Annotated in this window: 48 protein-coding genes (2 of these 48 only partly in view); 31 read left to right on the top strand and 17 right to left on the bottom strand. The window is 71.0% G+C overall.

The features are described from left to right. Positions 1-1,742: the 5' portion of a YhgE/Pip family protein gene (locus AC07DO_RS05090; protein ID WP_479057140.1), read on the bottom strand. It extends 343 nt beyond the left edge of the window; only the first 1,742 of its 2,085 coding nucleotides appear in the window; it begins with the start codon at positions 1,740-1,742; its stop codon lies beyond the left edge, outside the window. After that, positions 1,714-2,544, bottom strand: coding sequence for an ATP-binding cassette domain-containing protein (locus tag AC07DO_RS05095; protein WP_479057142.1), 831 nt, complete (start codon positions 2,542-2,544; stop codon positions 1,714-1,716). Before AC07DO_RS05095 ends, AC07DO_RS05090 begins: the two co-directional genes overlap by 29 nt. 185 nt (positions 2,545-2,729) lie before the next feature. Between AC07DO_RS05095 and AC07DO_RS05100 the strand changes: the two genes are divergently transcribed. The 3 genes from AC07DO_RS05100 (at position 2,730) to AC07DO_RS05110 (ending at position 4,900) form a co-directional block, all read left to right on the top strand. Further along, a complete protein-coding gene (locus tag AC07DO_RS05100) occupies positions 2,730-3,275 on the top strand; it encodes an SAV_6107 family HEPN domain-containing protein (RefSeq protein ID WP_479057144.1) in 546 nt (181 codons plus the stop codon). A gap of 99 nt (positions 3,276-3,374) precedes the next feature. Beyond that, entirely contained in the window at positions 3,375-4,211 is an 837-nt protein-coding gene (locus AC07DO_RS05105; protein WP_479057146.1) for a class I SAM-dependent methyltransferase, read from the top strand. A gap of 275 nt (positions 4,212-4,486) precedes the next feature. Continuing rightward, positions 4,487-4,900: a DUF3040 domain-containing protein gene (locus AC07DO_RS05110; RefSeq protein WP_150166839.1), complete on the top strand. Its 414-nt coding sequence runs from the start codon at positions 4,487-4,489 to the stop codon at positions 4,898-4,900. Positions 4,901-5,123: 223 nt separating this feature from the next. On the opposite strand, the gene AC07DO_RS05115 is transcribed toward AC07DO_RS05110, so the two are convergent. The 4 genes from AC07DO_RS05115 to AC07DO_RS05130 all read right to left on the bottom strand — a co-directional run bounded on the left by AC07DO_RS05115 (position 5,124) and on the right by AC07DO_RS05130 (position 10,813). Further along, positions 5,124-7,550 (bottom strand): transglutaminase TgpA family protein, encoded by a 2,427-nt coding sequence (locus AC07DO_RS05115; RefSeq protein WP_479057148.1) that lies wholly within the window; start codon positions 7,548-7,550, stop codon positions 5,124-5,126. 79 nt (positions 7,551-7,629) lie between these two features. Further along, on the bottom strand, positions 7,630-8,997 hold the full coding sequence (locus AC07DO_RS05120; protein WP_479057150.1) for a DUF58 domain-containing protein: 1,368 nt from the start codon (positions 8,995-8,997) through the stop codon (positions 7,630-7,632). After that, entirely contained in the window at positions 8,997-10,019 is a 1,023-nt protein-coding gene (locus AC07DO_RS05125; RefSeq protein WP_479057151.1) for an AAA family ATPase, read from the bottom strand. Before AC07DO_RS05125 ends, AC07DO_RS05120 begins: the two co-directional genes overlap by 1 nt. Positions 10,020-10,258: 239 nt before the next feature. Further along, positions 10,259-10,813 (bottom strand): beta-class carbonic anhydrase, encoded by a 555-nt coding sequence (locus AC07DO_RS05130; RefSeq protein WP_479057153.1) that lies wholly within the window; start codon positions 10,811-10,813, stop codon positions 10,259-10,261. A gap of 422 nt (positions 10,814-11,235) precedes the next feature. Here AC07DO_RS05130 and rsmH point away from each other — a divergent pair, with 422 nt between their 5' ends. From rsmH to AC07DO_RS05210, 16 genes are all read left to right on the top strand, one after another. Continuing rightward, the gene (gene rsmH / locus AC07DO_RS05135) at positions 11,236-12,195 is read left to right on the top strand and encodes a 16S rRNA (cytosine(1402)-N(4))-methyltransferase RsmH (RefSeq protein WP_479057155.1); all 960 of its coding nucleotides are present in this window, start codon (positions 11,236-11,238) and stop codon (positions 12,193-12,195) included. A 49-nt stretch (positions 12,196-12,244) separates the two neighbouring features. After that, the gene (ftsL, locus tag AC07DO_RS05140; protein WP_479057158.1) at positions 12,245-12,820 is read left to right on the top strand and encodes a cell division protein FtsL; all 576 of its coding nucleotides are present in this window, start codon (positions 12,245-12,247) and stop codon (positions 12,818-12,820) included. A 5-nt stretch (positions 12,821-12,825) separates the two neighbouring features. Beyond that, positions 12,826-14,790: a peptidoglycan D,D-transpeptidase FtsI family protein gene (locus AC07DO_RS05145; RefSeq protein ID WP_479057160.1), complete on the top strand. Its 1,965-nt coding sequence runs from the start codon at positions 12,826-12,828 to the stop codon at positions 14,788-14,790. 19 nt (positions 14,791-14,809) lie between these two features. After that, positions 14,810-16,462, top strand: a complete 1,653-nt coding sequence (locus AC07DO_RS05150; protein WP_479057162.1) for a UDP-N-acetylmuramoyl-L-alanyl-D-glutamate--2,6-diaminopimelate ligase — start codon at positions 14,810-14,812, stop codon at positions 16,460-16,462. A 4-nt stretch (positions 16,463-16,466) separates the two neighbouring features. Next, positions 16,467-17,882 (top strand): UDP-N-acetylmuramoyl-tripeptide--D-alanyl-D-alanine ligase, encoded by a 1,416-nt coding sequence (locus tag AC07DO_RS05155; protein ID WP_479057164.1) that lies wholly within the window; start codon positions 16,467-16,469, stop codon positions 17,880-17,882. Next, positions 17,879-18,949, top strand: coding sequence for a phospho-N-acetylmuramoyl-pentapeptide-transferase (mraY, locus tag AC07DO_RS05160; RefSeq protein WP_055565239.1), 1,071 nt, complete (start codon positions 17,879-17,881; stop codon positions 18,947-18,949). Before AC07DO_RS05155 ends, mraY begins: the two co-directional genes overlap by 4 nt. Then, positions 18,931-20,370: a UDP-N-acetylmuramoyl-L-alanine--D-glutamate ligase gene (gene murD / locus AC07DO_RS05165; protein WP_479057167.1), complete on the top strand. Its 1,440-nt coding sequence runs from the start codon at positions 18,931-18,933 to the stop codon at positions 20,368-20,370. The genes mraY and murD overlap by 19 nt, the downstream gene beginning before the upstream one ends. Before the next feature lie 64 nt (positions 20,371-20,434). Then, positions 20,435-21,730, top strand: coding sequence for a putative lipid II flippase FtsW (gene ftsW / locus AC07DO_RS05170; protein ID WP_479057530.1), 1,296 nt, complete (start codon positions 20,435-20,437; stop codon positions 21,728-21,730). 6 nt (positions 21,731-21,736) lie between these two features. Beyond that, complete coding sequence (gene murG / locus AC07DO_RS05175; protein ID WP_055565236.1) at positions 21,737-22,831, top strand: undecaprenyldiphospho-muramoylpentapeptide beta-N-acetylglucosaminyltransferase; 1,095 nt, start codon at positions 21,737-21,739, stop codon at positions 22,829-22,831. Positions 22,832-22,845: 14 nt separating this feature from the next. Next, the gene (locus tag AC07DO_RS05180; protein ID WP_479057169.1) at positions 22,846-23,637 is read left to right on the top strand and encodes a cell division protein FtsQ/DivIB; all 792 of its coding nucleotides are present in this window, start codon (positions 22,846-22,848) and stop codon (positions 23,635-23,637) included. Between the two features lie 275 nt (positions 23,638-23,912). Beyond that, a complete protein-coding gene (gene ftsZ, locus AC07DO_RS05185) occupies positions 23,913-25,142 on the top strand; it encodes a cell division protein FtsZ (RefSeq protein WP_479057171.1) in 1,230 nt (409 codons plus the stop codon). After that, positions 25,139-25,870, top strand: coding sequence for a peptidoglycan editing factor PgeF (pgeF, locus tag AC07DO_RS05190; protein WP_479057173.1), 732 nt, complete (start codon positions 25,139-25,141; stop codon positions 25,868-25,870). Before ftsZ ends, pgeF begins: the two co-directional genes overlap by 4 nt. 6 nt (positions 25,871-25,876) lie before the next feature. Continuing rightward, entirely contained in the window at positions 25,877-26,596 is a 720-nt protein-coding gene (locus AC07DO_RS05195; RefSeq protein ID WP_479057175.1) for a YggS family pyridoxal phosphate-dependent enzyme, read from the top strand. Between the two features lie 124 nt (positions 26,597-26,720). After that, on the top strand, positions 26,721-27,356 hold the full coding sequence (locus AC07DO_RS05200; protein WP_479057177.1) for a cell division protein SepF: 636 nt from the start codon (positions 26,721-26,723) through the stop codon (positions 27,354-27,356). An 80-nt stretch (positions 27,357-27,436) separates the two neighbouring features. Next, complete coding sequence (locus AC07DO_RS05205; protein ID WP_150166801.1) at positions 27,437-27,721, top strand: YggT family protein; 285 nt, start codon at positions 27,437-27,439, stop codon at positions 27,719-27,721. Between the two features lie 58 nt (positions 27,722-27,779). Beyond that, the gene (locus AC07DO_RS05210) at positions 27,780-28,895 is read left to right on the top strand and encodes a DivIVA domain-containing protein (RefSeq protein ID WP_479057179.1); all 1,116 of its coding nucleotides are present in this window, start codon (positions 27,780-27,782) and stop codon (positions 28,893-28,895) included. A gap of 165 nt (positions 28,896-29,060) precedes the next feature. Here AC07DO_RS05210 and ileS read toward each other — a convergent pair whose 3' ends face one another. Next, positions 29,061-32,207 carry an isoleucine--tRNA ligase gene (gene ileS / locus AC07DO_RS05215; RefSeq protein WP_479057182.1) on the bottom strand — a complete coding sequence of 1,049 codons (3,147 nt, stop codon included), beginning with the start codon at positions 32,205-32,207 and terminating at the stop codon, positions 29,061-29,063. Positions 32,208-32,800: 593 nt separating this feature from the next. Here ileS and AC07DO_RS05220 point away from each other — a divergent pair. From AC07DO_RS05220 to AC07DO_RS05240, 5 genes are all read left to right on the top strand, one after another. Next, the gene (locus AC07DO_RS05220; RefSeq protein ID WP_479057184.1) at positions 32,801-33,865 is read left to right on the top strand and encodes a TraR/DksA family transcriptional regulator; all 1,065 of its coding nucleotides are present in this window, start codon (positions 32,801-32,803) and stop codon (positions 33,863-33,865) included. A gap of 78 nt (positions 33,866-33,943) precedes the next feature. After that, positions 33,944-34,609, top strand: coding sequence for a signal peptidase II (lspA, locus tag AC07DO_RS05225; RefSeq protein WP_479057186.1), 666 nt, complete (start codon positions 33,944-33,946; stop codon positions 34,607-34,609). 71 nt (positions 34,610-34,680) lie between these two features. After that, complete coding sequence (locus AC07DO_RS05230) at positions 34,681-35,622, top strand: RluA family pseudouridine synthase (protein ID WP_268770698.1); 942 nt, start codon at positions 34,681-34,683, stop codon at positions 35,620-35,622. Continuing rightward, positions 35,619-36,086 carry a GNAT family N-acetyltransferase gene (locus tag AC07DO_RS05235; protein WP_479057189.1) on the top strand — a complete coding sequence of 156 codons (468 nt, stop codon included), beginning with the start codon at positions 35,619-35,621 and terminating at the stop codon, positions 36,084-36,086. The genes AC07DO_RS05230 and AC07DO_RS05235 overlap by 4 nt, the downstream gene beginning before the upstream one ends. Before the next feature lie 83 nt (positions 36,087-36,169). Beyond that, positions 36,170-37,756 (top strand): Na+/H+ antiporter, encoded by a 1,587-nt coding sequence (locus tag AC07DO_RS05240; RefSeq protein ID WP_479057191.1) that lies wholly within the window; start codon positions 36,170-36,172, stop codon positions 37,754-37,756. Between the two features lie 43 nt (positions 37,757-37,799). On the opposite strand, the gene AC07DO_RS05245 is transcribed toward AC07DO_RS05240, so the two are convergent. Further along, the gene (locus tag AC07DO_RS05245; RefSeq protein WP_479057192.1) at positions 37,800-38,897 is read right to left on the bottom strand and encodes a mechanosensitive ion channel family protein; all 1,098 of its coding nucleotides are present in this window, start codon (positions 38,895-38,897) and stop codon (positions 37,800-37,802) included. Positions 38,898-38,940: 43 nt separating this feature from the next. On the opposite strand from AC07DO_RS05245, the gene AC07DO_RS05250 reads away from it, so the two are divergent. Further along, positions 38,941-39,510, top strand: coding sequence for a dienelactone hydrolase family protein (locus tag AC07DO_RS05250; protein ID WP_150183625.1), 570 nt, complete (start codon positions 38,941-38,943; stop codon positions 39,508-39,510). Positions 39,511-39,526: 16 nt separating this feature from the next. Here the strand turns inward: AC07DO_RS05250 and AC07DO_RS05255 are convergent, their stop codons facing one another. The 4 genes from AC07DO_RS05255 to AC07DO_RS05270 form a co-directional block, all read right to left on the bottom strand. Then, positions 39,527-41,185, bottom strand: coding sequence for an alkaline phosphatase D family protein (locus tag AC07DO_RS05255; protein ID WP_479057195.1), 1,659 nt, complete (start codon positions 41,183-41,185; stop codon positions 39,527-39,529). An 82-nt stretch (positions 41,186-41,267) separates the two neighbouring features. Further along, positions 41,268-42,068, bottom strand: a complete 801-nt coding sequence (locus AC07DO_RS05260) for a DsbA family protein (protein ID WP_479057197.1) — start codon at positions 42,066-42,068, stop codon at positions 41,268-41,270. A 43-nt stretch (positions 42,069-42,111) separates the two neighbouring features. Beyond that, entirely contained in the window at positions 42,112-42,795 is a 684-nt protein-coding gene (locus tag AC07DO_RS05265; protein ID WP_479057531.1) for a hypothetical protein, read from the bottom strand. A 37-nt stretch (positions 42,796-42,832) separates the two neighbouring features. Continuing rightward, on the bottom strand, positions 42,833-44,161 hold the full coding sequence (locus AC07DO_RS05270; protein WP_479057198.1) for a DUF2252 domain-containing protein: 1,329 nt from the start codon (positions 44,159-44,161) through the stop codon (positions 42,833-42,835). Positions 44,162-44,376: 215 nt separating this feature from the next. Here AC07DO_RS05270 and dnaE point away from each other — a divergent pair, with 215 nt between their 5' ends. Then, a complete protein-coding gene (dnaE, locus tag AC07DO_RS05275) occupies positions 44,377-47,919 on the top strand; it encodes a DNA polymerase III subunit alpha (protein WP_479057199.1) in 3,543 nt (1,180 codons plus the stop codon). Positions 47,920-48,011: 92 nt separating this feature from the next. Here dnaE and AC07DO_RS05280 read toward each other — a convergent pair whose 3' ends face one another. Continuing rightward, positions 48,012-48,191: a hypothetical protein gene (locus AC07DO_RS05280; protein ID WP_479057201.1), complete on the bottom strand. Its 180-nt coding sequence runs from the start codon at positions 48,189-48,191 to the stop codon at positions 48,012-48,014. Positions 48,192-48,528: 337 nt separating this feature from the next. On the opposite strand from AC07DO_RS05280, the gene AC07DO_RS05285 reads away from it, so the two are divergent. The 4 genes from AC07DO_RS05285 (at position 48,529) to AC07DO_RS05300 (ending at position 52,391) form a co-directional block, all read left to right on the top strand. After that, entirely contained in the window at positions 48,529-49,767 is a 1,239-nt protein-coding gene (locus tag AC07DO_RS05285) for an NYN domain-containing protein (protein WP_479057203.1), read from the top strand. Positions 49,768-49,830: 63 nt separating this feature from the next. Beyond that, positions 49,831-50,865 (top strand): ABC transporter ATP-binding protein, encoded by a 1,035-nt coding sequence (locus tag AC07DO_RS05290; RefSeq protein WP_479057205.1) that lies wholly within the window; start codon positions 49,831-49,833, stop codon positions 50,863-50,865. Positions 50,866-50,908: 43 nt separating this feature from the next. Next, positions 50,909-51,730 (top strand): ABC transporter permease, encoded by an 822-nt coding sequence (locus AC07DO_RS05295; protein ID WP_479057206.1) that lies wholly within the window; start codon positions 50,909-50,911, stop codon positions 51,728-51,730. A 34-nt stretch (positions 51,731-51,764) separates the two neighbouring features. After that, positions 51,765-52,391, top strand: coding sequence for a DUF2567 domain-containing protein (locus tag AC07DO_RS05300; protein ID WP_479057209.1), 627 nt, complete (start codon positions 51,765-51,767; stop codon positions 52,389-52,391). A gap of 193 nt (positions 52,392-52,584) precedes the next feature. On the opposite strand, the gene ybaK is transcribed toward AC07DO_RS05300, so the two are convergent. From ybaK to AC07DO_RS05320, 4 genes are all read right to left on the bottom strand, one after another. Beyond that, positions 52,585-53,091, bottom strand: a complete 507-nt coding sequence (gene ybaK / locus AC07DO_RS05305; RefSeq protein ID WP_479057211.1) for a Cys-tRNA(Pro) deacylase — start codon at positions 53,089-53,091, stop codon at positions 52,585-52,587. A 34-nt stretch (positions 53,092-53,125) separates the two neighbouring features. Next, a complete protein-coding gene (locus AC07DO_RS05310) occupies positions 53,126-53,872 on the bottom strand; it encodes an LON peptidase substrate-binding domain-containing protein (protein ID WP_479057213.1) in 747 nt (248 codons plus the stop codon). 2 nt (positions 53,873-53,874) lie between these two features. Beyond that, entirely contained in the window at positions 53,875-54,846 is a 972-nt protein-coding gene (locus tag AC07DO_RS05315; protein ID WP_385936243.1) for a hypothetical protein, read from the bottom strand. Positions 54,847-55,041: 195 nt separating this feature from the next. Then, positions 55,042-56,556 carry an oxidoreductase gene (locus AC07DO_RS05320; RefSeq protein WP_479057532.1) on the bottom strand — a complete coding sequence of 505 codons (1,515 nt, stop codon included), beginning with the start codon at positions 56,554-56,556 and terminating at the stop codon, positions 55,042-55,044. A 232-nt stretch (positions 56,557-56,788) separates the two neighbouring features. Between AC07DO_RS05320 and hisD the strand changes: the two genes are divergently transcribed. Beyond that, on the top strand, positions 56,789-57,671 hold the 5' portion of the coding sequence (hisD, locus tag AC07DO_RS05325) for a histidinol dehydrogenase (RefSeq protein WP_479057215.1). It continues 452 nt past the right edge of the window; only the first 883 of its 1,335 coding nucleotides appear in the window; the start codon lies at positions 56,789-56,791; its stop codon lies beyond the right edge, outside the window.

A 57,671-nucleotide genomic window follows, 5' to 3' on the forward strand; every position in this document is an offset into this window, starting at 1 on the left:
GTCACCAGAAAGAGGAAGCCCACCGTCCCCGCCGCCCGCGCCATCTGCAGGCCGATGCCCCAGTGCAGTACGGAGAGCAGGGCCGCGGTCTGGAGCACGCCGAGGGCGGCCACCGGGAGCCAGCCCGCGAGCGCGATGCGCCACGCGGAGGCGCCCGCGGCGAGCGCGCGCCGGTTGAGCGGCTGGATCAACATGTACGCCACCATCGCGCCGACCCACAGGGAGAGCGGGATGAAGTACGGGGCGAATCCGGTGCCGTAGTTGGGCGCCTTGTGCAGTGACTGGGAGGCGAGCTGCACGGGGTCGGACATGACGCCGGTGCGCTCGTCGCGGTCCTTCTTGTCGTAGTCCGGGATCTTCTTGACGCCGTCGTGGAGCCCGCCGGACAGCTTCGACGAGCCGTCGGCCAGCTTGAACATGCCGCCCTTGAGGTCGCTCGCGCCGGTCTCCAGCTTGCCGATGCCCTCGTCGAGGTCGGTGGCGCCCGTCCTCGCGGTGCCGAGGCCCGTGTGGAGCTTCTTGGCGCCCTTGGCGACGTCGCCGGCGCCCTTGTTGAGGTCGTTGATCTGGGTGACGGCGGTGTTCAGGTCCTCGTCGAGGTGCGGGGCGCGGTCGGCGAGCGCCTGGGACTTCTTCTGGAGCGTGGCCAGGTGCTTGTCGAGCTTCTTGACGTCGCTGTTCTGGTCCTTGATCACGGTGTTCATGTCGTCCGCGACGGTCGACACGTTCTCGGCGGCCGTCCTGGCCTTCTTGAACCGTGCGCAGTGGGGATCGGGGACGGGGGCCTTCTCGCACCGCTCGCGGTAGAAGTCGCCGATGATCCGGGAGCCGTCCCTGGCGCCCTCGGCCGCCGCGGGCGCCAGCTTGACCCAGGTGGAGAGGTGGTGGCGCATCGCCTTCGAGGAGTCGGCGACGAGCTGTGCCGTGTCCCCGATCGTCTTGCCGTTGTCCTTCAGGAAGGGCCGCACCTGGTCCGCCGTGCCGTTGACCTTGTCGGCCAGCTTCTGCGTCCCGTCGGCGACCTTCTTCGATCCGGTCTGGAGCCTGCCCGCGCCCTTGTCGAGCTTCTCGATGCCACTGGCCAGCTTGCCGCTGCCGTCCTTGGCGTCCCCGAGGCCGTTCGCGAGGTCCTTGGAGCCCTTCTTCGCCTTGCCGATGCCGTCGTCCAGCTTGTCGGCGCCGTCGGCGGCCTTCTGCGTCGCCCCGTGGATGTCGGAGAACGAGATGAAGATCTTGTCGAGGAACGAGCGCGACGCCTTCGTGGACGCGGCGGAGCGCACTTCGGAGAAGACCGTCCGCGAGATCTGCCCGACGATGTAGTTGTTGGCGTCGTTCGTACGGACCCGCAGGGCGCCCGTCTCCGGAGAGTCGCCCGAACTCGACGCGATGCGCTTGCTGAAGTCCTCGGGCATCGTCAGGGAGAGGTAGTACGTGCCGTCCTCGACGCCCTTGCGTGCCTCGGCGTCGCTCACCTCGTGCCACTCGAAGGTCTTGCTGTCGCGCAGCCCCTCGACGATGTTGTCGCCCGCCGCGAGCTTCTTGCCCTGCGCGGTGGCTCCCTTGTCGTCGTTGACGAGCGCCACGGGGATGCGGTCCAGGCGGCCGTAGGGGTCCCAGAAGGACCACAGGTACAGGGCTCCGTACAGCAGGGGCAGCAGCAGGAGCGCGACGAGCGCGGCGCGCGGCAGCTTCCCCCTGCCGAAGCGCCTGAGCTCAAGAGCGGCGAGCTTCGGCGAGCGCATCCGCCGTCTCCTTGTCGTCGTCGGGGCGGTCGTCGTCGGTGTCGGGACGGTCGTCGGCGGCGGGTTCGGCCGAGTTGTGCGGGGTTTCGCCGGAACGGGCGCCGGTGTGGACCACGACCGCGCCCTCGGGCGCCTCGCTGCACACCGCCACGACGGTCATGCCGTGGTCCGTGAGGGACGCCAGCATTCCCCAGGCCTCGGCCCGTTCGGCGTCGGAGAGCTTCAGGTCGGTGTCGTCGACGCCCAGCACACGCGGGCGGCCGATCAGGGCCAACGCCACGGAGAGCCGCAGCACTTCGAGCCTCTCCAGATCGCGCACGGCGGTCCGGCGCCCCTTGGGCAGCGCCTCGATGTCGAGCCCGGCGGCGGCCAGCGCGGCGTCGACGCGCAGCTGCGTCTCGTTCCTCCGCTCGGCGCGCGGCCGCAGCAGCCCGCGCAGCGAGCCCCCGAACCGCCGCTCAAGGAGCGCGCGTTCGTGCAGGTGCTCGGCGACCGTCAGGGCCGGGTCGAGATCGGTGACGCCGGGCACGGGCCCGAGCCCGCTGATCCCGCGCACCGCGGCCAGCTGTTTCGGCAGGCGGAAGCGGCCCACGGACGCGTGGCCCTCGGTGGCACGCATACGTCCCGTCAGCGCGAGCAGAAGACAGGTGCGGCCCGATCCCGAAGGGCCCTCCAGCGCGATCAGCGACCCGGACTCCGCACGGAACCCGATGCCGCGGAACGCCCAGCCGCGCGGGCCCTTGAGCCCGAAGTTCTCGGCGGTGACGGCGGCTCCGCGCGCGCCGTCGGTCGGACCGTCCACAGTCCCCCCTGCCCCTTCGTCGCACCGGCCGCACCGCACCGGCTTTTGAACTGACTGGTCAGTACAAAAGTAAGCCCGAACCCACGATCGAGGCAAAGCCCCAGGTCAGAGCCGATTGTCAGTGGCGTACTCCACGATGGGCACATACGGCCACTGCGCCGTCACACGACGACAGGAGGTTCGTCATGGCCAGCACTTCCGCAGCCGCCCGCCGGCACCGCGCCGTCGGCCCTGCTCCCTCACTGACCGGCCCGGCGAGCGATGTCCACCCCGTCCTGCGCCGCGCGACCGCCCCGCCCGCCGCCCTCGAACTCCTCGCCCAGGCCCGCGCCGGACTCGACGAGGCCGCACGCCTGGAAGCCCCGCACGAGCGCTACGCCACCGCCCACCTCGCCGCCCTGCGCACCGCCGCCGCCGTCCTGGCCGCCCGCGGCCGCCCCGAAACGACCGCGCGCCGCAGGCAGCGCATCCGCAGCGCCTGGGAAGTCCTCCCCGAGATAGCCCCCGAACTGACCGAGTGGAGCGCCCTGTTCGCCTCCGGCGCCGCCCGCAGGGCCCGCGCCGAGGCGGGCATAGCGGCCGCCGCCACCCCGCGCGACGCCGACGACCTGCTCCGCGACGTCGCGATGTTCCTGCGCATCGTCGAGCGGATGCTCGTGCTCCAGCCCGTGCTGCCCCAGCCCCGGCAGGAGTCCCAGGACGCGGGCCGGGAGCCGCCGGACGCGGGCTGACCGGCGCGTCCGCACGGTGGGACACATGGCCGGGGCACCACGGCGCAGGCAATAGGGTGGAGCCATATCCGCACCCCACGCGCCGAGGAGTCACCTGCCGTGTCGGACCCGATGCGCCCATCCGTCTCCCCTCACCACCACCAAACGGCGTCGCTGCGCTCCGACACCCCTCGCCCGCGCGCTTCCCTTCGCACAGCAGTGGTCTGGGACGTCCTGAAGGACGCCCTGGACCGCCGGGTCAAGGCCACCGGCAAGGAGTCGCGCACCGAACTCGACGTGCTCGACACCGGCGGCGGCAGCGGCAACTTCGCGGTGCCCGTCGCCCGGCTCGGCCACCGCGTCACGGTCGTCGACCCCAGCCCGAACGCGCTGTTCGCGCTGGAGCGCAGGGCCGCCGAGGCCGGCGTCGCCGACCGGGTGCGCGGCGTCCAGGGCGACGTGCTCGGCCTCTTCGACGTCGTCGAGCGGGGCGGCTTCGACGCGGTCCTGTGCCACGGCGTCCTGGAGTACGTGGACGACCCGGCCGAGGGCGTGCGCCTCGCCGTCGACGCGCTGCGCCCCGCCGGCATCCTCAGCCTGCTCGGGGCGGGCCTCGGCGGCGCCGTGCTCGCCCGGGCCCTCGCCGGGCACTTCAAGGAGGCGCAGACCGCGCTCGCCGACCCGGCGGGCCGCTGGGGCGCGGGCGACCCCGTGCCGAGGCGGTTCACCGCCGAACAGCTCACCGCGCTCGTCGAGTCCGCGGGCGTGCGCGTCGACGCGGTGCACGGCGTCCGGGTCTTCGCCGACCTGGTCCCCGGCGTCCTCGTGGACACCGAGCCGGGCGCCATGGAAGCCCTCCTGCAGCTGGAGGCCGCCGCGGCCGAGCTGCCCGCTTTCCATGCCGTGGCCACCCAGCTGCACGTGCTCGGTGAGGCGCGGGAGACGTCCGGGGCCTGAGCCGCTCCCGAGGCTCACCGGCTGATCAGGGACGCAGCCGCACATGGAGTACGCCACAGGCCCCCCGAACGGGCTACGGGCGCCGTATGATCGAGGGACACCGTTCTGCATGACGGTTCGGCCGCTGGGGAATGCACGCTTCAGCGGATCGGAGCGGAGTGAAGGTCCGGTTTGGCGAAGTTGGCGTAGAGGGGCGGGTTTCACGGGGGCGATTCCCTGCCTATCCTGAAGGGGACCCCCGGTCGCCCCGGCGACTGCACGATGAGGAGGACTCCGTGCCGCTCTCGGAGCACGAGCAGCGCATGCTCGAGCAAATGGAGCGAGCGCTGTACGCCGAAGATCCCAAGTTCGCGACAGCGCTTGAGGGAAGCGGGCTGCGCACGTACACCCGGAAGCGGGTCTACCAAGCGGTCGTGGGCTTCCTTGTGGGCATCGCCCTTCTCATGTCCGGAATGGTCGCCCAGCAGATCTGGATCAGCGTGGTGGGGTTCCTCGTCATGCTGGGCTGCGCGGTGCTCGCCGTCACCGGCTGGCGCAAGGCGCCGAAACCGGGCGAGCAGGCTTCGGGCACGGCCGCCGCGCCAGGTGGGGCCGCGGCCCCTCGGCAGGCGAGGCAGCGCCGCTCCGTCATGAACCGCATCGAGCAGCGGTGGCAGCGCCGCCGCGACGAGCAGCAGGGTGGTCAGTGAGCCCGGCGGCTCACGACTGACCGAACAGACGTAGGTATGTGTGAGGGGCGGCCACCCAGTGGGTGGCCGCCCCTCACATGTGTGCGAACCCGGGTCACATGTGTGCGAACCCGGGCTCGGCCACACATGTGTGCGGCCCCGCGTTCAGCCACACGTGTGCGGCCCCGGCCCCGGCCACGCATGTGTGGGACCGGGCTCGGCCGCACCCGTGCGGCCCCGGCCCTCAGCTCTCCTGGCCGGCCCGCCGCGGCAGCTTCCGCGCGAGCACCGACCACCGCTTGGCGGCCCGCTCGCGCCAGCGCTCCCCGAACGCCGTCCACCGGTCCGAGACCGCCCACACCACCCGGGCGGCCGAACGCGGCGCGAGCGTCACACGCAGTCGCGTCAGCCGGCCCACCGAAGCGTTCAGGCCGTCCTGGACGCGCCGGACGTCCTCGGCGAGCCCCGCCGCGGGCTGCGGGTGCGGTGCGTAGAGCACCTGCTCCACCGCGGCCGCCACCCGGTGCACGGCCTCCGCCGGACCGCTGGTCAGCTGCCCCACGCGGACGATCCGCGCGGCCGCCTTCCGCGGGGTCTGTGACTCGTCCGGCGCAATGCCGTGGTCCCAGGCCGTATCGGTCACTTCCAGCCATGCGGCCAGCGTCCGCGCCGTCGCGTCCGCCGGGGTGCGCCCCCCGGATGCCAGGCGCACGGCCCGGGCCCTGGTCCGCCACAGCAGCGGCAGCAGAGGCAGCGCGAGAACGAGCAGCGCCGCCAGGGAGATGCCCACGATCATCGCGACGGGCGTGCCGTCACCGCCGGAACCGGCCGCGATCGCCGGCGCGACGCTCGCGCAGCCGCCCTGCTTCTTCTGGTCGGGCGGGCAGGTGTCCGAGACCGACGGCGCCGTGGAGGGCTCGGAGGACGCGGAGGGCTCCGGGGTGTCCGGGTCGTCCGTACCGTCGGAGGGGACGTCCGAGCGGGTGTAGTCCGGCACCGTGCCACGGCTCGGCGTCGGCTCGAAACGGGTCCAGCCCACGCCCTCGAAGTACAGCTCGGGCCAGGCGTGCGCGTCCCGCAGCCCGACCGACATCGAACCGTCCCCCTCGGCCGTGCCCGGCGTGAAGCCCACCGCGACCCGGGCCGGTATCCCCAGCGTCCGCGCCATCGAGGCCATCGCGAAGGAGAAGTGGACGCAGAAGCCCTCCTTCTGCTTCAGGAACCGCTCGATCGCCGAGGGACCGCTGCCCGCACGCACCTGCGTGTTGTACGTGAACCCGCCGTCCGACGCGAAGTAGTCCTGGAGCTTGACCGCCTGCTCGTACGGGTTCCCGGCACCCTTGGTGACCTGCCTGGCCCGGTCCGCGACCATCTGGGGCAGCGAGTCCGGCACCTTCGTGAACTCGCGCCGCAGATCGTCGGGCGGCTCGGGCGCCGCCGCGAGCTGCTCGGCCGTGGGCTCCACGACCAGGCTCTTCACCCTGTACTGCGCGCCCCGCGTGGTCTGGCCGCGGTCGCCGACGAGGGCGCGGCCCACCGGCTCGTACCGCCAGCGGCCGTCGATCTCCACCTGGCTGGCGGGGAACGGCATCGGGAGCCAGTTCTGCGCGTAGCTGTCGGCGGCCGCGATGTTCGTCTGGATCTCGGTCCTGCGGACGTCGGGGCGCAGACCCTGGGGGTTCGGCAGCGGCGACGGCACGTCCTGGATGCGCCGGACGGTGGTCTTCCATGTCGTGCCGTCGAACTGGTCGAGCGAGACGATCCGCAGATACATCTCGTCGGTCGTCTCGGCGTTCGTGCGGTACGACAGGACCTCGCGGTCCTCCGGCTGGTTCAGGCTGTCCTGGAGGGCCACCAGCGGATTGACCGCCGAGATCGTCCCGCCGCCGCCCGAGCCGTCACCGCCCGCACCGCCGGAGCCGTCCAGCAGACCGCCGTCCAGGGCGGGCAGCGCGAGCGGCACCACCAGGGCGATGCCCAGGGCGACCGCCCCGATGCGGCGCCCCGTGCGGACCGGGGCGAGCGCCCCGCTGTTGCTCTCCAGGCCTCCGGTGACCCGCCCCGGCGTGCGCACAGCGCCGCCGAAGACACGGCCCCACTGCGAGAGCCGGTCCCGGCCCTCGGCCAGGAGCAGCAGCAGATACCCGGCGGCGGCCAGCAGGAACCACAGCCACCCGGCGCCGCCGTCGGAGAGACCCGCCGCGACCGAGTACAGGGCGAGCAGCGGAAGCCCCGCGGGGGCCGCCGTACGGAAGGTCACCGCGAGCGCGTCCACCGCGAGGCCGATCACCAGCACGCCGCCGACCAGCATCAGCCGGATGCCGTCGCTGAGCGGCGCCGGGATCATGTACTGACTGACGTCGTTGCCGCCCGCCTCCAGGAGCAGGCCGAACCGGCGGAAGACGTCCGGCCCCGGCACGATCCCCGCCGGAGCCTGTTCGCGGGCGAACACCAGCGTCAGCAGGAGCAGCGACACCAGTGCCTGCACCGCCACGGTGAGGGGCCTGGCCAGCGGCACCCGCCGGGCCAGTGCGCCCACGCCGCTCTGCAGCACGAGCAGGACGATCGCCTGCAGGAACCACGTCGCCGGATCGACGAGCGGCAGCAGCGAGCCCGACGCCATCAGCGTGGCCGCCGTGGCGCAGACCGCGAGCCGCGCGCGTCCGCTCATGAAAGTTCCCCCACGTCACTGGCCCCCACGTCACCGGCCCCCACATCACTGTGCTCCACGTTCCAACGGCCCCGGCCGTTCACGCCCAACCCCCGCTCGCCGTGCCCGCGACGGGCGCCGGGCCCGCGGCCGAGCGGGCATGGTCCGCCTGCCGCCACAGGTCCGCGAAGTCCGCCCCGGGCGGCACCGTCAGCGCCGCCCAGCCCGCCTCGCGGAGCATCTGCACGCGGGCCTCACCGGGACCGGACGGCAGGACACCGGGGCCCCGCCCCCACACCGCGCTGTCCAGCACGAACGCGACGGCCGAGCCGCTGCGCCGGCGCATCTTGGCGACCACCGCGGCCTGCTCCTCGTCCATGTCGCCGAGGAAGGCGATGAGGAGCCCTTCGTTCCCCCCGCGCAGCACGTCGTACGCCCGGGAGAGCCCGGCGCCGTCCGAGTGGTCGACCACCGCGAGCGTGTCCATCATCAGTCCGGCCGCGTCCGCCGACTCCTGGCTGGCCCCCGCGAACCCGTCCGAGCCCTCACCCGGCACCGAGGCGCCCGTGTCGGTCAGGAGACGCACCGAGAAGCCCCGTTCGAGCATGTGCACCAGCGTCGACGCCGTGCCCGACACCGCCCACTCGAAGGCCGAGTCCGGTCCCGCGCCCCGGAACCCGGCGCCCCGCGTGTCAAGGAGCACCGTGCAGCGGGCGCGCTGCGGCTGTTCCTCGCGGCGCACCATCAGCTCGCCGTAGCGCGCGGTGGAGCGCCAGTGGACCCGGCGCAGGTCGTCGCCGTGCCGGTAGCCGCGCGGGATGACGTCGTCCTCGCCGGCCAGGGCCAGCGAGCGGTTGCGCCCGTCGCCGTACCCCTTCGCCTCACCCGTGAGCCGCACCGGAGGCAGCGCCTCCACACGCGGGATGACCGTCAGGGTGTCGTACGTCGAGAAGGAGCGCGTCAGCTCGCACATGCCGAACGGGTCCGTCAGGCGCAGTTGCAGCGGGCCCAGCGGATAGCGGCCGCGCAGGTCGGAGCGGACCCGGTAGGACACCTCGCGCCGTCCGCCCGCCTCCACGCGGTCCAGCACGAACCGGGGCCGCGGCCCGAGGACGTACGGCACCCGGTCCTGGAGCATCAGCAGCCCGGTGGGCAGCCGCGAGACGTTGTCCATCCGCAGATGGACGCGGGCCTCCGAACCGGCGGGCACGCGCGCGGGGGACAGCCTGCGGCTGCCCGCCACGCGGTACCGGGTGCGGAACAGGACGGTGGCGCACACCAGCGGCAGCACGGCGAGCAGCAGCCCGACGCGCAGCAGGTCGCTCTGGCCCAGGACGTAGGCGCAGATGGCGGCGGCGACGCCGGCCGCGAGGAAGGAACGGCCGCGGGTGGTCAGTCCCGCGAGAGCCGTGCGCACCCCGCCCTTCTCGCTCTCGGCCTGGCCCGCCGGCCTCCCCCCGGCCGTCATCACAGCCTCCGGGCGCCGGGCGGCTGCTGGTTGAAGTAGGCGCTGGGACCGGGCTGCACGGCGGCGGGCACCGGGGTGTGCTGAAGGATCTCCAGGACGACGGATTCGGCGGTACGCCGGTTCAACTGGGCCTGCGCCGTGGGCAGCAGGCGGTGCGCGAGGACCGCGACGGCCAGGGCCTGCACGTCGTCCGGCAGGGCGAACTCACGGCCGCTGAGGGCGGCGGAGGCCTTGGCGGCGCGCAGCAGGTGCAGCGTCGCGCGCGGGGACGCCCCGAGTCTGAGGTCCGGGTGGTTGCGGGTCGCGCCGACCAGATCCACCGCGTACCTCCGCACGGGCTCGGCCACGTGGACCGTGCGCACCGCGTCGATGAGCTTCACGATCTCGTGCGCGTGCGCCACCGGCTGGAGGTCGTCCAGGGGCGACACGCCACCGTGGATGTCGAGCATCTGCAGCTCGGCCTCCGGGCCCGGGTAGCCGATCGAGACGCGCGCCATGAAGCGGTCGCGCTGCGCCTCCGGCAGGGGATAGGTCCCCTCCATCTCGACGGGGTTCTGCGTGGCCACCACCATGAAAGGACTGGGCAGTTCGTACGTCTGCCCGTCGATGGTGACCTGACGCTCCTCCATGGACTCCAGGAGCGCGGACTGCGTCTTCGGAGACGCACGGTTGATCTCGTCGCCGATCACGATCTGCGCGAAGATCGCACCCGGCTTGAACTCGAAGTCCCTGCGCTGCTGATCGAAGATGGACACCCCGGTGATGTCCGACGGCAGCAGATCCGGTGTGAACTGGATCCGCCGCACCGAGCAGTCGATGGACCGCGCGAGTGCCTTGGCGAGCATGGTCTTGCCCACGCCCGGCACATCCTCGATGAGCAGGTGCCCCTCCGCCAGGAGCACGGTCAGCGAAAGCCGTACGACCTCTGGCTTGCCCTCGATCACACCCTCCACCGACCTGCGGACACGCTCCGCGGTCGTGGTCAGATCTGTGAGGCTCGCTCGATCGTCATAGGTCGTCACCCGGCCCTCCTCGGCCCTTCCCCGCGCTCACGAGGAGCAGGGGATACCCCATGTCCGGGCCGGACGCTCGCGCGCACGACCCGGTCCACCCAGAATTCATCGGCGGCACGCGGGAATGGTTCCGCGTGATGCCACCCCCGCATTGTTGTTGGGCATACCGGGTCGTGTCACTCGCCTGTGGATAACTGGCGGCGATTTGCAGGACCTTGCGGCCCTTTGTCAGTCACGCCCTATGTCGGTCACGCGGGGTCGATCTCCCGCAGCAGACCCGTCTTCACGTCGAACACAAAACCCCGGACGTCATCGGTGTGCAGCAGGAACGGCGAGGTCCGCACGCGCTCCATCGACTGCCGCACGTCCTGGTCCACGTCCCGGAAGGCCTCCACCGCCCAGGAGGGACGCTGTCCGACCTCCATCTCCAGGTCGTGCCGGAACTCCTCGGTGAGGGACTCGAGACCGCAGGTGGTGTGGTGGATCAGTACGACGCTGCGGGTGCCGAGCGCGCGCTGGCTGATGGTCAGCGAGCGGATGACGTCGTCGGTGACCACACCGCCCGCGTTGCGGATGGTGTGGCAGTCACCGAGTTCGAGACCGAGGGCACCGTGCAGGTCGAGGCGGGCGTCCATGCACGCGACGACGGCGACCCGCAGGACGGGGCGGGCGTCCATGCCGGGGTCGGTGAACCGTGAGGCGTACTTCTCGTTGGCTTCGACGAGGCGGTCGGTGACGCCTCCGACGGCTATGGCGCCGGTCGTGTCGGGCGTGCGGTCCGGGGAGGCTGCGGAAGTCGACATGGCTACGACGTTAATGCGCGCTGATCGTCCGGGCCCGCTGTGAGGAGGGACAAAGAACGTCAAAGACTCTTGTTGTGAGCTAACCCACAACGCGTTCCCGTGACGCGCCCGAACGGGTGACCCGGCCGGTTCCGGACCCCCGTCCAGGACCCCGCCGCGACGCGCAGGCCGGTTGATTGACCGGGAGACACGGTGGACTAAAGTGACGCGAAGCGGGAGACGTGACCTGCTCCCTGCTGGACCGCACATCCCGGGGGTTCCCTGAATCCCCCCACGTGCGCGGCGCGTACGTACGGCTCGGCCTCCTCCCGCTCCCGGTCGGCTGACGCCACTTCCCCGGCGCCAGCAGTCCATTCCCCTTCACGGAGCGGGTGGGGACCCGGCGGTGCGTACGCACGCCGCGCCGGACCTGAGAGGGCCCCTTGAGCGACAACAGCCGACACGTCCCGGTGATGCTTCAGAGGTGCCTGGACATGCTGGCCCCCGCGCTCGCCGAGCCGGGCGCCGTCGTCGTCGACTGCACCCTGGGCCTCGGCGGCCACAGCGAGGCCCTCCTCGCCACCTTCCCCTCGGCCCGCCTCGTCGCCCTGGACCGCGACAAGGAGGCGCTGCGCCTGTCCGGCGAACGCCTCGCCCCCTACGGCGACCGGGCCACCCTGGTCCACGCGGTCTACGACGAACTCCCCGACGTACTCGACCGCCTCGACATCCCGCGCGTCCAGGGCGTCCTCTTCGATCTCGGCGTCTCCTCGATGCAGCTCGACGAGGCGGACCGCGGCTTCGCGTACGCGCAGGACGCCCCCCTCGACATGCGCATGGACCAGACGACCGGTGTCAGCGCGGCCGAGGTGCTCAACACCTACGCGCCGGGCGAACTGGTGAGGATCCTGCGCGCGTACGGCGAGGAGAAGCAGGCCAAGCGCATCGTGAGCGCCGTCGTGCGCGAGCGCGAGAAGGAGCCGTTCAGCAACAGCGCACGGCTCGTCGAGCTCATCCGCGACTCCCTGCCGCAGGCCGCCAAGCGCACCGGCGGCAACCCCGCCAAGCGCACCTTCCAGGCCCTGCGCATCGAGGTCAACGGCGAGCTGAGCGTCCTGGAGCGGGCCGTTCCCGCGGCCGTGAAGTCGCTCGCCGTCGGCGGCAGGATCGCCGTCCTCTCGTACCACTCGCTGGAGGATCGCCTCGTCAAGCAGGTGTTCGCGGCCGGCGCCGCGACGACCGCACCGCCCGGCCTGCCCGTCGTTCCCGAGCGCTACCAGCCGCGGCTCAAGCTCCTGACCCGAGGTGCCGAACTCCCCACCGAGGAAGAGGTCGCCGAGAACCGCAGGGCGGCACCGGCCCGGCTGCGGGGCGCCCAGCGCATCCGCGAAGACGTCGGATAGCCGCTGCCCCGCGCAGAACCCGCTGATCTCCAGGCCGCGAGGAGGCTCCATGAGCAAGAAGCCCGAGCTGCGGGGGAGGGCCGCCCGCCTCGCGCGGCTGCTGCCCCAGGGCCCCAGCCAGGCCGCACGGACCCCCTTCGTGCTCCTCGTCGTCCTGCTCCTCGGCGGCGGCCTGATCGGGCTGCTCATCCTGAACTCCTCCCTCAACGAAGGCTCGTTCCAGCTGAGCGAGTTGAAGAAGGAGACCAAGGACCTCACCGAGGAGGAACAGGAGCTCCAGCGCGAGGTCGACGGCTACGCCGCCCCCGACGCCCTGCAGCGCCGCGCCCAGGAGCTCGGCATGGTCCCCGGCGGCGACCCGGCCTTCCTGAACCCCGACGGCACCGTGCGCGGCGTCCCCGGCACCGCGGCCCGCCCCTCCTCGCTGACGTACCCCGCGCCCCGCCCGCAGGAGGTCGCGTCCCCCGCCGCCTCCGTCTCGATCCCGGTCACGCCCCCGGCGTCCCCCGCGGTCCCGGACCCGGCCGCATCGGCCTCCGCCGTACCGCCGCCCGCGCAGCCCGCCGAGACGCCCGCTGCCCAGGCCTCCACGACTCCCCGGCCCACGACGACCTCCGGCAGGTGACGCAAGTGTCCGACAGGGAACCCCCGCGGCGCCGGGTGCCAGGACCCGCGAGGCCCGTCAGGCCCGCACGGTCCGGCGCGCCCCGCCGCCCGGCGCAGGGCGGCCGCCCCGCCGCCCGCCGCCCCACCGCCAAGGGAAAGAGCAAGGCCCGCACCATCCGCCTGGGCAGCCCCCGGCCGCGCCTGCGCATGGTCAGCCTCGGCCTCACACTGGTGATGCTCGCCTTCGTCGTACGGCTCCTGCAGGTGCAGGCCGTCGACGCCGGCGCGTACGCCGCGAAGGCCGAGAAGAACCGCTACTTCACCCACACCCTCGCCGCCGAGCGTGGGCGCATCACCGACCGCGGCGGCGTCGAGATGGCCGCCAGCGTCGACGCGTACGACATCACGGCGGACCCCACGCTGTTCACGCCGAAGGAGGCCAGGACCAAGGACGCGCCCGAACAGGCCGCCGCGCTCCTGGCCCCCATCCTCGGCAAGGACACCGCCGAGCTCACCAGGAAGCTCAAGACCCCGGACACCCGCTACGTCCTGCTCGCCCGCCGCCAGTCCCCCCAGGTGTGGAAGCAGATCAAGGACCTGCGCGGCGCGCTCGCCGAGCGGGCGGGCACCGACCCGGCCTCCCCGAACGTGCTGGCCGGCGTCCTGGCCGACCCGAGCAGCAAGCGGGTCTACCCGAACGACGAGCTGGGCGCCGGGATACTGGGCTGGGTCAACTCCGACGGCAAGGGCGCGGGCGGCCTGGAGGCCCAGCTCGACAAGCAGCTGGCGGGCGAGGACGGCAAGATCCGCTACGCCCAGTCCGGCGGCCGCCAGGTGCCGACCGCGGGCTCCACGGAGACGCCCGCCGTGCCCGGCTCCGACGTCGAGCTCACCATCGACCGCGACATCCAGTGGGCCGCGCAGAACGCGATCAGCGAGCAGGTCAAGAAGTCCAAGGCCGACCGCGGCTACGTGATAGTGCAGGACACCCGGACCGGCGAGGTCCTGGCCATGGCCAACGCCCCCGGCTTTGACCCGAACGACCTCTCGCAGGCCAACGGCGCGGCCCTCGGCAACGCCGCGCTCCAGGACGCCTTCGAGCCAGGGTCCACCGCCAAGGTCATGTCGATGGCCGCCGTCCTCGAGGAGGAGGCGGCCACGCCCGGTACGCGCGTGACGGTGCCCAACCGGCTGCACCGCGGCGACCGCCTCTTCCAGGACGACATCGACCACCCCACCTGGCACCTGACGCTCAACGGCGTCCTCGCCAAGTCCTCCAACATCGGCACGATCCTCGCCACCGGGGAACTGGGCAAGACGCAGAAGGACGTCAACAAGGTCCTCTACTCGTATCTGCGCAAGTTCGGCCTCGGCAAGAAATCCGGGCTCGACTTCCCCGGCGAGACGTCCGGCATCCTCGCGCGCCCCGCCAAGTGGTCCACATCGCAGCAGTTCACGATCCCCTTCGGCCAGGGCTTCTCCCTCAACGCCATGCAGGCCGCCTCCGTCTACTCGACCATCGCCAACGGAGGCGTACGCGTCGAACCCACCCTGGTGCGCGGCACGAAGGGCCCCGACGGCCGCTTCACGTCGGCGCCCAAGCCCAAGAAGAAGCGCGTCGTCAGCGAGAAGACCGCGAAGACCGTGGCGCAGATGCTGGAGTCCGTCGTCGACGACGAGGAGGGGACCGGCACCAAGGCCCGCATCCCCGGCTACCGCGTCGCGGGCAAGACCGGTACGGCCAACCGGGTCGACCCCGAAACCGGCCGCTACAAGGGCTACACCTCGTCGTTCGCCGGCTTCGCGCCCGCCGACAAGCCGCGCGTCACGGTCTACTGCGCGATCCAGAACGCCACCAAGGGCAGCTACTTCGGTGGCCAGATCTGCGGTCCCATCTACAAGGAAGTCATGGAGTTCGCCCTCAAGACGCTCCAAGTCCCGCCCACAGGAAGCGGCCCGGCCCGTCTGCCGGTGACCTTCAAGCCCTGAGACCGACCAGGAACCACCCGTGACAACGATCACCCCCGACCCGGGGAACCGCCCCCCGGCACGCCCCTCACTTCGCTCCGAGAGGGGTACGCCCGGTACGCTCACCGCCGTGCCACACGCTGATCAGTCCCAAACCACCCAGAAGGGCGTTCCCGTGACCTATCCGGGACCGCCGCGGCCGGACCGGGTCTCGCCGACCTCGCTGACCGAGCTCGCAGGCCAGCTGGGCGTCGCCGACCCGGGCAGCGCGCAGATCACGGGCATCACGCACGACTCGCGCGCCGTCCGCCCGGGCGACGTCTACGCCGCGCTGCCCGGCGCCCGCATGCACGGCGCCGACTTCGTCGCGCAGGCCGCCGACCTCGGCGCCGCCGCGGTGCTCACCGACCCGACGGGTGCCGAGCGCGCGGCCGCCACCGGCCTGCCGGTCCTGGTCGTCGACGACCCGCGCGGCAGCATGGGCGAGCTCGCGGCGACGGTCTACGGCCACCCCGGCCGCGACCTCCTGCAGATCGGCATCACCGGCACGTCCGGCAAGACCACGACCGCGTACCTCATCGAGGGCGGCCTCAAGGGCGTGCGCTCGACCGGGCTCATCGGCACGGTCGAGATGCGCATCGGCGACGAGCGCATCAAGTCGGAGCGGACGACCCCCGAAGCCACCGACCTCCAGGCGCTGTTCGCGGTGATGCGCGAACGCGGCGTCGAGGCGGTCGCCATGGAGGTCTCCAGCCACGCCCTGGTGCTCGGCCGGGTGGACGGCTGCGTCTTCGACGTCGCCGTCTTCAACAACCTCAGCCCGGAGCACATGGAGTTCCACTCCGGCATGGAGGACTACTTCCAGGCCAAGGCGCAGCTGTTCACCGAGCGCCGCTCGCGCGTCGGAGTGGTCAACTTCGACGACGAGTACGGGCGCAGGCTCATCACCGAGTCGGAGGTGCCCGTCACCACCTTCTCCGCCGAGGGCCACCCCGACGCCGACTGGCGCGCCGAGGACGTCGAGGTCGGGCCGCTCGACTCGACGTTCGTGGCCGTCGGCCCCAAGGGTGAACGCGTCACCGCCAAGTCGCCGCTCGCGGGTCCCTTCAACGTCGCCAACACCCTCGCCGCGATCGTCTCGCTGGCCGTCGCGGGGATCGACCCGCAGCAGGCCGCCGACGGCGTCGCCGCGGTGCCCGGCGTCCCCGGCCGCCTGGAGCGCATCGACGCGGGCCAGCCCTACCTCGCCGTCGTCGACTACGCCCATAAGACCGACGCCGTCGAATCGGTCCTGCGCGCGCTGCGCAAGGTCACCGAGGGCAAGCTGCACATCGTGCTCGGCTGCGGCGGCGACCGCGACAAGACCAAGCGGATGCCGATGGGCGCGGCCGCGGCCCGCCTCGCCGACACCGCCGTACTGACGTCGGACAACCCGCGTGGCGAGGACCCCCTCGCGATCCTCGCCACGATGCTCGCCGGCGCCGCCGACGTGCCGGCCCACGAGCGCGGCGACGTCGCCGTCTTCGAGGACCGGGCCGCCGCCATCCGCGCCGCCGTCGTCCGCGCGAGGCCGGGCGACACCGTCCTGGTCGCGGGCAAGGGCCACGAGCAGGGACAGGACATCGCCGGGGTGGTGCGTCCCTTCGACGACCGCCAGGTGCTTCGCGAAGCTATCCAGCAAACCCAGGGATGAAGTTGTGATCGCCCTCTCCCTCGCCGAGATCGCCACCGTTGTCGGCGGGCAGACGTACGACATACCGGATCCGGCCGTCCAGGTCACAGGACCCGTCGTCCGGGACTCCCGTGAGGTGGAGCCCGGCAGCCTCTTCGTCGCCTTCGTCGGCGAGCGCGTCGACGGCCACGACTACGCGGCCGACGTGGTCGCCGCGGGCGCGGTCGCCGTGCTCGCCTCGCGGCCCGTCGGTGTGCCCGCCGTCGTCGTCGACGACGTGCAGGCGGCCCTCGGAGCCCTTGCGCGCCACGTCGTGGAGCGGCTCGGCGCCACCCTGGTGGCGCTGACGGGATCGGTCGGCAAGACCAGCTCCAAGGACCTCCTCGCGCAGGTACTCCAGCGCAAGGCGCCCACGGTCTTCACGCCGGGCTCGCTCAACAACGAGATCGGCCTGCCGCTGACCGCGCTCAGCGCCACCGACGAGACGCGCTTCCTCGTCCTCGAGATGGGAGCGCGCGGAATCGGCCACATCCGGTACCTCACCGGACTCACCCCGCCCAAGATCGGGCTCGTCCTGAACGTCGGCACCGCTCACATCGGCGAGTTCGGCGGCCGCGAGCAGATCGCGGTCGCGAAGGGTGAGCTGGTGGAGTCGCTGCCCGCGGACGGCGCCGCGATCCTCAACGCCGACGACCCGCTCGTCCGCGCCATGGCTTCCCGCACGAAGGCACGCGTCCTCCTCTTCGGGGAGTCCGACGACGCCGACGTACGGGCGGAAAATGTCCGGCTCACAGAGAACGGACAGCCTGCTTTTACGCTGCACACACCCTCCGGGTGCAGCGACGTGACCTTGCGGCTGTACGGTGAGCACCACGTGTCGAACGCGCTTGCCGCGGCCGCCGTCGCCCATGAGCTGGGCATGTCCGTGGACGAGATCGCCCTCGCGCTCTCCGAGGCGGGCACGCTGTCCCGCTGGCGGATGGAGGTCACCGAGCGCCCGGACGGCGTGACGGTCGTCAACGACGCCTACAACGCGAACCCCGAGTCCATGCGAGCCGCCCTGCGCGCGCTCGTGGCCATGGGCAAGGGACGTCGTACGTGGGCGGTGCTCGGCCACATGGCCGAGCTCGGGGACGAGGGGCTCGCCGAGCACGACGCGGTCGGACGCCTTGCCGTCCGGCTCAACGTGAGCAAGCTCGTGGCAGTCGGGGGCAGGGAAGCGTCCTGGCTCCAACTGGGCGCATACAACGAGGGTTCGTGGGGTGAGGAGTCGGTGCACGTGTCCGACGCACAGGCGGCGATCGACCTGCTGCGCAGCGAGCTGCGCCCGGGAGACGTCGTACTGGTGAAGGCGTCCAGATCGGTCGGTCTCGAGAAGGTCGCCACGGCGCTTCTCGACGACACCGCGGTGTCTTCTGAGGGGCAGGTCTCCGGCCGATGAGGCAGATCCTCTTCGCGGGTGTGATCGGGCTCTTCCTGACCCTGGTCGGTACCCCGCTGCTGATCAAGCTCCTGGCCCGCAAGGGCTACGGCCAGTTCATCCGGGACGACGGCCCGCGCGAGCACCACAGCAAGCGCGGTACGCCGACCATGGGTGGTATCGCCTTCATCCTGGCCACGCTCATCGCGTACTTCCTCACGAAGGTCATCACCGGCACGGAGACGACGCTCTCCGGCCTCCTGGTGCTCTTCCTGATGGCGGGCATGGGCCTCGTCGGCTTCCTCGACGACTACATCAAGATCGTCAAGCAGCGCTCGCTCGGTCTGCGCGCCAAGGCGAAGATGGCCGGTCAGCTGATCGTCGGCATCGGCTTCGCCGTGCTCGCGCTCAACTGGCCGGACAACCGCAACCAGACCCCGGCCTCCACCAAGCTGTCGTTCGTCACGGACTTCGGCTGGTCGATCGGCCCGGTCCTGTTCGTGGTCTGGGCGCTGTTCATGATCCTCGCGATGTCGAACGGCGTGAACCTCACCGACGGTCTGGACGGCCTCGCCACCGGCGCCTCCGTGATGGTCTTCGGCGCCTACACGTTCATCGGCGTCTGGCAGTACCAGGAGTCCTGTGCCAACGCGGTCACCCTGACCAACCCCCAGGCGTGCTTCGAGGTGAGAGACCCGCTCGACCTCGCGGTGGTCGCCTCCGCGCTCATGGGCGCCTGCTTCGGCTTCCTGTGGTGGAACACCTCGCCCGCCAAGATCTTCATGGGCGACACCGGCTCGCTGGCCCTCGGCGGCGCGCTCGCCGGCCTCGCGATCTGCTCGCGCACCGAGCTGCTCCTCGCGCTGCTCGGCGGCCTCTTCGTGATGATCACCATGTCGGTCGTCATCCAGGTCGGTTCGTTCAAGCTGACCGGCAAGCGCGTCTTCCGGATGGCACCGCTCCAGCACCACTTCGAACTCAAGGGGTGGTCCGAGGTCCTTGTGGTGGTCCGCTTCTGGATCATCCAGGGCATGTGCGTGATCGTCGGCCTCGGACTCTTCTACGCGGGATGGGCAGCCGAAAAGTGACCACTGTGTCCGAGTGGCAGGGCAAGAACATCACCGTCGCCGGTCTCGGCGTGAGCGGCATCAGTGCCGCCCGCGCCCTGGCCGGCCTCGGCGCGACGGTCACCGTCGTGGACGGCGGCTCCGGAGAGGCGCACCAGGAGCGTGCCGCCTCTCTGGAGGGCGAGGGCATCTCCGTACGTCTCGGAGACGCGCAGACGCTTCCCGCGGGCACCGACCTCGTGGTCACCTCGCCCGGCTGGAAGCCGTCGTCGCCGCTCTTCGCGGCGGCCGCGGACGCGGGCGTGGACGTCGTCGGCGACGTCGAGATCGCCTGGCGCCTGCGCGGCCCCGGCGCGGCACCCTGGCTCGCCATCACGGGCACCAACGGCAAGACGACGACCACACAGATGCTCGCCTCGATCCTGACGGCGGGCGGCCTGCGCACGGCGGCCGTCGGCAACATCGGCACCCCGATCGTGGACGTCATCCTGAAGGGCGACGACGCGTACGACGTGCTCGCCGTCGAGCTCTCCTCGTACCAGCTGCACTGGGCGCCCTCGGTGCGCGCCCACTCCGCGACGGTCCTCAACCTCGCGCCGGACCACCTGGACTGGCACGGCTCCATGGAGGCGTACGCCGCCGACAAGGGCCGGATCTACGAGGGCAACCGGGTCGCCTGCGTCTACAACGTCGCCGACAGGGCGACCGAGGATCTGGTCCGCGAGGCCGACGTCGAAGAGGGCTGCCGCGCCATCGGTTTCACGCTGAATGCGCCCGCGCCCTCGCAACTGGGCGTCGTGGACGGCATCCTGGTCGACCGTGCCTTCGTGCCGGACCGCCAGAAGCAGGCCCAGGAGCTCGCCGAGATCTCCGACGTCCAGCCGCCCGCGCCGCACAACATCGCCAACGCGCTGGCCGCCGCGGCCCTCGCCCGCGCCTTCGGCGTACAGGCGACGGCCGTCCGCGACGGCCTGCGGGCCTTCCGCCCCGACGCCCACCGCATCGAACACGTCGCCGACGTCGAGGGCGTCGCGTACGTCGACGACTCCAAGGCCACCAACACCCACGCCGCCGAGGCGTCGTTGGCGGCGTACGAGTCGATCGTCTGGATCGCGGGCGGACTCGCCAAGGGCGCCACCTTCGACGAACTCGTCGAGAACGCGGCGAAGCGGCTGCGCGGCGCCGTCCTCATCGGCGCCGACCGCGAGCTGATCCGCGAAGCCCTGGCGCGACACGCGCCCGAGGTCCCGGTCGTCGACCTCGACCGGACCGACACTGGGGCGATGTCCGAAGCGGTACGCCGGGCGGCGGATCTTGCCCAGCCGGGGGACACCGTGCTGATGGCTCCGGCCTGTGCGTCGATGGACATGTTCACCAACTACAACAAGCGTGGTGAAGCGTTCGCGGACGCCGTCCGCGAGCTCGGCTCCACGAGCGCCTGACCGGGCTTACCGCCCGGCGGGGCGCCGGGCACACCCTTGGGAGGGGAACGTGGCCAGGTCTTCCGTGCGGGTCGCCAGGCGACCGGCTCCGGTACGCGCCAGAGGAGCCTCCCAGCCTCCGGGCGAGAACGGGCCCAGGCGGCTCTACAACAGGGCCCGCAAGGCCTGGGACAGGCCGCTCACGGCGTACTACCTGATTTTCGGCAGCAGCCTGCTGATCACCGTGCTCGGCCTGGTGATGGTCTACTCGGCCTCGATGATCCAGGCGCTGCAGCTGAACCTGCCCGCCTCGTACTTCTTCCGCAAGCAGTTCGTGGCGGCCGTGCTCGGCACGATCCTGCTCCTGGTCGCCATGCGAATGCCGATCAAACTGCACCGGGCGCTCGCCTACCCGATCCTCGCGGTGACCGTCTTCCTGATGGCCCTCGTACAGATCCCGGGGATAGGGCGCAGCGTCAACGGCAACCAGAACTGGATCTACCTGGGCGGCCCGTTCCAGCTCCAGCCCAGTGAGTTCGGCAAGCTCGCCCTGGTCCTGTGGGGCGCCGACCTGCTCGCGCGCAAGCACGACAAACGGCTCCTGGCCCAGTGGAAGCACATGCTGGTGCCGCTCGTCCCCGTCGCCTTCATGCTGCTCGGACTCATCATGCTCGGCGGCGACATGGGCACGGCGATCATCCTCACCGCGATCCTCTTCGGGCTGCTCTGGCTGGCCGGAGCACCCACCCGGCTCTTCGCCGGCGTGCTCAGCATCGCGGCCCTGCTCGGTGTGATCCTCATCAAGACCAGCCCCAACCGCATGGCCAGGCTCGGCTGCATCGGTGCCACGGATCCCGGCCCCGGCGACCAGTGCTGGCAGGCCGTGCACGGCATCTATGCCCTGGCCTCCGGCGGATTCTTCGGTTCCGGACTCGGCGCGAGTGTGGAAAAATGGGGTCAACTGCCGGAACCGCACACCGACTTCATCTTCGCCATCACCGGGGAGGAACTCGGCCTGGCAGGGACACTGTCGGTGCTCGCCCTGTTCGCGGCTCTAGGCTATGCGGGTATCCGCGTGGCCGGACGCACGGAGGACCCCTTCGTACGGTATGCCGCGGGAGGCGTGACCACCTGGATCACGGCGCAGGCCGTGATCAACGTCGGTGCGGTGCTCGGTCTGCTGCCGATCGCCGGTGTCCCGCTCCCGCTGTTCTCCTACGGGGGTTCGGCCCTGCTGCCGACCATGTTCGCCATCGGACTCCTCATCGCCTTCGCGCGATCGGACCCGGCGGCGAAGGCGGCCCTGGCCATGCGGCAACCTCGGGTGAGATGGAACACGATGCGACGGCGCGTCACGACGCGTTCGTCCGGAGAGCGGTGAATTTCGGTGCATGTCGTACTCGCCGGTGGGGGGACCGCCGGCCACATCGAGCCCGCGCTCGCCCTCGCGGACGCCCTGCGGAGGCAGGACCCGACCGTGGGCATCACGGCCCTGGGCACGGAGCGTGGACTCGAGACCCGGCTCGTGCCCGAGCGGGGCTACGAACTCGCGCTGATCCCGGCCGTCCCGCTGCCGCGCAAGCCAACCCCTGAACTGATCACCGTCCCGGGGCGGCTGCGCGGCACCATCAAGGCGGCCGAGCAGATCCTGGAGCGCACCAAGGCGGACTGCGTCGTCGGCTTCGGCGGCTACGTGGCCCTGCCCGGCTACCTCGCGGCCAAGCGGACCGGGACGCCGATCGTCGTGCACGAGGCCAACGCGCGCCCCGGCCTCGCCAACAAGATCGGTTCGCGGTACGCCCACGGGGTGGCCGTCGCCACCCCCGACAGCAAGCTGCGCAACTCCCGCTACATCGGCATCCCGTTGCGGCACACCATCGCCACGCTCGACCGGGCCCGGGTCCGCCCGGAGGCGCGCGCCGCCTTCGGCCTCGACCCGAACCTGCCGACCCTACTCGTCTCCGGTGGCTCACAGGGCGCCCGGCGGCTCAACGAGGTCGTCCAGCAGGTCGCACCGGTCCTGCAGCGCGCGGGCATCCAGATCCTGCACGCGGTCGGCCCGAAGAACGAATTGCCGCAGGTGCAGCAGATGCCGGGGATGCCCCCCTACATCCCGGTACCGTACGTGGACCGGATGGACCTCGCGTACGCCGCTGCCGACATGATGCTCTGCCGCGCGGGCGCGATGACCGTGGCCGAACTCTCCGCCGTCGGGCTCCCCGCCGCCTACGTCCCGCTGCCGATCGGCAACGGCGAACAGCGGCTCAACGCCCAGCCGGTGGTCAAGGCCGGCGGCGGTCTGCTGGTCGACGACGCGGAACTGACGCCCGAGTGGGTCCAGGGCAATGTGCTGCCCGTGCTCGCCGACCCGCACCGGCTGTACGAGATGTCCCGCGCGGCCTCGGAGTTCGGCCGCAGGGACGCCGACGAGCTGCTCGTCGGCATGGTGTACGAGGCGATTGCGTCACGCCGCAACGCGTGAGAAGGCAGGGGACCGTGGCCGGACCGACCACCGCCGAACGGCAGCAGAGGAAGTCCGGCCCGCCCCGCCCGCAGCGCATCCGCCGCCTCCGGCTGCCGCGTTCGCGCACTGTGATCATCGTTTCGGTGCTCGCCGTGCTGCTCGGCGTCGGGGCGGTCTGGGTGCTCTACGGCTCGCAGTGGCTGCGTCTCGAGGACGTGAAGACGTCGGGAACCCGCGTTCTGACGCCCGAAGAAGTCCGCGAGGCGGCCGACGCCCCCGTCGGGACACCACTGATTTCGGTCGATACGGATGCGCTCGAAGACCGGCTGCGCTCAAAATTGCCCCGAATTGACTCGGTTGACGTCGTCCGCTCCTGGCCGCACGCAATCGGACTCAAAGTGACGGAACGCAAGCCGGTTCTCCTCATCGAAAAGGGCGGAAAGTTCGTCGAAGTGGACGCCAAGGGAGTGCGATTCGCCACGGTCGGACGCGCGCCCGGCGGAGTCCCGAAGCTCGAATTGCGGGTGGACCGGGACAGCGCGGCGGCCAGCCTGCGCCGCTTCGGCACCGACCGGCTGCTGCGCGAGGCGGTGCGGGTCGCCGGTGACCTGCCCGAAGCGGTCGCCCGCGATACCCGGAACGTCAAGGTCCGTTCGTACGACTCCATCTCGCTGGAGTTGAAGGGCGGACGGACCGTCGACTGGGGCAGCGGTGAGAAGGGGCCTTCCAAGGCCACTACCCTCACCGCGCTCATGAAAGCGGCACCCAAGGCACGGCACTTCGACGTGAGCGTCCCCACCGCCCCCGCATCGGCGGGCAGTTGACGCGTATCGTCGCAGGCCAGCACCCTGGTTCGGCAGCGCTACGGCTGATCACATAGGGTGAAAAGAAAAACGGGAGGTTCGGCGTGTTCGTTGAACGTGCGCCACTTGTCGACTTAGTGTCCTGTTCGGAAGAGTCCAAGGAACAGACACACTGGTAACCCTAAACTTCAGCGTTAGGGTTCGGGTCGGCGTTCGGACCGTCCCATTCGGCATCAGTCGTCGTATCGCGTCAGAGCGAAACGGCGACACGTAACTCGAGGCGAGAGGCCTTCGACGTGGCAGCACCGCAGAACTACCTCGCAGTCATCAAAGTCATCGGTGTCGGCGGCGGTGGTGTCAATGCCATCAACCGGATGATCGAGGTCGGTCTCAAGGGCGTCGAGTTCATCGCCATCAACACCGACGCGCAAGCCCTGTTGATGAGCGACGCCGACGTCAAGCTCGACGTGGGCCGTGAACTCACCCGCGGACTCGGCGCCGGCGCCAACCCGGCCGTCGGCCGCAAGGCCGCAGAGGACCACCGCGAGGAGATCGAGGAGGTCCTCAAGGGGGCCGACATGGTCTTCGTCACCGCCGGCGAAGGCGGCGGCACCGGCACCGGCGGCGCACCCGTCGTCGCCAACATCGCGCGCTCGCTCGGCGCCCTCACCATCGGCGTGGTCACCCGGCCCTTCACCTTCGAGGGCCGCCGCCGCGCCAACCAGGCCGAGGACGGCATCGCGGAGCTGCGCGAAGAGGTCGACACCCTCATCGTCATCCCCAACGACCGGCTCCTGTCCATCTCGGACCGCCAGGTCTCCGTCCTCGACGCCTTCAAGTCGGCGGACCAGGTCCTGCTCTCCGGTGTCCAGGGCATCACCGACCTCATCACCACGCCCGGCCTGATCAACCTCGACTTCGCCGACGTCAAGTCGGTCATGTCCGAGGCCGGTTCGGCTCTCATGGGCATCGGCTCGGCCCGCGGCGACGACCGCGCGGTGGCCGCGGCCGAGATGGCGATCTCCTCGCCGCTCCTCGAGGCGTCCATCGACGGCGCCCGCGGTGTGCTGCTCTCCATCTCCGGCGGCTCCGACCTCGGTCTCTTCGAGATCAACGAAGCGGCTCAGCTGGTCAGCGAGGCCGCGCACCCCGAGGCCAACATCATCTTCGGCGCCGTCATCGACGACGCGCTCGGCGACGAGGTCAGGGTCACCGTCATCGCGGCGGGCTTCGACGGCGGGCAGCCGCCGTCCAAGCGCGACAACGTCCTCAGCTCGGCATCGTCCGGCCAGGCCAAGCGGGAAGAGCCCGCGACGCCCGCCCGGCCTGCCGAATCGTCCCGCCCGGCCTTCGGCGGACTCGGCTCCGTCACCCCGCGCGACGAGCCCGCCACCCCGGAGCCCGCGGAGGCGGCACCAGTGAGCGAGACCCCGTCCGCGCCCTCGGCACCCCCGCAGGTTCCGCCGGCCCGTCCCTACCAGGACAGCCAGGCCGAAGAGCTGGACGTGCCGGACTTCTTGAAGTGATAAGCAAGCACAGCACCGCGAGCGGCGCGCACTTCGCCTTCACCGACAGGTGGGGTGGGGTGAGCGCCGTTCCGTACGAAGAGCTCAACCTGGGCGGCGCGGTCGGTGACGACCCCGAGGCCGTGCGCACCAACCGCACGCTCGCCGCCAAGTCCCTCGACCTCGACCCGGTCCGCGTCGTCTGGATGAACCAGGTGCACGGCCGCGATGTCGCGGTGGTCGAGGGGCCCTGGGGCACGGACGCCGAAATCCCGGCCGTCGACGCGGTGGTGACCGCCCGCAGGGGTCTCGCCCTCGCGGTCCTCACCGCCGACTGCACGCCCGTTCTGCTCGCCGACCCGGTCGCCGGGGTGGCGGCCGCGGCGCACGCGGGCCGTCCCGGCATGCTGGCGGGTGTCGTTCCCGCCGCCGTCGACGCCATGGTGGAACTCGGCGCCGAGCCCGGCCGCATCGTCGCCCGCACCGGTCCCGCGGTCTGCGGGCGTTGTTACGAAGTGCCGGAGGCGATGCGCGCCGACGCCGCCGCCGTCGAGCCCGCGGCGTACGCCGAGACGAGCTGGGGCACGCCCGCGGTCGACGTGACCGCCGGGGTGCACGCCCAGCTGGAGCGGCTCGGGGTGTGCGACCGGGAGCAGTCGCCGGTGTGCACCCTGGAATCCGGTGACCACTTCTCGTACCGCCGCGACCGGACCACCGGTCGTCTCGCGGGCTATGTCTGGCTGGACTGATAGGGCATGACGGAGCGAAAGTCCCAACTCGCCGCGAACCTCGCGCAGGTCGAGGAGCGCATCGCCGCGGCGTGCGCCGCGGCCGGGCGCAAGCGGGAAGAAGTGACCCTGATCGTGGTCACGAAGACCTATCCGGCGAGCGATGTGCGGATCCTGTCCGAACTCGGCGTGCGGCACGTCGCGGAGAACCGCGACCAGGACGCGGCGCCGAAGGCGGCAGAGTGCGCGGACCTGCCTCTCACCTGGCACTTCGTTGGTCAGTTGCAGACCAATAAGGTCCGTTCCGTGGTCGGTTATGCCGATGTGGTGCAGTCCGTTGATCGTCCCAAACTCGTCACATCTCTGTCGGCGGCCGCGGTGCGCGCGGAGCGCGAGCTCGGCTGTCTGATCCAGGTCGCGCTCGACGCGGAGGAGAACGGGCGGGGCGAGCGCGGGGGCGTGGGCCCGGGCGGAATCGAAGAGTTGGCCGGTCTCGTGGCCGGGGCGCCGGGGCTGCGGCTCGACGGTCTGATGACCGTCGCCCCGCTCACCGGGCCGTACGCGGGTCGGCAACAGGCGGCGTTCGAGCGGTTGATGGAATTCTCAACCCTCATGCGCGCGGCTCATCCTGCTGCGAACATGGTGTCGGCAGGGATGAGTGCGGACCTCGAACAGGCTGTTGCGGCCGGGGCGACACATGTGCGCGTCGGAACGGCGGTACTCGGAGTCCGACCCGGGCTCGGGTAACGTCGCCAAGAAGTCGGACCACAGCAGAAAATATGGTCATTCTCGCTGTTGGGCGGGGATACCTCGTGGATCGCGAGCAGTTGGTGACGACAGCCGATCCACCACAGAGCGGAGGACTCAGAGCATGGCCGGCGCGATGCGCAAGATGGCGGTCTACCTCGGCCTCGTGGAGGACGATGGGTACGACGGTCCGGGGTTCGACCCCGATGACGAGTTCGAACCCGAGCCGGAGCCGGAGCGTGACCGCAGGAGGCACGAACCGTCGCATCAGGCGCACCAGTCCCACCAGTCACAAAGGGACGAATCGGTGCGAGTGGTGCAGCCGCCCGCCCCGCGCGAGCCGGCGTCCCATTCCGCTTCGCCAGCCGCGGAATCCGGACGTCCGGCACGAATCGCCCCCGTGGCATCCATCACACCTGAACGCCAGAGCCTGGAGAAGAACGCACCGGTGATCATGCCCAAGGTCGTGTCCGAGCGGGAGCCCTACCGCATCACCACGTTGCACCCCCGGACCTACAACGAGGCCCGTACCATCGGGGAACACTTCCGTGAAGGCACTCCGGTGATCATGAATCTGACGGAGATGGACGACACGGACGCGAAGCGACTTGTCGACTTTGCCGCCGGTCTGGTCTTCGGCCTGCATGGCAGCATTGAGCGAGTGACGCAGAAGGTGTTCCTGTTGTCGCCTGCTAACGTCGATGTAACGGCGGAGGACAAGGCTCGCATCGCAGAGGGCGGGTTCTTCAACCAGAGCTGAGACGCAGTGATGCAGTAGTTGCCGTAGACGCAGTACCGGAACGACGAAGTACGAGTAACAGGGGAGAGGGAACCGCGAACATGAGCGTGGTCGTGCAGGTGCTTTACATCGCGCTGATGTGCTTCCTCATCGTGCTGATCTTCCGGCTGGTCATGGACTACGTCTTCCAGTTCGCCCGCTCATGGCAACCCGGCAAGCCGATGGTGGTCGTTCTGGAGGCCACCTACACTGTCACTGATCCACCGCTCAAGCTCCTGCGGCGGTTCATTCCGCCGCTGCGTCTCGGGGGCGTGGCGCTCGACCTGTCCTTCTTCGTGCTGATGATCATCGTCTACATCCTGATCCACATCGTGAGTCAGCTGTGATGAGTGCGATGTCTAATACGGTCTTGCCGAATGCCGACGACTACGTTGAGGTGAAGAGATGCCGTTGACCCCCGAGGACGTGCGGAACAAACAGTTCACGACCGTCCGCCTCCGAGAAGGCTATGACGAGGACGAGGTCGATGCCTTCCTCGATGAGGTCGAAGCCGAACTGACGCGGCTCCTCCGTGAGAACGAGGACCTGCGCGCCAAGCTCGCCGCGGCCACCCGTGCCGCCGCGCAGAACCAGCAGCAGGGCGGGATGCGCAAGGGCCCCGACGGGCCCGGCCCCCAGGACCAGCGCGGTCCCGGTGCCCCCGTGCCCGCCGCTATATCGGGTCCGCAGCCGGTCCCGCCGCAGCAGCAGATGGGTGGCCCCATGGGTGGCCCGCCGCAGCTGCCCGGTGGCGCTCCGCAGCTGCCCGCAGGCCCCAGTGGACACGGTCAGCAGGGCGGTCCGCAGGGTCAGGGACCGATGGGTCAGGGCCCGATGGGTCAGGGTCCGATGGGCGGCCCCATGGGCGGTCCGATGGGCGGTCACGGCCCGCAGATGCCGCAGCCCGGCCAGGGCCCCGGTGGCGACAGCGCCGCCCGTGTGCTCTCCCTTGCGCAGCAGACCGCCGACCAGGCGATCGCGGAGGCCCGTTCCGAGGCCAACAAGATCGTCGGCGAGGCCCGTTCGCGCGCCGAGGGTCTCGAGCGCGACGCCCGTGCCAAGGCCGACGCCCTGGAGCGGGACGCGCAGGAGAAGCACCGCGTCGCGATGGGCTCCCTGGAGTCCGCTCGCGCCACGCTGGAGCGCAAGGTCGAGGACCTGCGCGGCTTCGAGCGCGAGTACCGCACGCGTCTGAAGTCGTACCTGGAGTCGCAGCTGCGTCAGCTGGAGACCCAGGCCGACGACTCGCTGGCCCCGCCGCGCACCCCGGCCACCGCTTCGCTGCCGCCGTCCCCGGCGCCGTCGATGGCTCCGGCCGGTGCGGGTGCTCCGTCCTACGGTGGCCAGCAGTCGATGGGCGGCAACAACCAGCCCGCCGGCGGCCCGTCCTACGGCGGCCAGCAGCAGATGTCTCCCGCGATGACCCAGCCGATGGCGCCGGTGCGGCCGCAGGGCCCCGCCCCGATGCAGCAGGCTCCGTCGCCGATGCGCGGCTTCCTCATCGACGAGGACGACAACTGACGGGCGTGATCACGCCCTAGGCGTCGGCAGCGTTCAGGGCCGGGCCCCCAGAATTTCTGGGGGCCCGGCCCTTTTGTGTGCCTCGGGAGGCGGGGTGCGCAAAGGCCCGGTCCCGCCGAGATCATCGGCGGGACCGGGCCTTCGTACGAGCGCTTACGCCTTCGCTTACGCCTTGCGGAGGCGGAACGTCAGCTTCAGGGAGTCGTCCGTGAACGGCTGTCCGAACGTGTCGTCCGCCTCACCCTCCGAGAAGTCGGTCGCGAGGACCTCGTCCGCGATCAGCCCGGCGTGCTCGGCGAGGGCGGTGGCCACGGCCTCGTCCGCCGAGGTCCAGCGCAGGGCGATCCGGTCCGCGACGTCCAGGCCGCTGTTCTTGCGGGCCTCCTGGATCAGGCGGATCGCGTCACGGGCCAGTCCTGCCCGGCGCAGCTCCTCGGTGATCTCCAGGTCCAGGGCGACCGTGGCTCCGGACTCGGACGCCACCGACCAGCCCTCGCGCGGGGTCTCCGTGATGATGACCTCGTCCGGGGCCAGCGTCACCGTCTCGCCGTCGACCTCGACGGAGGCCGTGCCCTCGCGCAGGGCGAGGGACAGGGCGGCGGCGTCCGTCTCGGCGACGGCCTTGGCGACCGCCTGGACGCCCTTGCCGAACCGCTTGCCGAGCGCACGGAAGTTCGCCTTGGCCGTGGTGTCGACCAGTGAACCGCCGACTTCGGAGAGCGATGCCAGCGAGGAGACGTTGAGCTCCTCGGTGATCTGGGCGTGCAGCTCCGGGTTGAGGGACTCGAAGCCCGTCGCCGCGATCAGTGCGCGGGACAGCGGCTGGCGGGTCTTGACGCCCGACTCCGCGCGCGTGGCCCGGCCGAGCTCGACGAGACGGCGTACGAGAACCATCTGCTGGGACAGGTCCGGGTCGATGGCGGAGAGGTCCGCCTCCGGCCAGGTGGAGAGGTGCACCGACTCCGGGGCGTCCGGCGTCACGGGCACGATCAGGTCCTGCCAGACGCGCTCGGTGATGAACGGCGTCAGCGGGGCCAGCAGGCGTGTGACCGTCTCGACGACCTCGTGCAGGGTGCGCAGCGCCGCTTTGTCGCCCTGCCAGAAGCGGCGGCGGGAGCGGCGCACGTACCAGTTCGAGAGGTTGTCGACGAAGACGGACAGGAGCTTGCCCGCACGCTGGGTGTCGTAGCTCTCCAGGGCCTGGGTGACCTGGTCGGTGAGCGCGTGCAGCTCGCTGAGCAGCCAGCGGTCCAGGAGCGGGCGGTCGGCGGGCGCCGGGTCGGCGTCGCTGGGGGCCCACTTCGACGTACGGGCGTAGAGCGCCTGGAAGGCGACCGTGTTCCAGTACGTGAGGAGGGTCTTGCGGACGACTTCCTGGATGGTGCCGTGGCCCACGCGGCGGGCCGCCCAGGGGGAGCCGCCTGCCGCCATGAACCAGCGGACCGCGTCGGCGCCGTGCTGGTCCATGAGCGGGACCGGGTCCAGGGTGTTGCCCAGGTGCTTGGACATCTTGCGGCCGTCCTCGGCGAGGATGTGGCCGAGGCAGACCACGTTCTCGTAGGACGACTTGTCGAAGACCAGGGTGCCGACGGCCATCAGCGTGTAGAACCAGCCGCGGGTCTGGTCGATGGCCTCCGAGATGAACTGCGCGGGGTAGCGGCTCTCGAAGAGCTCCTTGTTCTTGTGCGGGTAGCCCCACTGCGCGAACGGCATCGAGCCCGAGTCGTACCAGGCGTCGATGACCTCCGGCACGCGCGTGGCCGTCGCTCCGCAGCCGTCCTGCGGGCAGGCGAAGGTGACCGCGTCGATGAACGGTCGGTGCGGGTCGAGGTCCGACTGGTCGGTGCCCGTCAGGTCGGAGAGCTCGGCGCGGGAGCCGACACAGGTGAGGTGGTCCTCCTCGCAGCGCCAGATGGGCAGCGGGGTGCCCCAGTAGCGGTTGCGGGACAGCGCCCAGTCGACGTTGTTGGTCAGCCAGTCGCCGAAGCGGCCGTGCTTGACCGACTCCGGGAACCAGTTGGTCTTCTCGTTCTCCTGGAGGAGGCGGTCCTTGATGGCCGTGGTGCGGATGTACCAGGACGGCTGCGCGTAGTAGAGCAGGGCCGTGTGGCAGCGCCAGCAGTGCGGGTAACTGTGCTCGTAGGCGATGTGCTTGAAGAGCAGGCCGCGGTCGTCGAGGTCCTTGGTCAGGCTTTCGTCGGCCTTCTTGAAGAAGACACCGCCGACGAGCGGGACGTCCTCCTCGAAGGTGCCGTCCGGGCGGACCGGGTTCACGACCGGCAGGCCGTACGCACGGCAGACCTTGAGGTCGTCCTCACCGAAGGCGGGGGACTGGTGGACGAGACCGGTGCCGTCCTCCGTCGTCACGTACTCGGCGTTCACGACGTAGTGCGCCGGGGCCGGGAACTCGACGAGGCCGAAGGGACGTTGGTAGTTCCAGCGCTCCATCTCGGCGCCGGTGAAGGTCTCGCCGGTGGTCTCCCATCCCTCGCCGAGGGCCTTCTCGACGAGCGGCTGGGCGACGACCAGCTTCTCCTTGCCGTCCGTCGCGACGACGTAGGTGACGTCGGGGTGCGCGGCGACGGCGGTGTTGGAGACGAGGGTCCAGGGGGTCGTCGTCCAGACCAGGAGGGCGGCTTCGCCCGCGAGGGGACCGGAGGTGAGGGGGAAACGGACGTAGACGGACGGGTCGACGACCGTCTCGTAGCCCTGCGCCAGCTCGTGGTCCGAGAGGCCGGTGCCGCAGCGCGGGCACCAGGGGGCGACGCGGTGGTCCTGGACGAGGAGGTCCTTGTTGAAGATCTCCTTCAGCGACCACCAGACCGAGTCGACGTACTCGGGGTTCATCGTGCGGTACGCGTCGTCGAGGTCGACCCAGTACCCCATGCGGGTCGTGAGCTCGGCGAAGGCGTCGGTGTGCCGGGTCACGGACTCGCGGCACTTGGCGTTGAACTCGGCGATGCCGTACGCCTCGATGTCCTTCTTGCCGTTGAACCCGAGCTCCTTCTCGACCGCGAGCTCCACGGGGAGGCCGTGGCAGTCCCAGCCGGCCTTGCGGGCCACGTGGTAGCCCCGCATGGTGCGGAAGCGCGGGAAGACGTCCTTGAAGACGCGGGCCTCGATGTGGTGGGCGCCCGGCATGCCGTTGGCGGTGGGCGGGCCTTCGTAGAACACCCACTCGGGGCGGCCCTCGGACTGCTCGAGGCTGCGGGCGAAGATCTTCTGCTCGCGCCAGAAGTCGAGCACGGCGTGTTCGAGGGCGGGCAGGTCGACCTGGGCGGGCACCTGACGGTACTGCGGCGGCGTATTCAACGAGTCCTCCGGCGGATGTGCTGCCTTCCGTCGGAGGGACGAGAGCTGTGTGCGCCTGGTGCGGCGCGCTCCCGCGGTACCACCCTCCTTGGCCCTCCGGCGCGGGGTTCGCACCGGTGAGCCCCCTCATTGGGGTCGCGATACCGGGTCTACTGGCCTCGGCTGGGGTGCTCCGGCGTTCTTCCGGCGGCTCCGGGGTGATCTTCACGTCGTGCCGGCCCCCGGGCTCGCACCGTCCCCGGGTCGCTCATGGCTGCGTGCGCCGCTACTCGTCCCCATCCACGCTTCTCGCTGCCGTCCAGTGTACGGCGCGCGGGGAGGGGGCTCCGACCGGTTTTTCGGGAGCCGCGGGGCGGGCGGCGGAGGAGGCGGTGACTGACCCGAATGGCGACATGCGGGGCGAGCGGTTCCGGGCGCGTTCCGTCCTGCGGATTACCCGGCAGGGAGTTGGGCACAACGCATGCAGACTCGCCGCGCGGCACCCGTGGGGCGGGGGGATCGGGCGGCGTGCCCCGTTGCCGCGGGCCTGGAGTCGATTTATCGTCCCAGCACGATTCGCGAGCAAGATCACAATATGTGAAGGGGCCGCGGCCATGGTGGCGAAGAAGACCGCCGTACAGCAGTCGGCGTCCGGCAGATCCACAGGCGCGGCCGCGGGGACGGCCAAGGATGTGAGCGGCAAGAAGACGGCGACGAAGAAGGCGCCGTCCAAGTCGTCGACCGCGGCGAGCGCCCCGGCCGCCGGGGCGACGAAGGGAGGGGCCTCCAAGCGCGCGGCCTCCAAGACCACGGCGGCCGAATCCGAGGCCTCCAAGGGCGCCGCTGTCGACGCACCGGCCAAGAAGGCGGCGGCCAAGAAGGCCACCGCCAAGAAGGCCGCCAGCGAGGCGGGCGGTGCGGAGGTGGGCGCTCCGGATGCCGGGGGCGGCGAGCACGCGCCTGCGGAGAAGTCGGCCGCGAAGAAGAGCACCGCGCACAAGAGCACAGGGCAAGCGAGCGCCGGGCAAGAGGGCACCGCGCAAGCGAGCACCGGGCAAGAGACCAGCGCGCAGAAACGTACGGCCAAGAAGAGCGCCGCGCACAAGAGCACAGCCAAGAAGAGCACGGCCAAGAAGACGGTCGCGTCCGCGGCCGACGGTGCGGCTGAGGCCGCGGAGACGACGGGAGCCACGACGGTGGTTGCGAAGAAGACTCCGGGCACGGCGACAGCAGCGAAGCAGCCGACGGCCGTGCCCAAGGCACGCGCCGCCGCGGCGGAGCCCGGCGAGCTCGCGGTCCGGCCCGGCGAGGACCCCTGGACCCCGGCAGAGGTCACCGAGGCCCGCACGGAGCTGCAGAGCGAGGCGCTGCGCCTCGGCAGCGAGATCGCGGCCTCCGAGGACGCCCTGGCGGGGCTGATGCGGGACTCCGGAGACGGGGCGGGCGACGACGACGCGGACACGGGCACGAAGAACATCACGCGGGAGCACGAGATGGCGCTGGCCGCCAACGCGCGCGAGATGCTCCTGCAGACCGAGCGCGCCCTGGAGCGACTCGACGCGGGGACGTACGGCCTCTGCGAGAACTGCGGCAACGCGATCGGCAAGGCGCGGATGCAGGCCTTCCCGCGCGCGACCCTGTGCGTGGAGTGCAAGCAGAAGCAGGAACGCCGCTACTGAGCACGGCCTGGGCACCGGGGACCGTACGTGTGTGCCGTACTCTCGTCCCCAGTCAGGTACCTAGGTTGAGGGACTCACGTGGCAGAGGCGGAGCGCATCATCGGTACGCCGGACATCCCTGAAGCGGCCGGGGACGGGCCGGAGCAGTCCGGTCCGGACTCCGAGGGCAAGGCGGCGGCCGAGAAGGACGGGCAGCGGGCCGAGCCCCAGGCCGAGGGTGAAGGCGTGCCCGAGGCCGACGCCGGGAGCGCGGGCAAGGGCAAGCGCAAGATCGCCGTGCTCTTCGCGGTGGCCGTCGTTGCGTACGCCTTCGACCTGATCAGCAAGATGATCGTGGTCGCCAAGCTGGAGCACCACGAGCCGATCGAACTCGTCGGCGAGTGGCTCCGCCTCTCCGCGATCCGGAACGCTGGTGCGGCCTTCGGCTTCGGCGAGGCCTTCACCATCATCTTCACGTGTATCGCCGCGGCGGTCATCGTGGTGATCGCGCGGCTCGCCCGCAAGCTGTACAGCCTGCCGTGGGCGATCGCCCTCGGCCTGCTGCTCGGCGGCGCCCTGGGCAACCTCACCGACCGCCTCTTCCGCGCGCCCGGCGTCTTCGAGGGCGCGGTCGTCGACTTCATCGCCCCGAAGGGTTTCGCGGTGTTCAACCTCGCGGACTCGGCGATCGTCTGCGGCGGCATCCTGATCGTGCTGCTCTCCTTCCGCGGCCTGGACCCGGACGGCACCGTCCACAAGGACTGAGAGCCTGTGTCACAGCCCCGGCGGGAACCCTGTGGTGCGGGAGTGTCGGTGCGCTCCTGCATACTCAATGGGTGAGCACGATTCCCGAGATCCGTACCCTGCCCGTGCCGGACGGCCTGGAGGGCGAGCGCGTCGACGCCGCCATCTCGCGCATGTTCGGGTTCTCCCGTACGAAGGCCGCCGAGCTCGCCGCGGCGGGGAAGGTCTCGGTCGACGGCTCGGTGGTCGGCAAGTCCGAGAGGGTGCACGGCGGCGCCTGGCTGGAAGTGGAGATGCCGCAGGCGCCCGCTCCGGTGCAGATCGTCGCCGAGCCCGTCGAGGGCATGGAGATCGTGCATGACGACGACGACATCGTCGTGATCGTCAAGCCGGTCGGCGTGGCCGCGCACCCCAGCCCCGGCTGGACGGGCACGACCGTGATCGGCGGCCTCGCGGCGGCCGGATACCGGATCTCCACCTCCGGTGCCGCCGAGCGCCAGGGCATCGTGCACCGCCTGGACGTGGGCACCTCCGGTCTCATGGTCGTCGCCAAGTCCGAGCGTGCGTACACCTCCCTGAAGCGCCAGTTCAAGGAGCGCACGGTCGACAAGCGCTACAACGCGCTGGTCCAGGGCCATCCCGACCCGATGAGCGGCACCATCGACGCCCCCATCGGCCGCCACCCGAACCACGACTACAAGTGGGCGGTCACCGCCGAGGGCAAGCCCTCCGTGACGCACTACGACCTCATCGAGGCCTTCCGCGCCGCCTCCCTGCTCGACATCAAGCTGGAGACGGGCCGCACGCACCAGATCCGCGTGCACATGTCGGCCCACCGGCACCCGTGCGTGGGCGACCTGACGTACGGCGCGGACCCGACCCTCGCCAAGCGCCTCGGCCTCACCCGCCAGTGGCTGCACGCGGTCCGGCTCGGCTTCGAGCACCCGGGCGACGGCCAGTGGGTGGAGTACGAGAGCGGCTATCCCGAGGACCTCCAGAAGGCGCTGGACCGCGTCCGGGCGGAGAGCTCGTGACCGGTGTGACGATCCGGGTCGCCGAGCACACCGACGACGTGGAGGCCTGCTTCGCCGTCCGCAAGGACGTCTTCGTGACCGAGCAGCAGGTCCCCGAAGAGCTGGAGTACGACGAGTACGACGCCCGGGCCGTGCACGTCCTGGCCGTCCGCGAGGACGGCGTTCCGCTGGGCACCGGCCGGCTCCTGACCGGATCCGCCGCGGCCGCCAAGAACGGCGGGGACACCACCGTCGGCGCGCTCGGCAGGCTCGCGGTGACACGGGCGGCGCGCGGACTCGGCGTGGGCGCCGCCCTGGTCCGGGCCATCGAGGACACGGCACGCGCGCGTGGCCTGAGCGCGGTCGACCTGCACGCGCAGACGCACGCCCTGGGTTTCTACGAACGCCTCGGGTACGAGGTGTACGGCCCGGTGTTCCCCGACGCCGGCATTCCGCACCGCGCGATGCGGAAGTCACTGACCTGACGAGTGCGCTGCTCCGGTTGACGGTGACGGCGTGGCAGGGTTGAGGTCTTGATCGTCCAAGTCTCGACCGCCGGAGTGCACACGTGGATCAACTGGCGCTGGTGCTCATCTTGCTGCTCGGTGCCGTGGTCACCGTGCCCCTGGGGGACCGGCTCGGGCTGCCCGCGCCGGTCCTGATGACGTTGGCCGGCATCGGCATGGCGCTGCTGCCGTTCGTACCCAATGTGGAGATCCCGCCGGACTACATCCTTCCGCTGGTGCTCCCGCCGCTGCTCTACGCGGCCGTGCAGCGCACCTCCTGGAGGCAGTTCACGGCCAACATCCGCCCCATCCTGCTGCTCGCCGTGGCCCTGGTCTTCGTGACGACCGCGGCGGTCGCGGCGGTCGCCAACTCGTTCGTGCCGGGGCTGCCCATCGCGGCGGCCGTGGCGCTGGGGGCGCTCGTCGCGCCGCCCGACCCCGTCGCCGCGACCGCGGTCGCCGGGTCGCTCGGGCTGCCGCGCAGGCTCGTGTCGATCCTGGAGGGCGAGGGGCTCTTCAACGACGTCACGGCCATCGTGCTCTACCACGTGGCGATCACGGCGGCCGTGAGCGGCTCCTTCTCCTGGCCCTCCGCGGTGGGGCTCCTCGTCCTGTCGGCCGTGGTCGCCGTCGTGGTCGGCCTCGTGCTCGGCTGGCTCACCAACAAGCTCATGGGGATCCTCGGCGACGCCACCCTGCAGACCGGCCTCACCCTCCTCGTGCCGTTCGTCAGCTACGTGCTCGCCGAGGAGCTGCACGGATCCGGGGTGCTCGCGGTCCTCGTCACCGCGCTCTACCTGGCGGAGAACGCCGTCGACGCCGACGACGTGCTCGGCCGGATCACCGGGCAGACGTTCTGGCAGATCGTCGACACCCTGGTCACCGGCATCGCCTTCGGCCTCATCGGCCTGGAGCTGCACAACGTCTTCGGCATCGCGAGCGGCCACCAGTGGGAGATGTTCGGCTGGGGCGCGGCGATCGTCGCCGTCGTCGTCGGCGTACGCCTGCTCTGGCTGCTGCCCGCGACCTGGCTGGCCAAGCGGCTGCACAAGCTGCGCGACGTCGACGAGGAGATCCCGACCACCTGGCGCGAGACCGTCGTCATGTGGTGGTCGGGGATGCGCGGCGTGGCGTCGGTGGCGCTGGCGCTGGCCATTCCCCTCAAGACGGAGGACGGCAGTCCGTTCCCGGCCCGTGAAGAGATCATCTTCATCGCGTTCTGCGTGATCATGGCCACCCTCATCGCGCAGGGGCTCACCCTGCCCTGGCTGGTGCGCAGGCTCGGGGTGCGCGCCGACGCCGACAAGGAGCGTGAGCTGGAGCGCACGCTCGCCCTGCGCGCCGCCAAGGCGGCCAAGCGCCGCCTCAAGGAGATCGAGGAGGTCGAGGAGCTCCCCGAGGACGTCACCGAGCGGTTGCAGCGCGGGGCGTTCGACATCGGGGCCCGGATCAGTCCGGACCTGGTCGACGACGAGCGCCGCGAGCGGTACGCCAAGCGCGTCGACCGGTGGAAGGCGGTCCAGCGCATCCAGCGGGAGATGATGTCCGCCGCCCGCCACGAAGTGCTCTCCGCGCGCAGCGAACCCGGCGCCGATCCGGAGATCGTCGACCGGGTCCTGCACCATCTCGACGTACGCAGCCTGCGCTGACGAGGGGGCGCCCACGGCCCGGCCGCGGGCGCCCCCTCCCTGCTCAGCCGCGTCCCGTCCGGGGCGCGTCCGGCGTGAACCTCTCGAAGTGCGGGCGGTGGCCGTTCGGCGCGGGCTCGGCGGTGCCCGTGGTGACCCGGGGCAGCGCGTAGGTGTGGTGCTCGGTGAGCCAGCGGATCATCTGCTCGCGCACCGTGACCCGGACCGTCCATATGTCGTCCGCGTCCTTCGCGGTGACCAGGGCGCGGACCTGGATCGTCGTCGGCGTGGTGTCCGTGACCGCGAGGCCCCAGTCCCTGCCGTCCCACGCCGCGCAGTCGCGCAGGATGTCGTGGAGCCGGTCGCGCATCAGCGCGACGGGCGCCGAGTGGTCCAGCTGGAAGAAGACCGTGCCGGTCATCTCGGCGCCGCCGCGCGACCAGTTCTCGAACGGCTTCGACGTGAAGTACGACACGGGCATGGTGATGCGGCGCTCGTCCCACGTGCGGACGGTCAGGAAGGTCAGCGTGATCTCGTCGATCGTGCCCCACTCGCCGTCCACGACCACCGTGTCGCCGAGCCGCACCATGTCGCCGAAGGCGATCTGCAGCCCCGCGAAGAGGTTGCCGAGGGTGGACTGTGCCGCGACACCGGCGACGATGCCGAGGATGCCGGCGGAGGCGAGCAGCGAGGCGCCCGCGGCCTGCATGGCGGGGAACGTCAGGAGCATCGCGGCGACGGCCACGACACCGACGATCGCGGTGACCACCCGCTGGATGAGGGTCACCTGCGTACGGACGCGGCGGACGCGGGCCGGATCGCGGTGCATGGCCGCGTAGCGCGCGTACGACGATTCGACTATCGCTGCCGCGATCCGCACGACGAGCCAGGCGGTGGAGCCGATGAGGACGAGGGTGAGCGTGCGGCCGATGACTGCCGAGTGGTCCTTGGCGATCTTCGTCTGTTCGTAGGAGCCTCTCAGGATGGCGGTGCACAGGACGACTTGCAGGGGGACGCGGCAGCGGCGCAGCAGCCCCCACAGCGGGGTCTCGTGGTGCCGTTCGTCGGCCCGGCGCAGCAGTATGTCGACCAGATAGCCGACGACCACCGTGAGCACGACCGAGCCGCCGACCACGATCAACGGACGCAGTACGTTCTCCATGCCTCCGAGGGTAGGGGTACGGCCCGGATGGCACGATGGCCCCATGAACATCGTGCTTTTCCATTCGACGTACGGTCTGCGGCCCGCGGTGCACGCGGCGGCGGACCGGCTGCGTGCCGCCGGGCACGAGGTGTGGACCCCCGACCTCTTCGAGGGCCGCGTCTTCGACAGCGTCGAGGAGGGCAGGAGCTTCCAGAACGAGCTCGGCAAGGACGAGATCCTGAAGCGCGCGATCCTCGCCGCCGCGCCCTACTCGGAACGGGGCCTCGTCTACGCGGGCTTCGCGCTCGGCGCCGCGACCGCGCAGACCCTCGCCCTCGGCGACGAGAAGGCGCGCGGGCTGCTGCTCCTGCACGGCACCTCCGACCTCGCGGAGAACGCTTCCGTGGACGAGCTGCCGGTGCAGCTGCACGTCGCCGAGCCCGACCCGTTCGAGTCCGACGACTGGCTGAGCGCCTGGTACCTGCGGATGGGCCGGGCCGGCGCCGACGTGGAGATCTACCGGTACGCGGGCGCCGGGCACCTCTACACCGACCCGGATCTCGACGACTACGACGCCGAGGCCACGGAGGCGACGTGGCGCACGGCGCTCGGCTTCCTGGAGACCCTCTAGCGCTTGCTCCCGGCGGTCAGCGGACCGGGGCGTGCACGCGCTCGACCTTCTGCGTGCCGGTGAGCGTGCGGTACGAACGGGCCCAGGACGAGGTGGCCGCCGGGTCGGTCCGGTCCGAGACGACGTAGTAGTCCATCTGCGAGCGTTCGGCCGTGACGTCGAGGACGCCGTAGCCGTGCGAGTCCATGTCGAGCCACTTCACGTGGCGGTTGGCGGCCTTGAGGGCGCCCGCCGCCACGAGGGAGACGGTGTGCGGTGCGACGTGGAGCATGTCGTCTATGTTGTCGGAGCTCACCGACGTGACGACGAACTCGGTCGCGGCGGACGCCGACAGCGGATACGTGGCGGCCTTGACCGGCACGTCGTTCGCCCAGGCCATGTGGATGTCACCGGTCAGGAAGACGGTGTTGCGGATCTTGTTGTCGCGCAGGTGGGCGATGAGCTCCTTGCGGTCGTCCGTGTAGCCGTCCCACTGGTCGGTGTTGATGGCCAGGCCCTCGCCGGGCAGGCCGAGCAACTCCGCGAGGGGCTTCAGGAGATGGGCGGGCAGGGAGCCGAAGGCGACCGGCGTGATCATCACCGAGGTGCCGACCAGCTTCCAGGCCGCGTCCGAGGCGGCCAGGCCCGACTTCAGCCAGTCGAGCTGCGCACGGCCGGTGATCGTCCGGTCCGGGTCGTCGACCTCGCCGCTGCCGAACCCCGCCTGCTCGGAGCGGAAGGACCGCAGGTCGAGCAGGTGCAGATCGGCCAACTTGCCGAAGCGGACCCGGCGGTAGACGGTGCCCTCGGTCGAGGGCCGCACGGGCATCCACTCGAAGTACGCGCGCTTGGCCGCCGCCATGCGGTCCGCCCAGTCGCCCTCGGTCTCCGGCGAGTGGTTCACGGCCCCGCCCGACCAGGCGTTGTCGGCGAACTCGTGGTCGTCCCAGATCGCGATGACGGGGTGCGTGGCGTGCATCGCCTGCGCGTCGGGGTCGGTCTTGTGGACGCCGTGCCGGGTGCGGTAGTCGGCCAGCGTCCTGATCTCGTGCTTCGGCTCGTGCTGACGTACGACGTACTCGGCGGAGGGGTACTCGCCGCTCCGGTACTCGTAGAGGTAGTCGCCGAGGTGGAGGACCGCGTCGAGTTCGGTGCGGGCCGCGAGGTGGCGGTAGGGGGAGAAGTGGCCGGCCTCCCAGTTGGCGCAGGACACCACTCCGAAGCGGACACCGTGCGCGGAGGCGTCGTGCGCGGGGGTGGTGCGGGTGCGGCCCACGGGGGAGTGCACATCCCCTACGGAGAAGCGGAAGTAATAGGTGGTGGCCTGGTGCAGGCCCCTTACGTCGGCCTTGACGGTGTGGTCCGACTCCGCCCGCGCGGTGGTGCTGCCGCGGCCGACGACACGGGTGAAGCCCTTGTCCTCGGCCACCTCCCAGCTCACCTCGGTGTCGGGGCCTTTGCCGGAGCCGGGCACGGCATCCGGAGTGGGCGTCACCCGGGTCCACAGCAGGACGCCGTCGGGCAGTGGGTCGCCCGAGGCGACTCCGTGGTGGAAGGCGGGTCTCTCGGCCGCGTGGGCGGGTATGGAGGCGAGAGGGGCACCGAGGGCGGCGGTGGCTGCCGCGGCCTTGACGACCGTACGGCGGCTGGGCGCCGGGGAGTTGAGCGACGACTGAAGATCGTTTCGACTGGTCACGGGCGATCACGATACTGAGCGGTAATCGCACGAGGGGGGCGAACCCGATAAGTCCGCCCCCCCAGCCGGGATGATCAGCCCGCTACTTCGTGACGCCCGCCTTCTTCAGGGCGGCCTTCCAGGCGTCGGGGGTCTTCGGCGTCTCGATGGCCTTGTCGTTGATCTTGACGGTCGGGGTGGACTCCACGCCCTCGGCCGACTGGAAGGAGTCGCTCATCTTGAGGGCCCAGGGGTCGAAGGTCCCCTTCTCGACGGCGCTCTTGAACTTCTTGTTGTTCTTGAGGGCGTCCACGGTGTTCGCCACCTTGATCAGGTACTCGTCCTTCGCGAAGTCGTCGGTGGACTCGGAGGGGTGGTACTTCGCCGAGTACAGCGCGGTCTTGTACTCCAGGAACGCGTCGGAGCTGACGTCCAGGGCGGCACCGAGCGCGCTGAGGGCGTTCTTCGACCCCTCGCCCTGGAGGTTGTTGTCGAGGAACGTGCCGATGGTGAAGGAGAGCTTATAGTCGCCGTCCTTCATGCCCTTGTCGACCGCGGAGCCGATGGACTGCTCCATGGCCGCGCAACCGGGGCAGCGCGGGTCCTCGTACAGGTGGACCGTGTTCTTCGTGTCGGACTTGCCGATCGTGACCGTGGTGCCGTCCTTGCCGGAGGTGTTCGCCGGGGTGATCACCTTGGCGTCGGCGGCCTCCTCCCACTTCGAGGGCGCGTTGGACTGCATGACGGCGTAACCGACGCCGCCGGCTATGGCGAGCACGCCGACGATCGCACCGGCGACGATGGCGGCCCGCTTGCGCTTCTCGCGCTTGCGCTCGGCCTCCTGCTGGGCGCGGATGCGCTCGCGGGCGGCGGACTTGGCGGCCTGGCTGTTGCGCTTGCTCATGATCTTTTTCTCCGTGTGGACGAACTGCGTGGGGGTGCTGTGCTCAGGCGAAGACGGCCGAGCACGGCGGTCCACGCCGTCCCACGAAGTGCACGAGGAGCCGCGTGCGCACCGCCGGCACCCGGCGCGCGGGGCGCGGCGGGCGGCGTACGGGCATGCGGGAGGTGGCGACCGCGGCGACCGCGATCAGCAGGGGCCGGAACGTCGCGGCGGCGACCGCGCGGAGCAACTGGGACAGCGCCCGCTCGCCGCGCCGCAGCCAGGCCGCCGCGAGGAGGCCCACCCCGACGTGCGCCCCGAGCAGCAGCCAGGCCGCGCCCGGGTCCACGTCGGAGAGGAGCGCGGCGGCGCCGTGCCCCTCGGCGGTCATCCTGGCCAGCGGGGTTCCCACGGGCGCCCCGCCGCACAGCACGTCGAAGCCGACGGCGCGCAGCGGGCCCGCGACGGGGCCGCCCGCCTCGCCGTAGCAGACGTGCTGCCCCGCGGTGAACACCGTGTCGGCGGCCAGCTCCAGAGGGATCAGCAGGGCTGCGATCCGTCCGTACCCGCGCTCGCGCCCCGCCGTCGCGTACGCGATGGCGAAGACGGCGGCGGCGATCGCCGCGACGGTGGTCAGCGGCAGGGGAACGCGGGACAGCAGCACGTGCGACGCGGCGGACAGCGTCACGACGAGTGCCGTGAAGAGCGCCGCGCGCACCACTCTGAGCTGAATCCCGGATATGTCCATCGCGGAGGAGTGTGCCATGTGTTCCTGTGGGCGGTGCCTACAGCCCCGGGATCCGACCGTTGCGGAACAGGTCGACGAAGATCTGGTGGTCCGCACGCGCGCGTGCGCCGTACGAGTGCGCGAAGTCGACGAGCAGGTCCGCGAAGCCGTCCTCGTCCCCGGCGATCGCGGCGTCGATGGCGCGCTCCGTGGAGAACGGCACCAGGTCGGAGTGTCCGCTCTCGTCGTCCGCGGCGGCGTGCATCGTGGCCGTGGCACGGCCCAGGTCGGCGACGACGGAGGAGATCTCGTCGAGGTCGTCGATGTCCGACCAGTCCAGGTCCACCGCGTACGGCGACACCTCGGCGACCAGCTGGCCCGCGCCGTCCAGCTCGGTCCAGCCGAGCCAGGGGTCGGCGTGCGCCTGCAGCGCGCGCTGCGAGATGACCGTGCGGTGGCCCTCGTGCTGGAAGTAGCCACGGACCGCCGGGTCCGTGATGTGGCGCGAGACGGCGGGGGTCTGCGCCTGCTTGAGGTAGATCACGACGTCGTTCTCCAGGGCGTCGCTGTTGCCCTCCAGGAGGATGTTGTACGACGGCAGGCCCGCGGAGCCGATGCCGATGCCGCGACGGCCCACGACGTCCTTCACGCGGTACGAGTCGGGGCGGGTGAGCGAGGACTCCGGCAGCGTCTCCAGATAGCCGTCGAACGCGGCGAGGACCTTGTACCGCGTGGCGGCGTCGAGCTCGATGGAGCCGCCCCCGGCCGCGAAGCGGCGCTCGAAGTCGCGGATCTCGGTCATCGAGTCGAGCAGCCCGAACCGGGTCAGGGAACGGGCGTCGCGCAGCGCGTCCAGGAGGGGGCCCTGGGCGGTGTCCAGCGTGAAGGGCGGCACCTCGTCGCTCTTGGCGCCGGTCGCCAGGTCGTGGATCCGCTCGCGGTACGCCGCCGCGTACGTCCGCACGAGGTCGGTGATCTGGTCGTCGCCCAGCGCCTTCGTGTACCCGATCAGGGCCACGGAGGCGGCGAAGCGCTTCAGGTCCCAGGTGAAGGGGCCCACGTAGGCCTCGTCGAAGTCGTTCACGTTGAAGATCAGGCGGCCCTGCGCGTCCATGTACGTACCGAAGTTCTCGGCGTGCAGGTCGCCGTGGATCCACACCCGGCCCGTGCGGTCGTCGAGGTAGGGGCCGCCGTGCTGCTCCCGCTCCAGGTCGCCGTAGAACAGGCAGGCCGTGCCGCGGTAGAACGCGAAGGCGGAGGAGGCCATCTTCCGGAACTTGACCCGGAACGCGGCGGGGTCCGCGGCGAGCAGCTCGCCGAACGCGGTGTCGAAGACGGCGAGGATCTCCTCGCCGCGCTGCTCAGCCGTGGGCTGCGGGACCGACATCGCTGGGTGCCTCCTGGTACAGGGGTGGTGCGTGACATGTGGTGCGTGACATAAGGGCGGATGTTCCGCCCTTCAAGGACTGGGTTCCGTCCCTTCCAACGCTCGACCGTACCCCCGAGTGCCCGTCGGCTGTCAGCGCTCCGGATTAGACTTCCACGCTGTCCCCCCAGACTGTCCGCAGCCTGTAGCCCGCCGTTCTCCGGAGGCCTTCCACCGTGACCAAGCCGCCCTTCACGCACCTGCACGTGCACACCCAGTACTCGCTGCTTGACGGTGCCGCGCGGCTCAAGGACATGTTCGACGCGGCCAATGAGATGGGCATGACGCACATCGCCATGTCCGACCACGGCAACCTGCACGGGGCGTACGACTTCTTCCACTCGGCGCAGAAGGCGGGCGTCACGCCGATCATCGGGATCGAGGCGTACGTGGCGCCGGAGTCGCGCCGCAACAAGCGGAAGATCCAGTGGGGCCAGCCGCACCAGAAGCGCGACGACGTGTCCGGTTCGGGTGGTTACACGCACAAAACGATCTGGGCGGCGAACAAGACGGGCCTGCACAACCTCTTCCGGCTCTCCTCCGACGCCTATGCGGAGGGCTGGCTGCAGAAGTGGCCCCGCATGGACAGGGAGACCATCTCCCAGTGGTCGGAGGGTCTTATCGCCTCCACCGGCTGCCCCTCGGGCGAGCTGCAGACGCGGCTGCGGCTCGGCCAGTTCGACGAGGCGGTGCAGGCGGCATCGGACTACCAGGACATCTTCGGCAAGGACCGGTATTTCCTGGAGCTGATGGACCACGGCATCGACATCGAGCGCCGGGTCCGTGACGACCTGCTCCGGGTCGGCAAGAAGCTCGGCATCCCGCCCCTGGTGACGAACGACTCGCACTACACGTACGCGCACGAGTCCGTGGCGCACGACGCGCTGCTCTGCATCCAGACCGGCAAGAACCTCTCGGACCCGGACCGCTTCCGCTTCGACGGGACGGGCTACTACCTGAAGTCCACGGAGGAGATGTACGCCATCGACTCCTCGGACGCGTGGCAGGAGGGCTGCCGCAACACGCTCCTGGTGGCCGAGCAGATCGACACCACGGGCATGTTCGAGAAGCGCGACCTGATGCCGAAGTTCGACATCCCGGAGGGCTTCACCGAGGTCACCTGGTTCCAGGAGGAGGTCCGCCGCGGCATGGAGCGCCGCTACCCGGGCGGTGTCCCCGAGGACCGGCAGAAGCAGGCCGAGTACGAGATGGACATCATCATCCAGATGGGGTTCCCGGGGTACTTCCTGGTCGTCGCCGACTTCATCATGTGGGCCAAGAACAACGGCATCGCGGTCGGCCCCGGCCGAGGCTCCGCGGCCGGTTCGATCGTGGCGTACGCGATGGGCATCACCGACCTCGACCCGATCACGCACGGACTGATCTTCGAGCGGTTCCTCAACCCCGAGCGCGTCTCCATGCCCGATGTCGACATCGACTTCGACGAGCGCAGGCGCGTCGAAGTGATCAGGTACGTGACGGAGAAGTACGGCGCCGACAAGGTCGCCATGATCGGCACGTACGGCAAGATCAAGGCGAAGAACGCGATCAAGGACTCCGCGCGCGTGCTCGGATATCCGTACGCGATGGGCGACCGCCTCACCAAGGCGATGCCCGCCGACGTCCTCGGCAAGGGCATCGACCTCTCCGGCATCACCGACCCCAAGCACCCGCGCTACAGCGAAGCGGGCGAGATCCGGGGGATGTACGAGAACGAGCCGGACGTGAAGAAGGTCATCGACACCGCGAAGGGCGTCGAGGGCCTGGTCCGGCAGATGGGCGTGCACGCTGCCGGCGTGATCATGTCCAGCGAGCCGATCGTCGACCACGCCCCGCTCTGGACCCGGCACACCGACGGCGTGACCATCACGCAGTGGGACTACCCCCAGTGCGAGTCGCTCGGCCTGCTCAAGATGGACTTCCTGGGCCTGCGCAACCTCACCATCATGGACGACGCCGTCAAGATGGTGCGGGCCGGCAAGGGCATCGACCTGGAGATGCTCTCCCTCCCGCTCGACGACCCGAAGACCTTCGAACTGCTCTGCCGCGGTGACACGCTCGGCGTCTTCCAGTTCGACGGCGGCCCGATGCGCTCGCTGCTGCGCCAGATGCAGCCCGACAACTTCGAGGACATTTCCGCCGTCTCGGCCCTGTACCGGCCGGGCCCGATGGGCATGAACTCGCACACGAACTACGCCGAGCGCAAGAACGGCCGCCAGGAGATCACGCCGATCCACCCGGAGCTCGAAGAGCCCCTGAAGGAGACGCTCGGCCTCACCTACGGCCTCATCGTGTACCAGGAGCAGGTGCAGAAGGCCGCGCAGATCGTCGCCGGCTACTCGCTCGGCGAAGCCGACATCCTGCGCCGCGTGATGGGCAAGAAGAAGCCCGAGGAGCTGGAGAAGAACTTCGTCCTCTTCCAGGCGGGCGCCCGGAAGAACGGCTATTCGGACGAGGCGATCCAGGCCCTGTGGGACGTCCTGGTCCCGTTCGCCGGATACGCGTTCAACAAGGCGCACTCCTCCGCGTACGGCCTGGTCACCTACTGGACCGCCTACCTGAAGGCGAACTACCCGGCCGAGTACATGGCCGCGCTCCTCACCTCGGTGAAGGACGACAAGGACAAGTCGGCGATCTATCTCAACGAGTGCCGCCGCATGGGCATCAAGGTGCTCCCGCCGAACGTCAACGAGTCGGTGCACAACTTCGCCGCCCAGGGCGACGACGTGATCCTCTTCGGCCTGGAGGCCGTCCGCAACGTCGGCACGAACGTGGTCGAGTCGATCATCCGGTCGCGGAAGGCGAAGGGGAAGTTCACCTCCTTCCCCGACTACCTGGACAAGGTCGAGGCCACCGCCTGCAACAAGCGCACCACGGAGTCGCTGATCAAGGCGGGCGCCTTCGACACGATGGGGCACACCCGCAAGGGCCTCACCGCGCAGTACGAGCCGATGATCGACAACGTGGTCGCGGTCAAGCGCAAGGAGGCCGAGGGGCAGTTCGACCTCTTCGGAGGGATGGGGGAGGAGTCCGGCGGCGACGAGCCGGGCTTCGGGCTCGACGTGGAGTTCTCCGAGGACGAGTGGGAGAAGACCTACCTGCTCGCCCAGGAGCGCGAGATGCTCGGCCTGTACGTCTCCGACCACCCGCTCTTCGGCCTGGAGCACGTCCTGTCCGACAAGGCGGACGCGGGCATCGGGCAGCTCACCGGCGGTGACTTCTCCGACGGTTCCGTCGTGACCATCGGCGGCATCATCTCGGGCCTGCAGCGCAAGATGACCAAGCAGGGCAACGCCTGGGCGATCGCCACGGTCGAGGATCTCGCCGGTTCCATCGAGTGCATGTTCTTCCCGGCCACGTACCAGCTGGTGTCGACGCAACTCGTCGAGGACGCCGTGGTGTTCGTCAAGGGACGCCTCGACAAGCGCGAGGACGTGCCGCGGCTCGTCGCGATGGAGATGCAGGTCCCCGACCTGTCGAACGCGGGCACCAACGCGCCCGTGATCATCACCATCCCGACGGTCAAGGTGAGCCCGCCGATGATCACCCGCCTCGGGGAGGTCCTCAGCCACCACCGCGGCAACAGCGAAGTGCGGATCAAGCTCCAGGGCGCGCAGAAGACCACCGTGCTGCGGCTCGACCGGCACCGCGTGAAGCCGGACCCGGCGCTCTTCGGCGACCTGAAGGTGCTGCTCGGCCCGTCCTGCCTGGCGGGCTGACCCCGCCCCCGCTCACCGGCTGACTCATGCCATGAGGGGCGCACCCGGACCGGGTGCGCCCCTCATGCGTGCCATGTGTGCCTGGGCGCGCGTCAGTTGTGACCGAAGCGTCGCTGGTGCTTACGGGCAACATCGGCAGGGCTGCCCTGCGACTGCGACTCCATGGCGGACTGAGCCTCCGTCGCGGTCGACTTGGCCTGCTCCGAAGCCTGCTCGGCCGCCGATGCGCGGTCCTGCTGGCTGCCCTGCTTGCGGTTCTTGTTCTTGGCCATAGTGATCTTCCTCCTGAGGGGGATCTGGGGGCCAGGACGCGACCAGATTCACATATCGCGCGAAAGAGTGCATTTCGGAGAATTACCGTGCGTAATAAGGCCTGTCGGGGAGCGATCCGCCGATGCGCCACGCCGAAGATCGAGTTCCGGCCGTTAACCTCCGCCGGGTCGGGCAGACTCGAAGGGAACCCGACGCGGACCCGCACCCCTGATTCGTCGACCCGACAGGGTGTCTTCGTGGGCCTTCGAGGGAACGTCCAGAGACCTCCAGGCACGTAGCACTGTCCTGGAACCTCCAGGCACGTCAGGGAACCTCCAGGGAAAGAGGGTGGACCGCGTGGATCGCTGCATCGTCCTGGTGGACGCCGGTTATCTGCTGGGTGCCGCCGCGAGTCTCCTCGCCGGCGAACCGTCCAGGTCCCGGATCACCGTCGATCACTCCGCCCTCATCCAGGGCCTGCGCGAACGCGCGGAATCCGACACCGAGCGCCCCCTCCTGCGCATCTACTGGTTCGACGGCGCCCCCGACCGCGTCCCCCAGCCCGAACACCGGCGGCTGCGCGTCATGCCGCGCGTCACCGTCCGCCTGGGCGCCCTGACCCGCAGCGACGGCCGGTGGGCGCAGAAGGGCGTCGACGCCGCGATGCACGCCGAACTGACCGAACTGGCCCGCAACCGCGCCTGCTCCGACGTCGTGCTCGTCACCGGCGACGGCGATCTGCTGCCCGGCATGATGGCCGCCAAGGAACACGGCGTCGCCGTCCACCTGTGGGCAGTCCAGGCCGCCGACGGCGACTACAACCAGTCCGAGGACCTCGTCGCGGAGGCCGACGAACGGCGCGTACTCGACCGCGCCTGGATCACCAAGGCCGTCCGCCCCAAGGAGCTCACCGGCATCTGCGCGCCCCCGCCCGCGCCGCGCCCCGAGATCGCCGCGATCCTCTCCGCCCCCCTGCCGGAGTCCGCACTCGCCGCCGCCGCGCAGCACACCGAGGAAGAGGCCCAGGACCACCACCCCGAACCCGCCGCCAACGGCAGGCAGCCCGACGAGCACCGCATGCCGCCGGGCAAGGGCGTGCCCACTCCCAAGGACCTCGCCGCCCTGCGCGGCCCCGGCACCCAGCCCCCGCAGCACCCCACCAACGCGACACTGCGCTGGTCCTCCGACAAGGGCTGGGTCGAGCGCCCGGGCACCGCCGCCGAGGGCGCCGAGGCCGCCGCGCTGCCCACCCTCGCTCAGCTGACCACGGCCGAGCAGCGCTGGGCCGACCGCGAGGAGGACATCACCACCGTCGGCGGCGACCCCTTCGAAGTCGGTCAGGTGTTCGCGCGGCGCTGGATGGCGCGGCTCCCGGAACAGCACAGCCTGCAGAAGCTGTCGACGATGTACCCCCGCATCCCGCACCGCGTCGACGGCGAGCTGCTCCGCTACGCCGCACGGTTCGGCCTGCTCGCGCACAAGGACGACCAGATCGACGAGCACGACCGGTACGCGATCAGGGCCGGCTTCTGGCGCGAGGTCGACGCGCGCACGGCCGCCGAGCACGCGCCCGCGGGGGACCGCGCAGGTGACTGAGAAGGGACGTACGGGGCGCCCCGGGCGCAGTCCGAGCCCCACGACCCCGTAGGCTCGTCCCTCGTGAGTACGCGCCCGACACCGGCAGTCCGACAGGGACTCCGTCAGGAACACGGCAACGACGCCGTCTGCGCGGTGCGCGACCTGGTGAAGACCTATCCCGCCGCCCGCGCCCGGCGCGGCAGGCCCGCGACCCCCGAGGTCCGCGCCACCGACGGGATCCGTCTGACGGTCGAACGCGGCGAGATCTTCGGTCTGCTCGGCCCCAACGGCGCCGGCAAGTCCACCCTCGTACGCCAGCTGACCGGCCTGATGCGGCCCGACAGCGGCAGCGTCGAGATCCTCGGCCACGACATCGTGCGCCACCCCGAACGGGCCGCGCGGATCCTCGCGTACCTCGGCCAGGAGTCCACCGCCCTCGACGAGCTGACCGTGTCGCTCGCCGTCGAGACGACCGCGCGGCTGCGCGGGCTCGACGTGCCGCGGGCGCGGGCCGAGCGGGACGCGGTCCTCGAGGAGCTGGGGCTCACGGCGCTGGCCGCACGGCCGCTGAAGAAGCTCTCCGGCGGGCAGCGCAGGCTCGCCTGCTTCGCCACCGCCCTGGTGGGGGAGCGGCAGCTGCTCGTCCTCGACGAACCCACCACCGGCATGGACCCGGTCGCGCGGCGCGCCGTCTGGGCGGCCATCGACTGGCGCAGGGCCGAGCGCGGCACGACGGTGGTCCTCGTGACCCACAACGTCATCGAGGCCGAGACCGTCCTCGACCGCGTCGCCGTGCTCGACCAGGGCAAGGTCATCGCCTGCGACAGCCCGGCCGGACTCAAGGAGAAGGTCGCGGACGAGGTCAGGGTGGAACTGGTGTGGCGGGAGCGGGCGCCGCTCGACGTGCCGGAGGTGGCCGCGCTGCGGTCCTCGGCGGTGGAGTCGGGGCGCAGGTGGTCCCTGCGGCTCGCCCCGGACGAGGCGCGGGCCGCCGTCGCGGCCGTCACCGGCGGTGCCGCGTTCGCCGCGCTCGACGACTTCACGCTGGCCACACCCAGCCTGGAGGATGTCTACCTCGCCCTGGGCGGCAGCGGACGGGGGCTGGTGAAGGCGTGACACCGAGCACAGTGCGCAGGAACAGCTACAGAAGGGTTGCCCGGTGAGTGCCGTTCCCCTCGAAGCCGTGGCGCGGGCCGAAGGGCCCGCCGAGGCGGCCGATCCAGCGCCCGCGCCCCTCGGGCCGCCGGCCCGGCTGCTGCCCGCGCTCTCGGCCGTCTACCGCGCCCAGCTCTCGCGGGCCCGGGTCGCCCGCATCCCGCTGCTCTTCGTCGCGACCTTCCAGTCCGTCGGCATCATGATCCTGATGCGTGGCGTCGTCGACGGGGGCGGTGAGGCGCGGGCCGTCGTCGCCGGGTCCTCCGTGCTCGTCGTCGCGTTCGTCGCCCTCAACCTGCTCGCCCAGTACTTCGGGCAGCTCCGCTCCGACGGCGGGCTCGACCACTACGCCACGCTCCCCGTGCCGCCCGCGGCCGTGGTCCTGGGGGCCGCGGGCGCGTACGCCTCGTTCACGGTGCCCGGCACGTTCGTGACCGCGGTCGTCGGATGCGGGCTCTTCGGGCTGCCCTTCACCCACCTGTGGGTGCTCCTCGCGGTGATCCCGTTGGCCGGTGCCGCCCTCGCGGGGCTGGGCGCGGCCCTCGGCCTGCTCGCGCCACGGCCTGAACTGGCCACGCTTCTCGGCCAGATGGGCATGTCGGCGGCGCTGCTGCTCGGCGTGCTCCCGGCCGACCGCATGCCGACGGTGCTGCAGTACGCGCGTGACCTGCTGCCCTCGACCTACGGCGTGGAGGCCTTCGCCCGCACGTTCGGGCCGGATCCGGACTGGGCCGTCGTCGCCCTGGACCTCGCGGTCTGCGCGGGCGTCGGCGTCGTCTCCCTGGCCGTCGCCACGTGGGCGTTCCGCCGGGCGGCCGTCCGGTGACGCGCCGCACAGGGTGTGCTGGCACGATGTGGGGGTGACCGCACCGTTGACACCCTCCCCGCCGCCGGACGAACAACCCCCGCACGACCCCTGGCAGACCCCCGCGTACCCGTCGGGAGCGACGTCTCCCCAGGGGTACGAGCGGGACGGCGACGGCCTGCGGGCCGAAGTGGTGCAGGCCGCAGTGATCATGGTCGCGGTGGCCGTGGCCGGCGTGCTGCTCGGAGCGCTGTGGATGTGGCTCGCGCCGCGGGTGCCGCTCGTCTCCGACGGCAAGGCGGTGTACCTGAAGGACACCGAGGGCGAGCAGGCCATCGGGACAGACGGAACGTTCACCCTGCTGTCGCTCGGCTTCGGCCTGGTCAGCGGCGTCGTCGTCTTCCTGCTCCGCAAGCGCGGCGGGATCCCGCTGGTCGCGGGGCTCGGGGTCGGCAGCCTGCTCGGCGCGCTGCTCGCGTGGCGGGTCGGCATCTTCCTCGGCCCCGAGACGGACGTGGTGGCGCACGCCAAGTCCGTCGGCAAGGGGGTCGTCTTCGACGCGCCGCTCGAACTCAAGGCGATGGGCACGGTCCTCGCCTGGCCGGTGGCCGCGCTGGCCGTGCACCTCGGCCTCACGGGACTGTTCGGGCCCCGGGACCCTGAGCCGTACCCGAGCCCCTGAGCCGTACCCGGGCCTCCGATCGGTACCCGAGCCCCCGATCCGTACCCAGGGCCCTGAGCCCCGGGTACGGGGCCCTAGGCGGGACGTTTGCCGTGATTGGCCTTGCGCTTCTTGGCCCGCCACTTCCGCATGCGCGTCTTCTTCGACATGCCCTCGGTACTAGTCCCGTACGGGACGGGTGTCGAGGGCGCTTTCAGGCCCGGCCGATCGGCGCGAGCACCGCGTCCGTGAGCGACGCCAGATCGCCCGGCGCCAGCTCCACCTCAAGGCCGCGGCGGCCCGCCGAGACGCAGATCGTGGGGTGCGCCGACGCCGACGCGTCCAGGACCGTGCGCAGCCTCTTGCGCTGGCCGAGCGGGGAGATGCCGCCCCGTACGTAGCCCGTGGTGCGCTCGGCGGCCGCCGGGTCGGCCATCACGGCCCGCTTGCCCGAGACCGCGGCGGCCAGCGCCTTCAGGTCCAGGGAGCCCGCCACCGGGACGACCGCCACGGTGAGCGCGCCGTCGACCTCGGCGACCAGCGTCTTGAAGACCCGGTCGGGCGACACGCCCATCGCCTCCGCGGCCTCTTCGCCGTACGAGGGATGGGACGGGTCGTGTTCGTAGGAGTGGACCGTGAAGGACGTGCCGGCCGCGGTGAGCGCGACCGTCGCGGGCGTCCCCCCGGCCTGTGCCGTCTGCTTCTTCTGCTTCTTCGCCAAGGTGCTCGTGCCTTACGTCGGTTGCGGACCCGCGTCAGTTGAGGCTCGTCGTCCCGCGCGTCAGGTCCGTCGCGGGCAGCGAGGGCAGATGGCGGATGATCGCGGTCTCGGAGCGCAGCAGGGTCAGCTCGTCCCGCAGCCGCGCCGCCGTGTCCTGCGCCTCCAGGAGCCGCTGCTTCGTGCCGGTGTCCAGGACGGCCGCGGCGGCGACCAGGTACGACACGACGGACGGGTCGTCGGGCAGCTCCGCGCCCGTCGACAGCGACCGCTCCCGCGCCCCTGCCAGCCGCTTCTGGTACGAGCGGAAGGCACGCAGGACACCCTCGGCCAGCGTGCCCGCGCCCTCTCCGGACTCCTCCGGCACCTCCTCGACCTCGGCGGTGAGGAACGGCCCGGAGGCGTCGACGGACACGATGCGCACCCGTGTCGTGCCCGTCGCGAGGACCTCGAAGCCGCCGTCGTCGCGCTCCCTGATCGTCGCGGCGTCCGCCACGCAGCCCATGGTGTGGAAGGCCTTGAGCGGATCGTCGCCGAACCCCGCGGAGGGGCCGTGCTCGGGCAGCGCCGTCGGGTCGGGGAGGCCCGGCGCGCTCGGCGCCACCTCCTGGCCGTCGCGGATCGCGACGACGGCGAACTGGCGCTGCTCCTCCTCGGGGGCCTTGAGCAGCTCGCGCATCATGGCGCGATATCGCTCCTCGAAGACGTTCAGCGGCAGCACGAGGCCGGGGAACAGCACCGAGTTGAGCGGAAAGAGCGGAAGCCGGGTGGTCACGACCGGCAAGCCTAATGGTCGCCGGAGCGGTCGCGTCCCCGCGGACCGCGCAGCGGAGTCCGCGACGCCACTTCGATGCGCACGCCGTCGCGCAGCTCCAGGAACTGGCCGAGCGGATCGTCGGCCATCCGGTCCCAGGGGAACGACGTCGCGTACGGCCCGATCAGGCGCAGCTGCTCCAGGGCGTCGTCCCACCGCTCCAGGCGGACCAGGACGTACGTGAGGAGGTTGCGGACCTCGGCGGGCCACGGGTCCCCGGCCGCGTACTCCCGCGACAGGGCGATCGCGAGGTCGGCCGCCGCGTCCAGGCGCTCACGCGGCAGGTTCCCCGAGGGGCTCGTCAGGTAGGCGAAGGCGGCCCGCGCGGGGAGGACCTGTATCAGCGAGCCGGGCAGCGCGTCGCCCGCCGCGCGCTCGGCGAAGTCGAAGCACTCGCGGTGCGAGCCGTACCAGGCGGCCGACAGGTACTGCAGGGCCGACGCATGACAGCCGTAGTGGTACGAGGAGCGGCGCACCGCCTCCTCCCACAGCTGCTCGAACACGGTGTGCGAGGCGTGCGTGCCGCGGGCGTGGTCGAGGGCGATCCGCCACGGCACCGGGTCGCGCGGGTCGGCCTCGGCGGCCGCGGTGAGCAGCGGGCCGGACTCGCGCAGGAGTTCGGCGCGGGCCGGTGACTCCCAGCCGCGCACCACCGCCAGCTCGGCCTTGACGAGCAGGGCGTCCGGGTCGTGCGGGGACGCGCCGAGCCAGTCGTCGAACCACTCGGGGCGGGAGCGGGCGAAGGCGGCGAGCCGCGTGGTGTAGCGGTCGCGGTTCTCCCACTCGGCGGCCTCGCGGGTGGTGGCGAGGAGCTTCGAGGCGGGGCCGTGATCACCGCGTCCGGCGGCGACCAGGGCGGGGGCGAGCCGCTCGTCGGGCACGTCGAGGAGCACCTCGTCGTCCGGCGGCAGGCCGTCGGCGAGCCGCGGGGTGTGCCGGACCATGCGGGCGGTACGGATGAAGGCACGCAGCACCGTGCCCTCCTTTGCGCATCGACCGGCGCCGCTCGCGCGGTCCCGCCGGTCACCGTTGTGGTTGTTCGTCGGTCGCAGGGATGACGGCCCACGGCGGGGGATGGTTGCCCGTGGTTGCGTAACGGTTCGGCCGAAGGCCGCGGCTCTCGGCCGCGGCGGGACGGCTCAGCTGCGCCGCAGGAGCCGCGTGGCCCCGGCCGCCACCGTGGTCGCGAGGACCCAGCCGAGCAGGATCAGCGCGGTCGAGAACCACTGCCAGCCGCCGCTCAGCTGCCAGTAGGTGTCCTGGCCGAGGTCGATGACGGGCAGCAGCAGGTCGAGGGAGAACAGGGCGGGGTTCCAGTTCGGGTGCTCGCCCGGTTTGATCGCCGGATGCTCGGCGCGGGAGAACGCCACCGCGCTGACCGCCCACAGCACGGCCATCCAGACCGCGGCCCGCCCCGGCCGGTAGCCGTAGGCGACGGTCCAGTCCTGCGCGTACCCCCAGAGCTTCGCCGCCAGCGGCAGGGTCTCGCGGCGCCGCCGCTGCTTGGCGAGGAGCACCTCGCGAGCGTCGGCGTCCTCGCCGCCGTTGCGCAGGACGGTGGCGAGCTTCTCGTACGGCTCCGGGTTGTACTCGGCGGTCGCGGCCATCACCCAGCTCAGCCGCCGGGAGAGCGGGAAGCTGCCCTGCGGCACGAGGTTCTCGTACGTGAATCCGCCCATCTGGAGGCCGCCGGGCCCCGGCCAGCTCGACGCCCGGTCGATGAGGTTGACGACCTTGGCGCCGGACAGCACGACCTTGCCGCGCTGCGGTGCCTCGCCGAGGAAGCGGAGCTCGGGCGTCTGGACGCGGCGCAGCGAGATCTCCTGGTCGTTCTGGAGCGTGAGGCGGGCGTGCGCGAAGTCGATGGCGTCGCCGAAGCGGCCGTCGTCGAGGCGGATGCCGCCGTCGCACTCGAAGCGCTGCACTCGGGTGCCGCGGGCCGGTGTGGTGCCGCTGGTCTGCGGCGGATTGCCGACGGCGGCCGGGGTCAGGTACAGCGTCCGCTCGACGGTCATCTGCGGGGCGTTGAGCGCGTGCCTGCCGTACTGGTTCACCAGCCTGCTGCCGCGCAGGCTCAGGGACACGCCGATCTTCGCGCCGCGCAGGCTCAGCTCGCCGTGCGACTCCATCATCTCGGCCTGGAGGTCCTGGCCGACGGTGAGGCCGTCGCCGGTGATGGAGTGGCTGCGCCGGTCGCGGTAGACCACCGCCTGGTTCAGGAGCAGGTCGGTGCCGATGTGGGCGTCGGTGAGGCGGATGCCGTTGTGGATGCGGCAGCGCGGCAGGTGCAGATCGCCCTCGGTGTGCAGCCGGGCCGCCTCGACGCGCGGGATCGAGCAGTCGACGAGCCGCAGCGTCGCGAAGCGGGCCTCGGGAAGGAGGACCTCTTTCTCGAAGCGGCAGTGCTTCATCTCGGTATACGGGACGACCGTGCCGCCCGCGAGGTCGAGCGGATCAGTGATCTGCACGCCCGCCAGTTTCAGGGACGAGACGCGGCCCGCGAGCGCCGGCGGGCCGTCGAGCAGCAGCCAGCACACGATGCGGGCCCGCACGCTCCGCTCGGGGCCCCAGGGGTGCCCGCCGTGCGGATCGTCGACGGCCGGATCGCCCGATCTCAGGTCGTACACACTGCCGTTGCGGAAGGCTTGCCACATGCCGATCTCCGCGGCGGTCAGCCCGTCCGGCGGATCCCCGGTGCCGGCGTCGTCGACCACTGCTGTCGCCCTCCGTCCTGCGGCGCACGCCTCTCGTACACCTGTTTCATGCCCGCTCGGTGACCGGCTGAAAGCCAGCGAGACCTTAGTGGTCAACGAGGTCCGACGGGGTTCATATCAGCCAGTGATACGCGCGTCCGGCGTCGAATGAAGGTCTGAGAGAATTGGCCGTGTGATCTCTCGAATCGATCTGCGCGGCGATGCCCTCACGGAGTTTCCGTCGGGGGCCGCCCTGCGCGCCCTGCTGCCCCGTGCCGACTTCGACGTCGCGGCCGCCCTGGAGAAGGTGCGGCCCATCTGCGAGGACGTGCATCATCGTGGCGACGCGGCCCTGATCGACTACGCGGAGAAGTTCGACGGCGTGCGCCTGGACCAGGTCCGCGTGCCCGCCGCCGCCCTCACCGAGGCCCTCGACGGCCTCGACCCGGCCGTGCGCGCGGCCCTGGAGGAGTCCATCCGCCGCGCCCGCACCGTCCACCGCGAGCAGCGCCGCACCCCGCACACCACCCAGGTCGTCCCCGGCGGCACCGTCACCGAGAAGTGGGTGCCCGTCGAGCGCGTCGGGCTCTACGCACCGGGCGGCCGGTCCGTCTACCCCTCCTCCGTGATCATGAACGCCGTCCCCGCGCAGGAGGCCGGCGTCGAGTCGATGGCGCTCGCCTCCCCGCCGCAGGCCGCATTCGGCGGACTGCCGCACCCGACGATCCTCGCCGCCTGCGCCCTCCTCGGCATCGACGAGGTGTACGCGGTCGGCGGCGCCCAGGCCGTCGCGATGTTCGCGTACGGCACCGAGAGCTGCGCCCCCGCCAACATGGTCACCGGACCCGGCAACATCTGGGTCGCGGCCGCCAAGCGCTACTTCACCGGGCGCATCGGCATCGACACCGAGGCGGGCCCGACCGAGATCGCCGTCCTCGCCGACGACACCGCCGACCCGGCGCACGTCGCGTCCGACCTGATCAGCCAGGCCGAGCACGACCCGCTCGCGGCCGCCGTCCTCGTCACGGACTCCCTCGCGCTCGCCGACGCGGTCGAGAAGGAGCTGGCGCCGCAGG

The sequence above is a fragment of the Streptomyces sp. NPDC045678 genome (genome assembly GCF_056432085.1).

Excerpts from the sequence above, each read along its gene's own strand:
- AC07DO_RS05100 (WP_479057144.1), top strand. The coding sequence starts at position 2,730 with ATGGCCAGCACTTCCGCAGCCGCCCGCCGGCACCGCGCCGTCGGCCCT.
- AC07DO_RS05115 (WP_479057148.1), bottom strand. The coding sequence starts at position 7,550 with ATGAGCGGACGCGCGCGGCTCGCGGTCTGCGCCACGGCGGCCACGCTG.
- AC07DO_RS05120 (WP_479057150.1), bottom strand. The coding sequence starts at position 8,997 with ATGACGGCCGGGGGGAGGCCGGCGGGCCAGGCCGAGAGCGAGAAGGGC.
- AC07DO_RS05130 (WP_479057153.1), bottom strand. The coding sequence starts at position 10,813 with ATGTCGACTTCCGCAGCCTCCCCGGACCGCACGCCCGACACGACCGGC.
- ftsL (WP_479057158.1), top strand. The coding sequence starts at position 12,245 with ATGAGCAAGAAGCCCGAGCTGCGGGGGAGGGCCGCCCGCCTCGCGCGG.
- mraY (WP_055565239.1), top strand. The coding sequence starts at position 17,879 with ATGAGGCAGATCCTCTTCGCGGGTGTGATCGGGCTCTTCCTGACCCTG.
- murD (WP_479057167.1), top strand. The coding sequence starts at position 18,931 with ATGGGCAGCCGAAAAGTGACCACTGTGTCCGAGTGGCAGGGCAAGAAC.
- AC07DO_RS05195 (WP_479057175.1), top strand. The coding sequence starts at position 25,877 with ATGACGGAGCGAAAGTCCCAACTCGCCGCGAACCTCGCGCAGGTCGAG.
- AC07DO_RS05200 (WP_479057177.1), top strand. The coding sequence starts at position 26,721 with ATGGCCGGCGCGATGCGCAAGATGGCGGTCTACCTCGGCCTCGTGGAG.
- AC07DO_RS05205 (WP_150166801.1), top strand. The coding sequence starts at position 27,437 with ATGAGCGTGGTCGTGCAGGTGCTTTACATCGCGCTGATGTGCTTCCTC.
- AC07DO_RS05210 (WP_479057179.1), top strand. The coding sequence starts at position 27,780 with ATGCCGTTGACCCCCGAGGACGTGCGGAACAAACAGTTCACGACCGTC.
- AC07DO_RS05220 (WP_479057184.1), top strand. The coding sequence starts at position 32,801 with ATGGTGGCGAAGAAGACCGCCGTACAGCAGTCGGCGTCCGGCAGATCC.
- AC07DO_RS05245 (WP_479057192.1), bottom strand. The coding sequence starts at position 38,897 with ATGGAGAACGTACTGCGTCCGTTGATCGTGGTCGGCGGCTCGGTCGTG.
- AC07DO_RS05250 (WP_150183625.1), top strand. The coding sequence starts at position 38,941 with ATGAACATCGTGCTTTTCCATTCGACGTACGGTCTGCGGCCCGCGGTG.
- AC07DO_RS05260 (WP_479057197.1), bottom strand. The coding sequence starts at position 42,068 with ATGAGCAAGCGCAACAGCCAGGCCGCCAAGTCCGCCGCCCGCGAGCGC.
- AC07DO_RS05265 (WP_479057531.1), bottom strand. The coding sequence starts at position 42,795 with ATGGACATATCCGGGATTCAGCTCAGAGTGGTGCGCGCGGCGCTCTTC.
- AC07DO_RS05270 (WP_479057198.1), bottom strand. The coding sequence starts at position 44,161 with ATGTCGGTCCCGCAGCCCACGGCTGAGCAGCGCGGCGAGGAGATCCTC.
- AC07DO_RS05280 (WP_479057201.1), bottom strand. The coding sequence starts at position 48,191 with ATGGCCAAGAACAAGAACCGCAAGCAGGGCAGCCAGCAGGACCGCGCA.
- AC07DO_RS05315 (WP_385936243.1), bottom strand. The coding sequence starts at position 54,846 with ATGGTCCGGCACACCCCGCGGCTCGCCGACGGCCTGCCGCCGGACGAC.
- AC07DO_RS05320 (WP_479057532.1), bottom strand. The coding sequence starts at position 56,556 with ATGTGGCAAGCCTTCCGCAACGGCAGTGTGTACGACCTGAGATCGGGC.